Origin of the sequence: Idiomarina sp. PL1-037 (assembly GCF_034422975.1) — a bacterium.
In the GTDB taxonomy this organism is placed as follows: Bacteria; Pseudomonadota; Gammaproteobacteria; order Enterobacterales; family Alteromonadaceae; genus Idiomarina.
Genome location: NZ_CP139873.1, coordinates 1,893,380 through 1,950,748, shown reverse-complemented (window position 1 = coordinate 1,950,748; position 57,369 = coordinate 1,893,380). Strand labels below are relative to the sequence as shown.

Genomic DNA, 57,369 nt, shown 5'->3' with positions numbered 1-57,369 from the left:
AATGATGCGGAAGACACCGCCGAGCAGGTCAACAGTTTGTCCGACCAGGCTAAGCATGGTAGTACTTCGGTACAGGCTGGTGTTGAAAAGGTTCGTTATCTTGCGGAGCGTTTAAACAGCAGCGTGAGCGAAGCGAATACCTTGGCGGAACGCAGTGCGTCAATTACGCAAATAGTGACGGTTATAAATGGCATTGCAGAGCAAACTAATTTACTGGCATTGAACGCAGCTATCGAGGCTGCACGGGCCGGTGAGCAGGGACGAGGCTTCGCTGTTGTTGCTGATGAAGTCCGGACACTGGCTTCTCGTACTCAGCAATCTATTGGTGAAATAGAGTCCATTACCAGTCAGTTAAATCAACAGACGCAGATCATTGTCAGCACATTGCAGGAATGCAATGAACTGGGTGAAGAGAGTGCTCAACATTCGTCGGAGTCCGATGAGTTATTTAATCGTATTCATATGGAGCTTTTAAAAATTAACGACCGTTCGGCGTCTATCGCAACGGCAGTTGAAGAACAGTCAGCTGTGGTGGATGAGACTGCGAGAAATATTACCCGCGTGCGGGATGCTGGTGTAGAAGCCGCGAATGATGCGCAGTCAAATGCTGACGCAGTTGCTCAGGTTCGTAAACAAACAGAGCAACTGCGCCAGGCGGTTATTAAATTCACCGTATGAGGTGAATTATCATGCCGTTAAGTACTTCGCATGGAAGCGAAGCTGGGCTTCTATAAACGAGGATATAAAGTAGTAGCTGTGATCGTAACCGTCGTGCAGGTGAACGGTGCCACCACCCTCTACTTCAGCAATGGCTTCTTTCAGGTTTTCCGGTTTCAGCTGCTCCTCTAAAAAGCCATCAGCTAAGCCTTGATCTACCCGAATTGGCAAATTCTGACCCTTCGATTTAATAATCTCAACAGCGTCGTACTGCTGCCACTGCTCGCGGTCATCGCCTAAATAAGCACTAAAGGCTTTTTCGCCCCAAGGGCATTGTGTCGGGTTCGTAATAGGCGAAAAGGCAGAGATACTGCTGTAGCGGTCGCTGTTACGCAAGCCAATAACCAAAGCACCATGGCCGCCCATGGAGTGACCCGCAATAGCGCGCTTATCGTTAATTGGCAGTTCCGCTTCGACCAGCTCAGGAAGCTCCTTAACGATGTAGTCATACATCTGATAATGGTTTTTCCATGGCTCCTGAGTGGCGTTGACGTAAAAGCCAGCGCCTAAGCCTAAGTCGTAAGCCCCGTCCGGGTCATCAGCTACGTTATCTCCACGCGGGCTGGTATCCGGGACAATTAAGGCAATACCGAGTTCCGTGGCTACCCGTTGCGCACCGGCTTTGGTGGAAAAGTTTTCGTCGGTGCAGGTTAAGCCCGATAAAAAGTAAACCGCCGGAACTTTTGCTTTTTCTGCGCGTAGTGGTAAAAAGACACTGAACTTCATAGCGCAGTTCAGCACTTCCGAGTCATGTTCAAAGCGTAACTGTCGTCCGCCAAAACAGCGGGTTTCGCTAACTTGTTTCATTACAGACTCCATTAATAATGAATAACTGAACGAATCGACTTACCTTCGTGCATTAAGTCGAACGCTTCGTTAATCTCTTCTAACGGCATGGTATGAGTGATAAAAGTGTCTAAATCAAATTTACCATCCATGTATTGTTTTACGTAGTCAGGCAGTTCGGTACGACCTTTAACGCCACCAAAGGCACTACCACGCCATACACGGCCGGTAACCAGCTGGAAAGGGCGGGTAGAGATTTCTTCACCGGCACCGGCCACACCAATAATGACAGATTCGCCCCAGCCTTTGTGGCAGCACTCTAACGCGGCGCGCATAACGTCAACGTTACCAATGCATTCAAACGAGAAGTCGACACCACCGTCAGTCATATCGACAATAACTTCCTGAATAGGTTTGTCGTGTTTAGTTGGGTTCACAAAGTCAGTTGCGCCTAATTCTTTGGCGATCGTTTGCTTGTCGTCGTTCACATCAATGGCAATAATGCGCGAGGCTTTGGCCTGTACAGCGCCAATAATAACGGCCAGGCCAATGCCACCTAAGCCAAATACAGCAACGGTATCGCCTTCCTGGACGTTGGCGGTGTTTTTAACCGCGCCCATGCCGGTGGTAACGCCACAGCCCAGCAGACACACTTTTTCTAAAGGAGCGTCTTTTGGAATTTTAGCCAGTGAAATTTCGGGCAATACCGTGTATTCAGAAAAGGTTGACGTGCCCATGTAGTGATAAATGGTCTCGCCGTCTTTTGAAAAGCGACTGGTACCGTCCGGCATTAAGCCCTTGCCCTGAGTGGCACGAACGGCCTGACACAGGTTAGTTTTACCTGAGGTGCAGAATTTACATTCACCACATTCCGCGGTGTACAGAGGAATAACGTGATCACCCACTTCAACTGAGGTGACACCTTCGCCGACAGATTCAACAATGCCGCCACCCTCGTGACCTAAAACAGAAGGGAAAATACCTTCAGGATCTTTACCGGAAAGTGTGTAAGCATCGGTATGGCAAACACCCGTTGCTATAATGCGAACCCGCACTTCGCCTTTTTTTGGCGGTGCAACATCGATAGTTTCTTCTTTCAGTGGTTCGCCCGGGCCCCAGGCAACCATGGCGCGTGACTTAATAGTTTCCATAATAATTCCTTATAATGTTTGATTCGTAGTCTAATTACGTAAAAGCGTAGCGTAAGTTTAACTTTTTCTCATTAGCAGGTAATCTACTGTTTTTACAAATTACTTTTTCATAAATGAAATAATAGGTGCGGTATGAAACCTTGGCAGGGAATTAGTGAATTTGCGGCAGTGGCTGAGCAACAGAGTTTTACTGCAGCAGCCCGGCAACTCAGGTTATCTGTGGCACAGGTAAGCCGAAATATTGCAGCGCTTGAGCACCGGCTGCAGATGCAACTACTGTATCGCTCAACCCGAAGTGTCAGTTTAACGGAAGAAGGGAAACTTTACTTACCTCATTGTCAGCATTTGGTCGCCAGCTTAAGAGACGCTGATCAGGCCATTCAACAGCGAACACAGCAGCCGCAGGGCCTCATTCGCATTACCGCGCCGGTTTATTATGGTGAGCGTTTTATCGCACCTTTATTGAATGACTTTTTACATATTTACCCCGAGTGCCGCCTGGACTTTCAGTTAACCAACGAGCAGGTCGATTTAATAGAGGGCAGCTATGATGTTGCCATTAGACTAGGGCAGTTGGGGAACCCCCGGTTACGTGCCCGTAAACTTGGCTCGCGCCGACATTTCGTCGTGGGCTCTCCTGCTTATTTTGCAGAGTTTGGTCGCCCGCAAGATATAAACGCACTGGATGCGCACCGCTGTTTTACCGGAACGGTCAGACAATGGCGTTTTCAGGTTGAGGATAAACTGGAAACGGTTCGTCCGGAATCCTACCTGCATTGCAACAATGGGCAAGCACTTCGTGATGCTGCTATAAAAGGCCTGGGCTTAGCAATGCTGCCCGATTATTACGTGACTGAGTCGTTGGAAAATGAAGAGTTAGAGGAAGTGTTAGCGGATTTTCGACAACCGGATGATGGTATATGGGCGTTGTACCCGGAAAATCGTCAGGTAATTCCTAAAGTACGAGTGTTGCTGGACTATTTATTAGGGAATTTATCAGGGAATTCATCAGAAAATTTAATGCTGGAGAAATAGAGGACTGAGAGAGTAAAAAAGTGGTGGTTGCTACTGGGCTTGAACCAGTGACCCTCGCCTTGTAAGGGCGATGCTCTCCCAACTGAGCTAAGCAACCATCCTGAAGATTTGCAATTGACGGAAAAGAAGTGGTGGTTGCTACTGGGCTTGAACCAGTGACCCTCGCCTTGTAAGGGCGATGCTCTCCCAACTGAGCTAAGCAACCATTTTCACTGTGACACTTCTGCGTCGTTGCGAGGAGGCATTATAGGGCGCAGATCTGAACTGTCAAATAAAAATTATCAACTTGTGTTTGTTTGCTGACATTTTAATCATTTTGAATAGCAGATGCGTCAGGCGCTCAGTCTTGATAAACTTGCGCCCATAAAATTGACTGGCTTTAACGAAAGGAACAAACATGAGTGTGGTAACGCGTTTTGCCCCCAGCCCGACTGGGTATTTGCATGTTGGTGGTGCCCGTACGGCATTGTATTCATGGTTAGTTGCAAAAGCGCAGGGCGGCGAGTTCGTACTGCGCATAGAAGACACCGACCGTGAACGTTCAACTCAGCCTGCTATTGATGCCATTTTAGAGGGCATGGAATGGTTAGGTTTAAGCTGGGATCGCGGGCCTTATTATCAGACTCAGCGTTTTGAGCGCTATAAAGAGTTAATCGATAAATTACTGGAAGAAGACAAAGCTTACAAATGCTATTGCTCAACTGAGCGCTTAGAAAAAATGCGGGAAGAGCAAATGGCTGCCGGTGAAAAGCCTCGCTATGATGGCCATTGTCGTGACAACCCGGATGTTGGCGGAGATAAGTACGTCATTCGTTTTCGTAATCCGCAAGAAGGCAGTGTTGCGTTCGATGACCATATTCGTGGGCATATTCAATTCGCTAATACCGAACTGGATGATTTAATCATTGCCCGTACCGACGGTACACCGACTTATAATTTTTGTGTGGTAGTTGATGACTGGGACATGGATATCACCCACGTGGTGCGTGGCGAAGACCATATTAATAACACCCCGCGTCAGATTAATATTTTAAAAGCTTTAGGCGCACCGGTACCTCAGTACGCACATGTGTCGATGATTTTAGGCGACGATGGTAAAAAACTATCTAAGCGTCATGGTGCCGTCAGCGTTATGCAATACCGCGACGACGGCTACGTACCGGAAGCGGTTGTAAATTACTTAGCGCGTTTAGGCTGGTCTCATGGTGATCAGGAAATATTCAGTCGTGAAGAGCTGGTGGAATACTTCAAGCTGGACGACGTGAATAAAGCTGCCTCTGCGTTTAATACCGAAAAGCTTAACTGGCTAAATCAGCACTACATGAAAACCCTGCCTGCGGAGCAAGTTGCACCTCAATTGCAGTGGCAGTTTGAGCAAATTGGCGTGGATACAAGCAATGGCCCTGCGCTTGAGAAAGTTGTGTCGTTGCAGGCTGACCGGGTAAAAACCTTGAAAGAAATGGCTGCAATTAGCCGTTACTTCTTTGAGTCATTCGATGAGTTTGACGAAAAAGCGGCGAAAAAGCATTTACGCCCGGTAGCCAAAGAGCCACTGGTAAAAGCCATGGAACTGCTCGGAGCAATTAATGACTGGAATGCTGCTACTATTCAGGCGGCAATTAACCAGACAGCAGCCGATTTGGATGTTGGTATGGGGAAAGTGGGCATGCCACTACGTGTTGCCGCGACTGGCGGCGGTAACTCTCCGTCACTAGATGTGACTCTGGAATTAATTCCTCAGCAGACCGTTCTGGCACGTATAGACCTGGCGTTAGAATTTATTGCAAATCGCGAAAACGCGTAATTTGATGCTAATAAAAATTACGCCTGGCCTGATAACGCCAGGCGACCGCCACGATGGGATGAATAATGGCAGATATAAAACACTTGATTGCAAACAACAAAGAGTGGGCGGAGCAACAGGTAAAAAACGATCCTGATTTTTTCAAACGCTTAGTAGGGCAGCAATCTCCGCAATATCTCTGGATAGGGTGTTCAGATAGTCGAGTGCCGGCGAACGAGATTGTGGGGATGGCTCCGGGTGAATTGTTTGTACACAGAAATGTCGCCAATCAAGTCATTCAGACTGACTTTAACTGCTTGTCGGTTATTCAGTTTGCTATTGAAGCGCTGAAAGTACGCCATATTCTTGTGGTGGGTCATTACGGCTGTGGTGGTGTAAAAGCGGCACTTGAGAGTAAACCCCATGGACTGGTAGATCACTGGTTGTATCCAATTCGTGATGTATATCGTGAACATGCGGAAGAGTTGGAACAACTGGGTGAGGCCGAGCAGATTGATCGCTTGTGTGAACTGAACGTGATTGAACAGGTTAAAAATCTGGCCAAAACCAATATGGTGCAGGAAGCCTGGGACAACGGTGAGTCGCTGACAATACATGGTTGGGTCTATCGTTTAGATAATGGTTTGGTTAATGACATGAATGTGTCGGTTTCCAGTCGGGAAGGCATGGAGCAGGTGTATCACGTTTACCACCAAAAGCTGCCGAAAGGCAGTTAAAGCTAAGATTTGATTAATTACTGAGCAAAGTGCCACAAAAACGTTCAAACAGAAGTATTTTTAGAAAAAATAGTTGACACATTAGCTCAGGTCGCAATAGAATGCGCCCCGCTGTCAAGGCAGTCTGCGACTGTCAGGTGCGGGGCTATAGCTCAGCTGGGAGAGCGCTTGCATGGCATGCAAGAGGTCAGCGGTTCGAATCCCGCTTAGCTCCACCAAGTTGTTTTGGTAAAGCACTATTTGGCAGTAAGTATTTGGTTGTTGCGTCCCCTTCGTCTAGTGGTCCAGGACACCGCCCTTTCACGGCGGTAACAGGGGTTCAAATCCCCTAGGGGACGCCATTCAAATACAAAAATGTAAAAAGTAATTTCTGCGTCCCCTTCGTCTAGTGGTCCAGGACACCGCCCTTTCACGGCGGTAACAGGGGTTCAAATCCCCTAGGGGACGCCATTACTTTTCAGCATGTATTAAATTAAGTTCCATGGGTCCCCTTCGTCTAGTGGCCTAGGACACCGCCCTTTCACGGCGGTAACAGGGGTTCAAATCCCCTAGGGGACGCCACTTAAATCAACCGCCCGCAGGCGGTTTTTTTGTTTCTGGCTTTCGCTACTGCGCCAACTCCAGCAAATAAGGTTCCAGAAAATCAGCTATCTTCGGCTGGGCTTCCGCGGTGGGATGAATACCATCATCCTGCACATAATCTGGGTTGGTCGCTATTTGCTCCATAAAAAAGGGGATAAGCGTTACATTTTTTTCTTCTGCAACTTCCTCAAACATTTTTCGGAACTGTTCAGCAAAACGCTGACCATAGTTTGGTGGCACCATAACCTGACTTAAACCGACTTTAACGCCTTGTTGCTGCGCCTGGTCGATGATCTGTTTCAAATTTGAACGAACTGTGTTTAGGTCGAACCCACGAAGTCCGTCATTACCACCCAGCTCAATAAATAATGCATCGGGTTGATGACGCTCTAAAACGCCTTCTAAGCGACGCAAACCACCACGAGTGGTTTCGCCACTAATGCTGGCGTTAATGATGTTAATATCGGGGTGAGAGCTCTCCCAGCGGCGATCTAACTCGGCAACCCAGGTTTGTTCCTGAGAAAGCCCATAACCGGCGCTTAAGCTGTCACCTAAAACGACAAGTGAGACATTTGCGGAAACGCTGCGTATAACCAACAACAGCGCTAAAAATAAACACGTTTTCAAAAGGAAGTTTTTCATTTTATGCTCATTCAAGCTCAACAACTGGAAAAAACCGTAGACACCTCTGAGGGTCCATTACAGATTCTGCAGCCAATTAACGCCAGTATCAATGCCGGTGACACCGTAGCTATTGTTGGCGCTTCCGGTTCAGGTAAGTCGACGTTATTGTCACTACTGGCGGGTTTAGACCTCGCATCCTCCGGAGAGGTTCTTATAGAGAACGAAAAATTAAGCGAATTGGATGAGGAGCAGCGGGCAAAAGTTCGCGCAGACAAAGTCGGCTTCATTTTCCAGTCGTTCCTGCTGGTACCTAGCTTAAGTGCCTTAGAGAACGTTATGCTGCCGGCGGAACTGGCCGGTCATAAGGGAGCAGAAAAAGAAGCCCGGGAACTGTTGGCAAAAGTGGGGCTGGAAGATCGCTGGCACCATTACCCGAACCAGTTGTCTGGCGGTGAGCAACAACGAGTCGCTATAGCCAGAGCCTTTGTCGGACAACCCAAAATTCTGTTTGCTGATGAACCTACCGGTAACCTTGATGCGAAAACCGGCGGCAAAGTTGAAGAATTGCTTTTCGACTTAAACAAGGATTACGGTACCACACTCGTTGTGGTCACTCACGATCAGCGACTTGCAGAGCGCTGTCAGCGCGTGTTGCAAATGGACGCCGGGCAGTTATCGGAGGCAGCTCAGAATGTGGCATAAGATTTCATTTCGTCTGTTAAAGCAGGAGCTGAGACGCGGCGAACTGACCATTATGGCACTGGCCATTATATTATCGGTTACCGCGGTATTGTCGTTATCGATATTCAGTGATCGGCTGCAGGCCGGGCTTACTGAACGTAGCAGTGAATTTTTAGCAGCGGACAGAGTATTAAGCTCCAGACGGGATATTCCGCAGGAATGGCTTGAACAAGCCGGTCAAATGCAGTTGGAAACGGCCTGGAAAGTGGTTTTTAATTCAATGGCTTTTGCTGACGGAAACATGACCCTGGTTGATATTAAAGCCGTGAGTAACGGTTATCCGCTACGCGGTGAGCTGGAAATAGCGGATCAACCTTTTGGACAGGGTTATGTTGCTGAGGGCCTCCCTGCAGAAGGTGAAGCCTGGGTGGCGTCGCAGCTGTTTCAGGCGCTGCAGTTAGATATTGGCGACGATATTGAAGTCGGCAACAGCAGCTTTAAAGTCACTAAGGTCATTACGTATGAACCTGACGTCGGCTTTTCAGTTTTTACTGACAGTCCAAATGTACTGATTCGCCATTCGCAGCTGGAAGAGACCGGCTTGATCCAGCCAGGTAGCCGGGTGCGCTTTAATGTGCTGATGGCTGGTAATAACAACGATATTGATGCTTACGAAGAATGGCTCTTACCACGCCTGAATGACGATACACACAGCTGGCGTAGTATTGAAGACGGGAATAGTCCGTTGTCGCGTTCTCTGAACCGTGCTGAGCGTTTTATGATGCTGGCAAGCCTGCTGGGTGTGGTTCTGGCTGCAACCGCCGTTGCGGTTGCAGCACAGCGTTATTGCCAGCGAAATTACGATGTGGTCGCCATATTCAAGACCTTAGGTGCCAGTCGTCAGCAAATCCGTCGTATTTTTATGCTGCACCTGTTGCTATTAACCGCTGCGAGTGTGGCCATCGGTATGGCGCTTGGCTGGGCTCTTCAGTATCTGGTTATTGAGTGGGTCGCACAGAAACTGGATGCGACTTTACCTCAGGCGGGCTGGCAGCCTTATGTTTTAGCCGGAGCCACCGGTGTTATAAGCGCCGTTATGTTTACTCTGTATCCTTTATTCCGGCTGGTCTCTATTCCGCCGCTGCGCGTATTGCACCGTCAGTTAACGGCGGGTAACGCGGTACGCTGGCTGCAATGGGTGTTAAGTGGCGGAACCATTTATGCTCTGTTGGTTATTTACAGCCAGCAGTGGTGGTTGTCGACAGCCTTATTTGCAGGTGGTGCGGTTGCTGCCGTTCTACTTCTTGGGTTAGGTCGATTGTTTATTTCTGCCAGCCGCAAAGCCGGTATGCAGGCAGGCAGTAGCTGGCGTTTGGCTATGGCTGGCCTTCAGCGAAGAGCCGCAGCCAATAGCGTACAGATGCTCAGTTTTTCGACGGCCATTATGCTGCTCTTGCTCGTTATTGTTTTGCGTAACGACTTACTGGAAGACTGGAAAAGTCAGTTGCCGGAAGATGCACCGAACTATTTTGCTATTAATATCGCTGAAGATAAAGTCGATGATATGCAGACTATGTTTGAGCGGGAGAACATTCCGTCGACGGATCTGTATCCTATTGTACCAGGGCGTTTAACCCATATTAATGGGGAGAAGCTGCTAGACGAAGTCACCAAGGAAGATCGCGACGACAATGAAGCGGAAGGCCGCGAGGGCGTAGGACGGGAGCTTTCACTGACCTGGCGGGATACTTTGCCACCCAACAATGAACTTACAGCCGGTGAGTGGTGGGGAGACAATGCTGAACCTCAAGTTTCGGTTGAACTAAATGTATCCGAACGACTGGATATAAAAGTGGGTGATGAACTACGCTTTAACTTAGGTGGCGAAGAGTTCACTGTGCCGGTAACCAGTTTACGTAAAGCCGACTGGAATACCCTGCAGCCAAACTTTTACATGATCTTTAACACTTCGACACTGGAAGATTTTCCGGCAACTTACATCACCAGCTTTAGGTTAGGTGAAGACCGAAAAGACGAATTGTACCAATTGTTTAAACCTTTTCCGCAAACGTCGTTGATTGATCTGGACGCTATGATTAATCAGATTCGTGAAGTGATTGGACAGGTCAGTTTAGCCATTGTTTTTGTACTGGTGCTGGTCATTATTGCCGGAGCTTTAGTGCTGGTTGCGCAGGTGCAGGCCAGTATGGAAGAACGGCAGAAAGAACTGGTGATTCTGCGCACGCTCGGAGCGCCGGGTAAATTATTGAGTCGCAGTATTACTTATGAGTTTTTGGTGCTTGGGGCAATTAGCGGGCTAATAGCAACCTTAGCCATGGAAGTCTCGCTATTTATATTGCAAAACCAGGTGTTCAATATGACGCCAGTTATTCATTGGAAACTTTGGTTGTTAGGACCGGTATTTGGTGCTGTTGTGGTGGCTGTTTTAGGTCGTTTATCCTGCCACCGGCTCATTCAGAGAAATACGGCGCAGCTAATACGTAAGCTGGCCTGATGGAATTTAAAAGAGGTGACCGATGAACATTTTAATGACAGGTGGAACCGGGCTTATTGGCTCAGCTTTTATTCATAAGTATCAGAACACGCACCAGTTTACGGTGACCACTCGCAACAAAGAAGGGGCGAGAAAAAAGCTGGGCGACAATGTAACTTTGCTGTCTTCGGTCGATGAGATTGCTGATATTGGTCAGTTTGATGCGATTATAAACTTACAGGGCGAAGGTATTGCTGATAAACGTTGGTCTGATTCCCGTAAGCAAGCTTTAAAAGACAGTCGTTGGCAGGTTACAGAAAAGCTCGCCGCCATGATTAACAAAGCAGAAAAGCCACCTAAAGCCTTTTTGAGTGGCTCCGCCATTGGCTATTATGGCCCGCGTGATGCGGAGCCGGTTAATGAAGACCATGTCGCTGAACATAAGGACTTTGCGGTCACTTTGTGTCAGGGGTGGGAGCGACGAGCCCTGGCTGCGGAGGAGGCTACTCGTGTGGTTTTACTGCGTACCGGTGTCGTTTTGGCAAAAGGTGAAGGGGCTTTAGCTAAAATGCTGCCGCCTTATAAGTTTGGTTTAGGCGGCCCGTTGGGTGAGGGCAATCAGATGATGTCCTGGATCCAGCTGGACGATATGATTCGAGCCATTGAGTATCTGTTGGAGCACGATAATTTGTCCGGACCGGTTAATATGACGGCTCCAGGACCTGTGACTAACGAAGCTTTTAGTCGTACCCTGGCATCGGTAATGAATAAACCTCACTTTATGAGAGTACCGGCGTTTGTTCTTAAGTTAGGCTTGGGTGAAATGTCGTCGATGCTACTTGAAGGGCAAGCTGTGGTGCCGGATAAACTGCGCAATCATGGCTTTCAGTTTGAGTATCCGACAGTTCGTGAAGCTTTTAAGGTAAGTGTATAATTCTTTACACGTCTTTTGGGTTTCTTAACGGACAGTGTTTTCGGAACTCAGTAAAATTAAGAAATGAAAACAAAAAACCAGTATCCACTTAAACAATTCACCCTTGGCGTTGGCATTTTTATGCTGGCGCTTACCGGGTGTACTTCTATTCCCGCTGAAAGCCCTCAAAACTTAGTTGTTACTAGAGAATCTGGTAAAGCCTCCTACTACGCCATGAAGTATCAATTTAGAACAACTGCAAGCGGTGAGACTTATAACCACTTTTCCAGCACCGCTGCACACCGGACACTGCCGTTCGGAACCAAAGTGCGTGTCACCAATATTGCTAACAATAAAAGCGTCGTGGTCAAAATTAATGACCGCGGGCCGTTTATTGATGGCAGAGTGATTGATTTGTCACGCTCCGCTTTCGATAACATAGCTGATCTCGATTTAGGGGTTATCAAAGTGACTACTGAGGTTATCAGGTAATATCAGAACTCATGCCTTAGTGTTACAAAATTTAACAATTTGACGCGTGACCTTCTAGCTTATTGATATTAGCCTTTTTGTTTTAATTAAACTGTAGAAGTGAGATGCCGGTGTCAATGTTTAGGATTTTAGTATCAGTAAATACTTTGGCATTGCTAACACTGGTATTAGCAGGATGTAGCGCAAATTCTGTAACAACAATAGAAGAGAAACCTCAGCCAACTAATGAGGAAACCGGGCGCTTTAAAAACCTGGACGCGGGCAAGAAGAGCTATCCGTTAACCTGTAAACAAGACTGCTATAAGCCTCGTCGCGATATTCAGTGCGGTAGCGACGGATTGTGTCAGTACACTGGAAATAAGAAGGCTTTACCCGGGCTGACGGATTTCTCTGTTAAATGGCTGGGTCATGCAGCCTTTGTCATTAAAACCCCAACCGGAGAAACATTTTTAACGGATCCGGTATTTAATGACTTTGATTGGCCAATTAACTGGCTGTTTTCGCTTGATGGGGGTGAACAGCGAGAAGTCGATGTGGAGCCAGATCCAGAGCTTATTGATGTCACTAATGCGGTATTATATTCCCATCTTCATTACGATCATTTTAATAAGAGTGATATTGAAACCATAGGAGTTGAACCGGAGTACTTAGTGCCTTTAAATGTGGCCGCTCACTTTCCATCCATTGGGGCGAATATAACTGAACTCGGTTGGTTTTCTTCGAAGAAAATAGGTGACTCTCTGGTGACTGCTGTGCCTGCTCATCACTTTAGCAGCCGCACTTTCGTGCCATTTATTTACGAAGATAACAATAAAGACTCCTGGAATGCCTGGTTAATCGAAAACAAGGGGAAGACGTTATTTTTCGCAGGAGATACCGGCTACTCAGAACACTTTAAAGTAATTAATAAGCGTTATGGTGATATTGATGTGTGTCTGTTGCCGATAGCATCTTATTACAGTGAAGAGTCGCCTGAATGGTATCGCTACGTCCACTTGACTCCGGAAGATGCTCTGGCGGCAGCCGCTGATCTTAATTGCAAAGTATTTATCCCCTGGGGTTACGGCAACGCCAGCTGGGGAATGGGAGACTTGTCATCTCATTCCGCACTAACTCGGTTTTTAAATATGGTAGAGAGAATGGGAACATCAGCTGAAATCGTGATTTTAAACGAAGGGGAAAGCTTGTAGCTTTCCCCTTTGTAACCTGGCAGCTAAGAAGCTGTGCAGTGGACTACCAGCCCGTAATGCGTTGCCAGGTGTTATGTGAGCCGTCACTCATTAGCAAATGGTAAACCGGATGCATAGCTGCCGTAGCACAGGCGTGGTTAGGCAAAATGCGTAGCTGATCGCCAACGGGGAAGTCTTCTAATGGGTAAGCGTCGTTTAACTCTATAACGCCGTGCTCTTGCGAGGTGCTGTTAACACAAAGGTCATTAAGCACTGAACCGTCTGCTCTGCACACTTGTCCGTAGCCAAAGTCCTGACGCTGACCAGCGGTACCGCGATCACGCGATAGCGCCATCCAGCCGCTATCGGTCAGCAGCCAATTCTTCTCTTTGTTGTGGCCAATGACTGTTGTGACCACTGACATGGCTATATCAGAAAAGTCGCATACACCGATGTTTTTCATCACTAAATCAAAGGTGGTGTAAACGCCGGCTCTGACTTCACTTATGTCACTAAAGTCCTCGCCAAAATGCGCTGTCGGCGTTGAACCAACGCTGGTTATAGCGCAGCGAATACCGGCGGTTTTCAGCTTGTCTCGTGCCATTCGAACGGCATCGCATTCTTGTTTGGCGAAGTTTTTTAACCCTTGTTCCGTATTGCAGGCGTATGAGCCCCCGGCATGGGTCATTAAGCCGGTAAAATGTGAGCCTAAAGCTTTGGCGATAGTGATTAGTTGAGGAGCCTGAGGTTTAATACCGCCACGGTGGTCATCGCTGTCTATTTCAATAAAAACGGAAAAGTCTTGCCCGAACTCAGCAGCAAAATCAATAACCGCCTCCGCCTGTGTCATATTGTCTAACAGAACATGAAGGTTAATACCTTGCTGCCTCAGTGCGGCTACTCGCCTCAGTTTTGCCGGCGCTATGCCAACAGCATAAAGTAAATCGGTATAACCTGCCTTCGCGTAGGCCTCTGCCTCAGCTAATGTTGATACCGTGCCCGGAGCATTCTTATTATCGAGTAGATATTCAGCCGCTTCCAGAGTACGCAGAGTTTTCAAGTGCGGGCGTAAATTACTGCCCAGTGATTCGACCCGTTGCTTAAGATAGCTAATGTTACTCTTCAATTTAGCTTCATCGATGAGCAAATAAGGTGTGTCCGGTTGTGATATCCAGTCAGGAACTGATTTCATAGTGGTTGTCCTGCGTTAGTGATGATTAAAACTGCCAAAAGGCGTAAAGCAAGCCAGGAATAACGCTTAAAATCATGTAAACAGCGTAACGATAGTGCAGTTTAATGCCGGCAACAGAAGCGAACATAATGCCTTTAAGCAGAGTATTACTGACACAGGCTAAGATAATTCCCGTAGCGGCTACCTGGCGCGAGAGTTCACTCTGAGCTGAGCGTGACAGTGACAAGGTAATAGCGTCAACATCCATCAGACCGGATATTATAGCAAGGCCGTATATCCCGGCATCACCAAACCAGTTTTTCATTCCCTCAGCCAATAACAAAATAACCGCTAATAAAATACCAAATTGGATGGCGGTGGTTAGTTGCAGTGGGTTACTGATGGTTATCTCTCCGGTTTCGGTCGGAGACGTGCGTCTTTGTTGTCTATACATGAGTGCCATGACAGCTAATAACCCGGTGAACATAAGAAGAATAGGCGGCCACAATAGTGGTAAAAGTTCACGGTTAACCACAAAGACCTCAATAAGAACACGTGGGAACATAATGCTACAGGCGAGCAGCATGCCGCTGACGTAAATGACGCTCTGAGAGTTCTTTTTCGCAAAACGAGCCATAGTTAAGGTAACCGCGGTGGATGATGCGAAGCCTCCGGCGATTGCGGTGATTAAAGTGCCGCGCCTCTCTCCCAACAGTTGGGTAAACAGGTAGCCAATAAAAGACAGACCCGAAATTAAAACGACCATCCACCATAGCCAGTAGGGGTTCAATGCCTGCCAGGGACCGTACCCTTCATTTGGCAGCAAAGGCAGGACAACCACAGATATCAGCAGTAAAGTGATACCTGAGTAAAACGTCTTTGGTGAAATACGCTTAAGTAATTTGTGCAGACTCTTTTTATGGCCAAGAAGCGCAACCACGACAGCCCCGCAACTGAGCGCCGGTAGTGGGTCGCCGGAGGCTGCCCAAATTGCCAGCGCAAAAGTCAGCAGCATGGAGAATTCGGTAGTGATACCCGCGTCATCAGAGAGCTTGCTATGACTGATATAAGACGATGCAATGAGTATGGTTACAACAACGAACCCCGTAACGATAAGCCATACGCCCCATTGTTGAGCTAAAATGGCAAAAACGCCGCCACTAAGGCCTATTAAACTGAAAGTTCGCACACCGGCAACACGCGTGCCGTCATCACTGTCTCTGCCGCTCCAGCCGCGCTCAATGCCTATCATCAGACCGAGAGCAAGGGCTGCAAGCAAAGATAACGCCAGTTCAATTTGGTAGTGCATTACAAAGCGTCCTTATTAATTGCTTTAATTTTATAATGACTTTAATTGACTTGCAGGGCGCCCAGCAAGCTTTCACGCCAGAGAGACTCTTTGAATTGGCTGCGAAAAAAGTTGAAGTGACCAATACCTTTGCTCTTGGTCATTTCTGGATTCAGGTCTTGCAATACCTTGGGTGCATTAGGGTAGTGCGCGAGCAGGTTTTCGATATTGGATCGTTGCAGCAACTCGTCGTCAGTAATATGAAAGGCGCTGATGGGTGCCGAAAATACTTTATATCGGTCTTTTTGTTCCGTGCTGATGTTATCAAACAAGTAGTCCTTACTGCGGCACCAGCGACTCCATTGTTTCATGGCTGCCGCTGGCATATCGCCGACCATATTTAAACGTTTACCCGGGAAATAACCGGCAATGGGTGTACTAATAGGTGCGGCAAAATACCAGAGTAACCACGATGTCCAACGAACCTGTTTACTGGCTTTCAACCAATAACCGGTACCGCTGGCTATGGTTATCATCTTATCTATCTTATTGGCGTTATGTGCCATGGCGACAATTTGCCCGCCCAGGCTGTGTGCCAGCCAGATTAAGGGCTCTCCCCTTAGGCAGGACTGTGCGTAGTCAATCACGGCAGTAATATCGAGCTCGGCCCATTCGGTAATGTTGGACTTAATTTGTTTCAGCGGCTTATCAACGGACTGGCCAATACCGTAATAGTCAAAAGTAATGACCCGGTAACCTTGTTCGCTGAGCCACCGAGCTATGGGTTGATAAAAACGTTGTTTTACACCTAACGCCGCAGCTATAACAACAGTGGCTTTAGGGCTCGATTCAGGTTCAAAGCGGACACAGTGCAGATAGCGATTATTGGTGGTGAGCTCGACACTCTTCATAGTCATCGATTAACCCGACTAGTTCGGTAAAACGGCATTAAATGGCTTCACTGTCGCTTTTTTATAAACACCGGCTTGCCAGTAAGGGTCGTCGTTGGCCCATCGTTCCGCTTCTTCCTGAGTATCAAATTCAGCGATAACGACTGAGCCGGTAAAGCCCAGTACGCCTGGGTCAAGCTCTGCAATAGCCGGGCAGGGACCGGCAACCAGCAGCCTGCCGTCGTTTTGTAAGGCTTTTAAACGTTCAAGGTGAGCAGGACGCGCCTGCTTACGACCTTCGAGGGAATTCTCATGGTCTTCCGCGAAAATAACAAACCACATTAGTCCTGGGGCTCCTCATCAATGGCGTGATGGTACATATAGAATCCGGTACCAATTGTGAATACGAGTGAAATACCCAGTATGCCAAAGACTTTAAAGTTAACCCATGCCTCCTGGCTCCAGAATTCCGCAATGTAAAGGTTTACTGCTGCCAGTGCCAGACAGAATACGATCCAGGCGTAGGTTAAGCGGAACCAGGCCGTATCGGGCAGCTTTATATCTTTACCCATCATAGCCTGAATTGGACTGCGTTTTTTCCATATCAAGCCGCCTAAAAGCATGAGTGCTATGGCCACGTAAACGACGGATACTTTCATTTTAATGAACCAGTCGTCGTGCAATAACAGTGTTACTGCTCCAAATACCATTACTACAGCCAGTATTACCCAATGACGAGTCGTTATTGGCTGCTTAAGTAGCTTCAGCGTCAGAATTTGTAACACAGTACCTGCCATTAGCACGCCGGTAGCGACGTAAATATCGGCCATTTTGTAAAACACAAAAAAAGCGATTATGGGTAAATATTCTAACAACAGGGCCATTAACTACTCCGGTGGCAACTTTAAGACAATTGGGTTGCGGCCTTCATACCTTTTACAAAAGCTTTCAGGTCCGCTATTTGCTGCGCATTATTGTCGAGGTTTTTCTCGATAAGCGCAACCACAGCCGAGCCACTAATGGCACCGTCTGCGCCTGCTGCTAACGCTCGCTGAACATGTTCAGGCTGGGATATACCAAACCCAAGCAACGTCGGTGGCGCACCGGCTTCCTTCAGTTTGTTAATCAGTTCCGACGCAGGTGCCTGCATTTGTGTGTCAGCGCCGGTAACCCCTGAGCGACTCAGTAGATAAACATAGCCGGCACATTGCTTCGCAATATCAATTAACAGCGCATCACTGGCGTCTGGTGGCGCAATAAACACCGCTTCAACTCCAATTTCTTTGGCTATGTCGGCGAAGCGCTTGGCTTCTTTGGTCGGAACATCAGCAATAAGTACTGAATCTACGCCAGCATCTTTCATTTGCTGATAAAAGTTGCGAACACCTTTCGCGTAGATGAGGTTTGCGTAAACCAATAAACCTATCGGTATCTGTGGTGAATAGTCTCTAACTTCCTTTAAAATCTCTAAAATGTGCTTAAAGGTTGTTCCCGACTCTAAGGCTCGTAAATTTGCCCGCTGGATCATGGGGCCATCGGCAACCGGGTCCGAAAATGGCAGGCCGAGTTCCAGTGCATCGGCACCGCCATCAATAAGAGCCTTGATAACTTCCACACTTTGCCCGGGAGTTGGGTCACCAAGCGTGACAAAAGGCACGAAGGCACCCTGGTTATTAGCTTTTAACTGTGCGAAACAGGTTTCATACCGGCTCATTTTTGTTCTCCTTTCGCGCTAACTTCAGCATTTTCCTGAGCACTAAAAATACGACGTACGTGGTCAATGTCTTTATCGCCGCGGCCGGATAAGTTGAGTAATAATATTTCCGGAGCGTCCGGTTCGGCGGCCCGTTTGAGCGCGTAAGCCAGCGCATGAGCGGGTTCCAGTGCAGGAATAATGCCTTCATGACGGGAGAGCAGTTTAAAAGCTTCCAGCGCTTCTTCATCGGTTACTGACTCGTAACGCGCGCGACCACTTGCTTTTAAATGCGCATGTTGAGGGCCCACGCCAGGGTAGTCCAGACCAGCTGATACTGAATAGGACTCTTCAATTTGTCCTTCGCCGTCCTGCATTAGAAACGACAGGCAACCATGCAAAATTCCAGGTTTACCTGCAGCCAGTGTGGCGCCGTGCTGCTTGGTTTCCACGCCTTTACCTGCGGGCTCAACACCCACTAGATCAACACCTTCTTCGTCGATAAAATCGGCGAACATGCCAATAGCGTTGGAGCCGCCGCCGACACAGGCAATAACTTCGTCCGGTAAGCGACCCGCCTGCTCTATAATCTGGGCTTTAGCTTCTTCGCCAATCATGCGATGAAACTCACGCACTATAGTCGGGAAGGGGTGTGCGCCCGCGGCTGTCCCTAATAAATAATGGGTGTCGGGATAACTTGCAGTCCAGTCACGCAGAGCCTCGTTGACGGCATCCTTTAAGGTACCGCTGCCGGTATCCACAGGTACCACTTTTGCGCCCATTAATTCCATGCGAAAAACATTGGGCTGCTGGCGCTCAACGTCTTTTTTGCCCATATAAATAATGCATTCCAGGTCCAGCAGGGCACAGGCAAGGGCTGTTGCGGTACCGTGCTGTCCAGCGCCGGTTTCGGCGATAATGCGCGTTTTTCCCATGCGCTTAGCCAGTAACGCTTGTCCCAGCACCTGGTTGGTTTTGTGGGCGCCGCCATGAAGTAAGTCTTCACGTTTAAGGTAAATTTTGGTTTTATTCGGGCTGTTCAGCGGCAGGTTACGGCACAAACTCAGTGGTGTCGGTCTGCCTAAGTAGTTTTTCAGTAATCCGCGAAACTCAGCCTGAAATTCTTCGTCCTGCTGCGCTTCGATAAAGGCCTGCTCCAACTGCTCTAATGCCGGTAGCAAGATTTCAGGAACGAACTGGCCGCCGAAATCGCCAAAATAAGCGGGTAATGACTGACTCATACAGCCTCCTGTTGGGTATTCTTGTTTAAAAGATGACTTTCTGAAAAACGACCATAATGGCGGATTTTCGTGAATGTTTGAGCTACTTTTCGGCTGTCTTTAATGCCGGGTTTCCATTCGGCTTGTGAGTTGATGTCCACTCCGGCAAAGCCTAATTCAATTGCACTGGCAATACTGTCGGGGCCAATCCCCCCGGCTAGCAAACAGCGTTGACGTTCTTCAGTACTTAATGGTTCCAGCAACTCCCAGTTAAAAGCCTTGCCGCTGCCGCCACCGCGGTTGTCCAGAACAAAAGCGTCAACCGGAAGATCCGGCAATTGTGCCGGGCTTTCAATAGCTAAGGCTTTCCATATTTTTACTACTTCCAGATCGGCCTGACGCAATTGTTGACGTAATTGAACCACATAGTCGATATCTTCATGACCATGCAGTTGAATAGCGGAAAGCCCGATTTTTTTAGCCGTGTCGATTAAGCTTTCTAATGGTTGGTCGGCAAAAACACCGACGTACTCGAGGCCAGGGGCTTCTGCTGTTATTTTCTTCGCCTGCTCCTGGGTCACGCAGCGGGGAGAGTGCTCAACAAATATCAGCCCCCCGAATACCGCACCCTGAGAACGTGCGTTTATAGCATCTTCAGCGCGAGTCAGGCCGCAAACTTTATTTTGCCCATAAAGCAGTTTGCGGGAGGCTAAATCAACGTCCGGCTGGGCGCTCAATGCGCTGCCGATAAGAAAGCCGTTAACAAAAGGGGCAACCCGGCGAATGTCGGCGTGCTCAGCAAAACCTGACTCTGCAATAAGTAAAGCATTTGGGGGAGCCAACGGAGCTAACTGCGCACTGCGTTTCGGGTCAATGCTCAAGTCTGTTAAGTCGCGGTGGTTAATTCCTATAATGTTTGCGTCCAGTTTTGCCGCACGTTTCATTTCCTCTTCGTTGGCAACTTCAGTGAGTACATCCATCGCGAGCGATTTGGCGATATCTCGCAGGGCGATATATTGTGTATCATCCAGGACTGATAACATAAGCAAAATAGCGTCTGCACCAAAGTAACGGGCACGATAAACCTGCTCTTCATCAATAAAAAAGTCTTTGCATAAAACCGGCTGGGTCACTTGTCGGCGCACGGCGGTCAGATAATCTAACCGGCCCTGAAAGAATTCAGGCTCAGTTAATACGGAAATTGCTGCAGCATACGGCTGGTAGCTTTTTGCCAACTGCGGTGCGTCAAAGTCAGCACGAATTAAACCTTTTGAGGGAGAGGCTTTTTTACATTCCAGAATAAAGCCTGCCTGCTCACCACTCAATGCTTCATATAAGCTGCGGTCACTGGGTCTAAGTTGAGATTTAATTTCAGTTAATGGCATCAGTTCAGCCTGGGCTTTGTTTTGCTCAACTTTGCGCTCAATAATGGTTTTAAGTACGTTCCTTTCCAAACTAATGGTCTCAGACATGGTAAGTCTCCTGAGCATCTTGTACGCGACGTAAATGCAAGAGCGCCTGGCCGGTGTCTAAATGCTCCAGCGTTGCTGCGGTTGCGGCTTTCATATCGTTGTATTGTCCACTTAAATACAGCAAAGCGGCAACGTTCATTGCAACCGAGTGGCGCTGGGCCGGGCTACCGCCTCCGGCAAGAATGTCTTCCAGAATACGGGCGTTAAAGTCAGCGTCACCGCCTTTTAATTCGTCAAGCGGGGCGCTGGGAACACCAAAGTCACTAGGTGTCATCTGGTAGTCACTGAGCTCGCCGTTGCTCAGTTCAATTACTCGCGTTGGCCCGTGCAAAGCCAGTTCATCCAGCCCGCTTCCGTGCACGACCATAGCACGTTTAAGCCCCAGTCGTTGCAGGGTTTCAGCCATTGGCCTTACCCATTCCTCACTATAAACGCCAAGCAGTTGAGCATCGGGGCGCGCGGGGTTAACTAAAGGACCAATCAGGTTGAATAAGGTGCGCGTTTTCAGCGTTTGTCTTACCGGCATCGCATGCTTAATGCCCGGGTGATAATGTGGAGCAAATAAGAAGCAAAAACCATTGTCGGCCAACTGAGTCGAGGCATCCGACGGGTCCAGATTAACGCGAAGTCTGAGTGCTTCGAGTACATCGGCCGATCCTGAACGTGAAGACACACTGCGATTACCATGTTTGGCCACAGCCAGACCCATACTGGCAGCAACCAAAGCCGCCGTCGTAGAAATATTGATGGTGTTGCTGCCATCGCCGCCGGTGCCGCAACTGTCAATGACCGTGGTGTCGGGGCGTAAAAATGGCTTCGCTGCGGATAATATGGCTTCCGCGGCGCCAGCTAATTCAGCGGGGGTTTCGCCCCGCATTTTCATAGCGATAAGCGCTGCGGATACCTGAATATCGTTGAGCTCGCCTTTAATTAAGCGCTGGAAGAGCTCACGGGTTTGATCTTGTGTCAGAGCCTCACCAGACATCAGAGTTTGTAGGGCTTTCATGGCTTTGCTCCTGTTAATAAATACTGAATACTGTTGCTAAGTAATTGCTTTCCCTTCGGCGTTAGAAGCGATTCAGGGTGAAATTGAAAACCAATAGCATTGGTGTTGTTTTCTTCTTTACCGAAGAATTCAGCAGCCATAGGAATACTACCGTCAGGGCCATCTAAACTGGCGATTACCCTCGCTGTGTCCGGAAGGTCGTAACCACTTAATGAGTGATAACGCGCCACAACGCACTGGTTGTTATCCGTTGCGGCGGTAAATACGGGATGCGCCACAGTGTCGACTTTAGCGGTTTTGCCATGAACAATTTCCCCACAGGTATCCACGCGGCCACCGGCGTGTTCAATGAGCGCCTGAAAGCCGAGGCAAATACCCAGCATGGGTATACGTCCGCTGCAGTATCGGATCACTTCCATTAAGTTGCCGGCGTTTGCCGGGTGCCCGGGGCCGGGTGACAAGCAGACCAGTTGAGGGCCACTGTAACTTTCCAGCTGTTGAATCACATCGGCTGCTGCCAGCTGGTTACGATAAACGACCAGGGGAAAGCCTAACTGGCGCAACTCATCCACCAGGTTGTACGAGAACGAGTCGACGTTATCTATCAGTACGATACGAGCTGACTGAGTCATTATAGCGCCTCCTGGTCAGGTAAAGTGTGAGCCTGCTGAATTGCCAGAATAACTGCCTTAGCTTTGTTCTCGGTTTCGGCAACTTCGCTGGCCGGATCTGAGTCGTGCACCACGCCAGCGCCGGCTTGCACTATGGCTTCGTTGTTCTTAACAAAAGCGGAGCGAATAACAATACAGGTATCCATGTCGCCATTCCCGGCCAGATACCCAACAGCGCCGCCATAGCTGCCGCGGCGTTGTTTTTCGACCTGACGAATAAGAGTTGCAGCGCTTACTTTGGGCGCACCTACCAAGGTGCCCATATTCATGCAGGCACGGTAAGCATGCAGCGCATCGCAGTCGTCTCGTAGTTTTGCCACCACGCGCGACACCAGATGCATGACATGAGAATAACGGTCAACCTGAAGTAGGTCTGCAACGTAACGAGTGCCAGTTTCGCTTATGCGGGCTAAGTCGTTTCGGGCTAAATCAACCAGCATTAAATGCTCTGCCAGTTCTTTTTGGTCTAGGCGCAGTTCCAGTTCCATACGGCTGTCTAAATCCGGATTAATGCTGCCGTCAGCGCTTTTCCCGCGCGGACGCGTGCCGGCTATAGGGTAAAGTTCTACCTGATTGGTGTCCTGCTGGTATTTCAATGCGGACTCAGGGGAGGCGCCAAAGAGGGAAAAGTCTGGGTGACTCATAAAAAACATGTAGGGCGAGGGGTTATTCTTTTTCAATTGCTGGTAAGCGGCTAACGTATCGGGGCAGGGCATTTTGAAACGTCGTGACGGCACCACCTGAAAAATATCGCCCGCGACAATGTTTTCTTTTAGCCGGGTAACAATGTGTGCAAATTCTTCTGCTGAGGGTGTCGCTGTTACTTGTACATCAACCGGCTGAGGCTGGGGTTCTATTACCGGTAACTGACAACGTGCAGCCAATTCTCCTATTCGCTGGCTCATAGCCTGATAACGTTGGTCGTGGCCTTTACCGCTGAACACACTGCCAAGCAGTTCAGTGGTTTGCTGCTGATGATCAATAATCAGCAAGGTTTCCGCCAGATAAAAGACGTAGTCAGGGCAGTTGTTTTCTCCTTCTTCAACTTCGGGTAACTGCTCGTAACTGGCAACAAAGTCATAGGCGAAAGCACCGCCAAGAAAAACCGAAAACGGATGCCGTTTTGCTGTGTCGTTGGCTTTATTGAGTTTTTGTTGCAGCAACCGCAGCGGTTCCATGTTACTGGTTTGACGCAAGCGGGAGTCTTCATCAAGCGGTGTATTGGCCGCACTGAAGGTTAATGTCAGTTGTTCAGGCGCTTTCTCAATGGCGGCGCTGTCTCTGAGTTGCTCTTCAATCCAGCTGAGCAGAACAGCACCGTTATCGGTCAGGGCAACAATAGTAACTTGTTGGTCGTTACAGGTAATTCGTAACGCCGCATCAATCAGGAGCAAGCTCTTTACTTGTTGCTTGGTGCCAATATCGGCTGAGTCCAGCAGTAAATGTTCACCTTCTGTGCTGCAAGTATTCTGAAATACTTTTAGTGGCTCCGCCTGATAAGGCAGCGACACTCGTAGTGTTTCTAAATTGCCGTTTTGTTCAGTTGTCAGGTTTTTCACCTCAGACCTCGTATTCTCTTGTTGTTGTTCAAACCTGCTCCAGTGAAACGGCAATAAAAAACCCGCTCAAAGGAGCGGGTTTTTCAAAGTGAAGCTATTTACGTTACACGCACAACTACACCACCCGCTCGTTTGGGAAGTGCCACCACCAATGTTGTGTTTTTGTGCGTAAAAACATAAGTTGTATAGCTCTCTTAATTCAATTTAATGCTGACAAACTAACGCTTGCGCGAAAGCCTGTCAATAGTTGTTTTTTCTTTCTGTCTAGATTCTTTATTTATACTTTCTATTTATATTCTGCCGGTTTGCCTTTTGAATCAGATTTACGAATAAATTCGCGTAAATCATCATTCGCCTTCTCCAGGTCGGCACGGCGTAGATACATCATATGACCGCTACGGTAACCTTTAAAGTCGATACGGTCGCTCATTTGGGTGCTAGGATCCAAGTGCCACATGTTGTACTTCGCATCGAAGTAGTTAGTTGCACCGTCAAAGTAACCTGACTGAATTAACACATTCAGATAAGGGTTTTGCGCCATGGCCTGACGTAACTGTTTACCTGTGTTGTTGTTTGAGCGATCCCAAGGATGAACCGGACCGAACATGTTGTATTTAATGTCGGTTACAAAGTCTAATTCTTCACGCAGATAGTAGTTAATAGCCGGCGTAAACGAATGTAACCATGACGTCAGCTCGGCGTTGTAGTCGGGACGGTCGCCTGAGCGCTTCTCATCAAGGCCTAAGTAGCGTGAGTCAAGGCGGCCAATAGTGCGATCGCGGTCACGCAGGAGTTCTTTCCAGAAATACCAGGTGCTCGGTGCCAGGTTGTTATCTAATACCGCTTGTTTCGACAAACCAGAGTAATAAGCGACGCGCTCAGCCATTTGCTCGCGGGCTTCGCCGGTTAGCATGGCACCTTTCGCCAGTGCCGGTAAATACTGGTCCAGCGTGAATTGCTCAACTTCTGGTAGTAACTCGTCCAGATCCTTGCTTTGTAAGGCTTCAGGCAGCGCATCGTGATACCAGGCGGCTGCAGCAAAGTAAGGTAACTGGTTCGCTTGTTTTACCGGGCCGTCGCGGTCAATGCCGATGTCTGTTGGTGACACTAAAATGACACCATTTAAGTACATCCATTGACTGTTTTGAAGCTCTAAAGCAAGGCCAGACACGCGCGTTGTACCATAGCTTTCGCCAATTAAGTACTTAGGCGACTGCCAGCGGTTCATGCGTGAAGTAAAAGTATTCATCCATTCGGCAAGGTATTTCACGTCGGCATTAACGCCAAAAAACATGTCTTTTTGCTTCTCGCGAGAGGGCATTTCGCCATCTTCATTTGGCAACACGCGCGAGTAGCCGGTATTCACCGGGTTAATAAAAACAATGTCAGCCACATCGAGAATGGAGTGCGGGTTGTCCTGCACGCCATAAGGCTGAACCGGGTAACCTTCGTCACTCAGGTTTAGGACCTTTGGACCTGTGTAGGCAATGTGCATCCAGACCGATGCGGAGCCCGGGCCACCGTTAAAAGAGTAGACAACTGGGCGAGATTCACGGTTATCAACGTCCTGACGTTCGTAATAAGTATAGAATAATGATGCGGTCGGGTTACCTTCATCATCCCACACGGGTTGAGTGCCGGCGGTGGCGGTGTAGTCCACGGTTTCGCCGTTAATTTCTACGCTGTGTTCGGTAACGACTTCGGTGTCGACCGGCAGCATGCGCTTGTGGTTATTCGGTGCTTCTTCTGCAATAACGGGGGCAGAAACGACTGAGCAGCCCATTAGAGATAAAGAGGCAACTAAAGCGAGACTCTTTCGCATAATATTGTTCTCCGTTTTTGTAATCTTGCCTCAGATTAACAAATAATTACTTTAAAGAGTCAAAGGTTATGCGATTATTGGGTTTATTCCTGCGACTGGAGCCTATTTAAATGAGGTCATCAATGAAACTTACAAATATAACACGGGCGGCTTGTTGGTTAGTTTTACCCTTGCTTAGCTTCTCAGTTGCGGCTCAGAATTTGTCTGATGCGATGAAAGAGGGGCTACAGACAATGGCTTCGGAGCAGTTAAATGCGGACCTGGAAGTAGGCGAACTTGAGGTTAACTCGTTAACCGATGGTCTGACCGTAAATAATGTTCGTTTTGCGACCCGGGTCAAAGCCTTGTCGGAGCCCGAAAATCAACTTCTGCTGGCTAAGCAATTAATGCTAACGGGTGATTGGCAGGCGCTTGGCAGCAGCCGTGTGGATATTTCAAAAATTGAGATGTCCGGCGCTCAATTAACCGTCGCATATTACGATACCGGGCGCTCAAACTTGCATGAATTTCTAAAGCAAATGAGTGGTGTTAAAGTTCAAAAGATAAATTCGGTGCCTTTAAACTGGCGGGTTGATACGTGGTTGATGGAAGACGTTACCATTAACCTGTTTGATAAAGGTGAGCCTATTTTAAGTGTGCATGTTGATCAGCTTAAATTGAAAGACCTGCAGTCAATGCAAGACGCGAATGATCAGGTACAGGAACTGCTGTGGCCGATTTTTGAGCAGGTTTCGAAACAAGTGCGCAACGGAAACCCGAACATACAAGTCGATAGTATGGCGCTTTCGCGGTTTTTATTGCGTGAAGCAATGGCGTTCTGAGCTTGAGTTAAACGGGTTTAAGCAGTAAAGTTAGGAAAATTAAACACCCGTTTAAAATAAGTTTAAAATAAGAGGTTGGCGTGGAAAAATCATACCCAAATTTACTGAAACCCCTGGACCTTGGTTTTACGACATTGAAGAACCGAGTCTTAATGGGCTCAATGCATACAGGCCTGGAAGAAGAAAAAAATGGCTTTAGTAAATTAGCCAGCTTTTATGAAGAGCGCGCCAAAGGTGGTGTCGGTCTTATTGTCACCGGCGGTATCAGCCCTAACTTTCGTGGGCGTCTGGCGCCTTTTGGCAGTGAAATGTCCAAACCCTGGCACGTGGGAAAACACCGTCAGGTAACCGACGCCGTTCACAAGTATGGCAGTAAAATATGCCTGCAGCTTTTGCATGCCGGGCGTTACAGTTATCATCCGTTTTCTTTGGCTCCCAGCGCTATAAAAGCCCCGATAAACCCATTTAAGCCAAAAGCCATGTCGGAGCGCCAGATTAAAAACACCATCAAGCATTATGCCCGCGGCGCAAAGCTGGCGCAGAAGGCTGGCTACGACGGTGTGGAAATCATGGGCTCGGAAGGTTACTTGATTAACCAGTTTTTGTGTCCAAGAACGAATAAGCGCGATGATAACTGGGGCGGCAGTTTCGAAAATCGTATGCGTTTCCCGTTGGAGATTGTTAAAGCTGTGCGCGCGGCTGTGGGTGAAAAATCGATTATTATTTTCCGTTTGTCGATGCTGGACTTAGTTGAAGACGGTCATCAGCTGGATGAAGTTCTGCAACTGGGTAAACTGCTGGAGCAGGCGGGTGTTACTATTATTAATACGGGTATTGGCTGGCATGAAGCCCGGGTACCAACCATTGTCACCTCGGTACCACGTGGCGCCTTCAGTTGGATAACTGAGCGCGTGCGCCGAGAATTATCGGTTCCTGTGGTGGCGGTTAACCGTATCAACACGCCGGAAATTGCTGAGCATATTCTGGAAAGCAACCAGGCCGATATGGTTTCAATGGCACGACCGTTACTGGCTGATCCGGAGTTTGTGAAGAAAGCGGAACAAGGTCAGTCTGAACGTATTAATACCTGTATTGCCTGTAATCAGGCTTGTCTGGACCATGTTTTTGAGAATAAAAGAGCGTCCTGTTTAGTTAACCCGAGAGCCTGTTTTGAGCAGGAACTGGTCATGAAGCCGGCGGAGCAGAAAAAGCGCATTGCGGTAATCGGTTCTGGTCCGGCAGGGTTAGCCTTTGCCTGTCATGCTGCAGAGCGCGGTCATCAGGTCGATTTGTACGACAAGTCCGAAGAAATTGGCGGTCAGTTTAACTACGCTAAACAGATTCCGGGTAAAGAAGAGTTTTATGAAACCCTGCGCTACTTTAAGTACCGCATTGAAGACACCGGGGTAAATTTGAAGCTTGGAAAAGAGCAGACTTGCGAAGGGTTGCTGGCAGAAAAATACGACGATGTGGTTCTGGCAACCGGTGTCAGTCCTCGCCAGGTGGATATTCCGGGTGTTGATTTGCCGCATGTGCTGGGTTACTTAGATGTCTTACGCGATCACAAAGCTGTGGGTAAAAAAGTGGCTGTGATTGGTGCCGGTGGCATTGGTTTTGATGTATCTGAATATCTGACCACTGAGAAGTCGCTGACACTGGATGAACCCGAGTGGTCAGAGCGTTGGGGGATTGATAAAAGCTACACTGATCGTGGCGGTCTGAAACCGCAGCAGCCAGAGCAAAGCCCGCGTCAGGTGTGGTTGCTTCAGCGAAAAGAGAGCAAAGTCGGTAAAGGCTTAGGTAAAACCTCTGGCTGGGTTCATCGCAACGAGTTAAAAAGTAAGTCTGTGAACATGTGGAATGGGGTGACTTATCATCGCATTGTGCCAGAAGGTATTGAAATAGAACGTGAAGGTGAAAAACAATTGCTGGAAGTCGATAATGTGATTATTTGTGCGGGGCAGGTACCGCAACGCTCCTTGCACGACGCGCTGCAGGCGGCCGGTCAGACGGTGCATCTAATTGGTGGTGCCGATGTCGCTGCCGAGCTCGACGCCAAACGCGCGATTCGTCAGGGTACAGAACTGGCGGCGGAGATTTAATGCCAGTTTACGATTTGCATTGTCACAGCACCTGTTCTGATGGCTCGCTATCAGTTTCAGAGCTTGTGCTGCGCGCTTGTGAGCAGAACGTCGATGTACTGGCGATAACCGATCATGATTGCGTTGACGGGCTGGCAGAAGCGAGTCGTCTCATCGAACATGATAACTTGCCGATTGAGCTGGTAAACGGTGTCGAAATCAGTTGTCGCTGGCACAGCTTTGAAATTCATATTGTTGGACTTAATATCGACCCGAGTGCGGAACCTTTAAAGGCTTTATTGAGCGAACAACAGCAACGTCGCTATAATAGATTCGATGCGATGCTGAAAAAGTTATATCAGCGGGGTGTCAGTTTATCAGCAGAAGAATGCCAGGCGGAAGGTTTGCCTACACGTAAGCACATTGCCGACGCTATGGTACGAAAAGGTATTGTCAGCAACCCACAAAAAGCTTTTGACCGCTTTATTGGCAAAGGCAATAGTGCCTATGTAAATCCTGAATGGTGTGATATTCCTACCGCGATAGAAGCTATCCATGAAGCCGGAGGGAAGGCGGTACTGGCGCATCCGCATGGCTACAAAATGTCGAATAAATGGCTGCGCAAGCTTTTAATACAGGGCAAAGAGTGGGGACTCGATGCCATGGAAGTCAGTTTGTGTCAGCAGTCTCCCGGTCACCGTGATGCCCTGGCGAAAATGAGCCAGGAATATGGCCTTTTAGCCTCGCAGGGCTCGGATTTTCACTATCCGGGGAATTGGCGCGAACTGGGTAAAAATCTTTGTCTACCAGCGGACTGTGTGCCAATATGGGAGCATTGGTCACAGTATCAGGATTGAGGTGAGATTATGAGTCAATATTTTGAAATTCATCCGGAAAATCCTCAAGCACGTTTAATTCAGCAATCGGTTCAGATTATTCGTAAAAGTGGAGTGGTGGTTTACCCCACCGACTCGGGTTATGCCATTGGTTGTCAAATTGGTGATAAAGCAGCGGCTGACCGTATTTGTCAGATTCGTGAAATAGACAAAGAGCACAACTTTACTCTAATGTGCCGTGATTTATCTGAGCTTGCGACTTATGCGCGGGTTGATAACGACGCCTTTCGGTTGCTGAAAAATAACACCCCCGGACCTTACACTTTTATTCTAAAGGGAACGAAAGAGGTTCCCAAGCGGCTGTTAAATCCTAAACGTAAAACTATTGGTATAAGGGTTCCGACGAATCGTATCGCAATGGCTTTGTTGGAAGAGTTAAATGAACCATTAATGTCGACCAGTTTGATCCTTGGCGAAGGAATGCTGGCTGAATCTGATCCGGAAGAGATTCGGGGTAAGCTGGAAAAGCTGGTGAATTTAATTATTGATGGCGGCCATAAAGGTGAAGAACCAACGACGGTTGTGGATTTATCGGAGGGAGCACCGACCATTCGTCGCGAAGGTTCCGGAGACGTAGAGCCTTTTGATTTTTAGGCATTTAAACAGGCACTCGGTTTAATTATGGCGGAACAACAGTCACTGCCTTTAGGCTTTGTTCGCGGCGAACCGGTTATAGAAAAGCCTGAAGACCTCTATATACCGCCGGATGCGTTGGAAGTTATACTAGATACTTTCAGTGGTCCGATGGATCTCTTGTTGTATTTAATTCGCAAACAAAAGCTCGATATTGTGGACATGCCTGTTCTGGCCATTACCCGGCAATATGTTGAGTATGTGGACATGATGCAAGAGCTGAAGCTGGAGCTTGCCGCCGATTATTTGGTGATGGCGGCCATTCTGGCCGAAATAAAAAGCCGTTTGTTGTTACCCAAACCGCCTCAGGAAGATGACGAGGAAGAAGACCCGAGGGCGGAGCTTATAAGACGCCTGCAGGAATATGAGGCGATACGCCAGGGTGCTGAATATATTGATCAGCAACCGCAGGTGGGACGAGATATTGTATTGGGTGAGGTTGGCAGTAATGCACGCGAGTGGTTAACGGCTGCGCCGCCGGAAGTGACTCTTGAAGACTTAACTCTCGCTTTTAGCCGTGTGTTACAACAGGTGGAGTTAAAAGCTCACCACCAGATAAAGCGCGAGCAACTATCGACACGAGCGCGAATGAGCCAGGTACTGGAGTTTTTGAGCCATAAAAAATACGTTTCTTTTAGCCAACTTTTTACCCGAAAAGAAGGTCGCGCCGGAGCTGTGGTCAGTTTTTTAGCAATTTTGGAACTTGTGAAAGAATCAATGATAGAATTGTCACAAGTAGAGCCTATGAGTGATATTCGCCTGAGTTTGAGACAGCACAGTCACGATGAATCCGTTACAGCTTAAACAACTTATTGAAGCGGCCTTGTTTGCGCATCCGCAGCCGTTATCGGCTGAGCAGCTGTATCAGCTGCTGCTGAATGAGGGCGAGGCCTCGCTGGCGGCTATAAGGCAGCAACTTAAAGAGTTGCAGTCAGACTACCAGGAACGTGGTATTGAGTTGGTGAAAGTGGCTTCCGGTTACCGTTTTCAAACACGGGCGGAGTTGGGACAGAGGTTAGCCGGGCTTTGGCAGGAAAAACCGCCTCGTTACTCAAACGCTTTGTTGGAAACTTTGGCGTTAATTGTTTACCGGCAGCCCATTACGCGTGGTGAAATTGAACAAATACGTGGTGTAAGTGTCAGTAGCCAAATAATGAAAACATTGCAGGAACGAGGTTGGATTAAAGTCGTAGGGCACAAAGAAGTGCCGGGAAGACCCCAGCTTTATGCCAGCACTAACGATTTTTTAGATGATTTTAATTTAAGTGATTTATCAGAATTGCCTGATATCGACACACTTGATGAAGATGATGAACGTACCGCTGAGACAGCGACTAACGAGAGAGATGATTCGTAATGACCGAGAAATTACAAAAGGTTTTAGCCCGATCTGGACATGGTTCACGCCGCGAAATTGAAACAAAAATTTCAGCGGGGCGGATTCGTGTGAACGGCAAAGTAGCACAATTGGGTGAACGTATTGATGCCGACGCAAAAGTACGCATTGATGGCCACGAAGTTCAGATTAAACCTGAAGAAGAGGTCATTTGCCGAGTTTTGATTTATCACAAACCTGAGGGGGAATTGTGTACGCGCAAGGATCCTGAAGGACGGCCGACCGTTTATGATCGCTTGCCAAGAATGAGCGGTGCGCGTTGGGTCGCTGTGGGTCGGCTTGATGTGAACACCTCGGGTCTGTTGTTGTTCACTACTGACGGTGAACTTGCAAATCGTCTGATGCACCCCAGCCAGCAGGTTGAACGTGAATACGCGGTACGGGTGTTTGGCGAGGTGGATGAAGCCATGATGCAGCGCCTGAGAAAAGGTGTGCAACTGGAAGATGGCCCTGCGCATTTCAATAGCATAAAGCCTGCCGGTGGTGATGGTATGAATCGCTGGTTCCATGTAACTATCAGTGAAGGGCGTAATCGTGAAGTTCGTCGCCTGTGGGAATCACAGGAAGTGCAGGTGAGTCGTCTTATCCGTGTTCGTTATGGAGATATTCCTCTGGAGCCGGGCTTGCCGCAAGGCGGCTGGGCTGAAATGTCATTGCCTCAGGTCAATGCGTTAAGAGCTCAGGTTAATTTACCGGCGGAAAAAGAGTCTTTTCTCGACCCTCGTAATGAAGAGTCTAAGCAGCGTCGTTTTGCGAAAATTCGTAAAGCCACCGCCCGTCACAGACTGGATAAAAAACAGAGTAAACGACGGGGTAAGTAAGTGACCACTACTGCGCGCTGGTTACCTGATTTTATGGAAAACCAGCGTTTGTTGCTGGCCTGGCCATACCGCAGTGATGTTTGGCGTAAGCATGCCGAACCAGCTCGTGACGCTCTCATAAAGCTAATAAAACAATTGTCTGCTAACACGCCGGTTTCGCTCGTTGTTCCTGCGAGCACAAGCGACAGTGTACCCGAGGCACTTAAGTCCGTTCAGCGCATTGAAATTGATTATGACGATATCTGGCTACGCGATACTACGCCACTGTGGCAGTTAAACAGCGACGGCCAGCTGGCGGCATTGTCTTTTGATTTTGATGGCTGGGGTGGTGTCCAGAACGATATTGCTGCTGATAAAGTTTTTAGTCAAAGTCTGTGTTCTCGCTTGAAAAGCCCATTAACAAATAACCTGCTTATTGCGGAAGGTGGTGCTTTTACGCACAACGGTCAGGGTGACTGGCTCATTGGCCTGGCCTGTATTAAGCAGCGCAACCCGGCAATGACAGAGCTGGAGATAACGTCTTTATTAGGCCGGTTGCTCCCCGGGCAGCGTTTACACTTTTTTGATGGCGCCTTGGTTGCTGATGAAACGGGCGGGCATATAGATAATATGGCGTTATTCGTTGAAGCAAATACTTTGTTGTATGCGGCCACTGATAATACCGCGCACCCTGATTATAAAACCTGCCAGGCGCTTAAAAAACAACTGGATAAACTGCCTGCTTACATTCAAACCATTCCACTACCTTTGCCGCTTCCACAACTGCCTGCGAGTGAAGAAAGAGAGGGGGTTGAGCTTACATCGTCAAGCTTAAAACGTACTGTTGAACTGCCTTTACTTTGCAGTTATGTGAATGTTTTGCAAACGAGCAAGCTAGTTGCAGTACCTCAGTTTGGTTTAACCACAGACGCTCAAGCCTTGATGACTGTTTGCGAAGCGCTTCCGGAGCGCAAGGTCATTGCCGTTGACGCACGCGAATTTGTCTTAGGGGGCGGTGGTTTGCACTGTATCAGTCATAATTTGCCTGATTTAGAACAGATGAGCTCTAATCGGTGATGATTAGGCGCTCCCGGCCTTTATCCTTAGCTTCGAACAAAACGTCATCCGCACGTTTATAAAGAGAATCAAAGCTATCTTCCGGGTGAGCGTTGGTAAAGCCCATACTGAAGGTAATACGATAGTCTTTCGGCAAACCGCTAATGGGCTTGCTGTTCAGCTCTTCGGTAATGCGTTCGAAGATGTTTTTCGCGTCCTCTTTACTGACATCGAAAAAGACCAGCAGCCACTCTTCGCCTCCCAGGCGACCAAAGTTGTCCTGATCACGCAGGCTGAGTTTGGCAACTTCTGCAAAACGTTGTAATACGCGGTCACCAACGTCATGACCAAACTGATCATTTATTGCCTTAAAGTAATCGAAGTCGACAACGGCCAGGGCTAACTGACGTTGTTGTTCGCGAGCTTGCTCCAGACCTTTTTTGCAAATACGGACAATGGCACGTCGATTCGGCGCGTTCGTTAAGTCGTCTTTTAATGCCAATTCGGCGAAGTTTTTACGAGCCCGCCACTGCTGATACAGAAAAGCCGAAACAATAATAACCACTAAAAGGCCTGAAATAATGATCCACACCAGCAGGTAATAGGAGGTTTGCTGCTCTTGCAGTTCTAACTCCTGCAATTGATTTTCTTTTTGAAGTAATTCATTGGTGGTCTCCTGTTCTTTAATTTCCAGGCGCACCATAATTTCCTGTACTTGCTTATCCTGAGTTTGCTCCCTTACTTTCTGCATATAATCGACGGAAGTCTTGTAACTTTCCAGAGCCGGCTTGTAATTTTCTATACGCTGATAATACTCAGACCAACGCTCATTAAGGGTTTGGTACAACTCGTTATCAGTCAATGTGTTAATAACCGAATTGGCGGCTTCTAGTTGAGCAAGCGCTTTTTCAAGTTGGTTGGTACCTAAATAAGCCGAAACCATGGCTAGCCGGCTCCGTGCCTCCATAGGGTGGGCTCCGGCCGCTCTAAATTGCGGCATGGCTCTGTTGAGACGTTTTAGGGCTTGCTGATAATTTCCGTTTTTGATGTTAATTGAGGCGATTTGGAAGAGGGCGTAAGCGACGCCAAGATCATCTTTAATGGCTTTACTGATTTCTAAAGCCGTTTCAAAATGCTGCCTGGCTTTTTCATTATTCCCCCCATCTCGGTAGGCAGTGGCTAAATTGTATTCGAGTACTGAAACATCCCATTGACCCAAATGCTCTCTGCTGATGTCGAGTGCATCCTGAATGTGCTCTAAACCAATTTCGTTTGCCCCGACATCGAGATAAACAGAGCCAATTAGAGCGTGAAACTCTACCTGCAACCTGGGGTGTGCCGTGTAGGCATTACGGTTGAGCTCTTCCAGGGTTTGCAGTGCCTGGGCTATATCGCCCGTATTCTTCATTACTTGCGCATGAAGGATGTCGGTTTCTATCTGTAAATCCTTATTGCCGGAGGCTTTAGCATTTTTGAGTGCGTGGGTAATACTGGTATTGGCCTGGCGAATTTTGCCTCGTTGTAAGAAATACGAGGTTTGGTTAATTCTCAGCAGAGTTTTTGCTATTTTTGAGTCGGCCAATTCCGCAAAGCGTAAGCCTTCATCTATAGCTGCATGTGCTTTACTCTCCTGGCCGGAATATCGGTAGGCCTCAACTTGCAATGCGTAAGCCATTGCCAGTTCTTCAAACTGGCGCTGGTTATTGTACTGTTCTATTAATTCAGAAGTCTTTTTTATCCATTTGTCCGGGCTACTGCTGGCATCAACGCGTTGCTGCTGCCACTCCTGAGCTGAAACGAATGAAGTGACAGCGAGTAAAGTAATAAATAAAAGACTTTGAATTTTTAGAAACAAGATAGCTCTATCTGTTAAAATTTTGTTGATTGTTAAGCTATTTTACTCTGTCTATTCAACATAGCAACGATTTAATTGTCAGCGCCCGACAGAGTTTTGGTTGAGAATATAACCTCAACTTGTGCCTCAATGGTTTGCTGTCCGGGTAATGACACTTTGTTTGAGCGGCTGCTAATTTCTGCCATTTGCATGACCATCGGTCGTGACATAGAACGTTCCGCGATACTTAATGTTCCTGTCAGCTTGAGACCCGCGGCGGTAGCCAAACGTTCGGCCTTATTTTTCGCTTGTTCATAAGCGTTAACGAGCGCTTGCTGGTACAAACCCTGCTGATCACTAATTTCAAACTGAACCTGGCCAACGCGAGTGACTCCCCGCGCTAATGCCAAGTCGATAATTTTGTCGTAGTTTTCAGGTTCTAACAGAGTGATCTGAACTTCCCGTTTAACCACAAAGCCATCTTGTTCTCTTTTCCCGTCATCGTTTTGTTCATAGCGGGGGTAAATTTGTAATTGGTAAGAACGAATGTCTTTGTCTTCTACGCCTTTATCGTTTAGATCGTTAATCAGGCGGCTGGTGGTGTCATCAACCATAGACTTTTGGGAGCTAAGTTTATTGCCACGTTCCTCAATCCAGAAAGTCAGTGACATCTGATCGGGAATAGCAGAAACACTACCGCTACCGGATATTGATAAGGTGCGCTCGTCTGCTTGAGCGAAAGTGGTAAATCCTGCCGTAAGAAAGACAAGACAAACGAAGAGAAACCTTGATTTTGAATTACTCTGAGTCATATTAAGCATCCTTAGACCAAATTCCATAGTTAGGTGTTGGAGTATAGACCATGGACGAAAGTTCAGAGTATGACGAAAAAGCACTGCGTGACAGTGCTTTTCGGTTGCTGGCAATGCGAGAGCAGAGCAGAACTGAATTAAAGCGTAAATTAATCCAGAAACAATGGCCCGCAGAAATGGTTAACCGTGTTGTTGACGAGCTTAAACAGGAAGGCTGGCAGAGTGATGAACGCTTTGCCGGTAGTTTTATTCGCGAAAAAGTCGGGCAAAAGCAGGGCAGATTAAAAATCATGGCACAGGCCACTCAGCAAAAAGGTGTTGCTTCAGACATTGTTGAGGACGTGCTCGAATCCATGGAAGTTGACTGGTTTGAATTGTGTGCAGAGCTGAAGCAGAAAAAGTTTGGAGATGATGACCCGGCAGACGAAAAAGAATGGAATCGTCAGGTACGCTTTTTACAGCAGAGAGGCTTTACTCCGGAGCAAATTTTCGCTTGCGTCAATCGACCACGACGCTAGGCTAGACGGCTACTTCGTGATAGTCTTAAAGCATTAAAACATTGACCTAAAGTCACTCAGTTAAGAAAAGTAGGACTCAATATGAGCATGAACAGTGCCCAAATTCGTGATGCATTTTTAAATTACTTTGCTGAGCGAGGACACGAAAAAGTTCCTTCAGCATCAATGATTCCCGGTAACGATCCCACCTTGTTATTTACTAATGCGGGGATGGTTCCATTTAAAGACGTTTTCCTGGGGACTGATAAACGTCGTTATGATAAGGCGACTTCGGCGCAGCGTTGTCTGCGTGCCGGAGGTAAACATAACGATTTAGAAAATGTTGGCTACACAGCCCGCCATCATACTTTCTTTGAAATGATGGGTAACTTCAGTTTTGGTGACTACTTTAAGAAACAAGCCATTCAGTACGCCTGGGACTTTTTAACCAAAGAGTTGAAGCTGCCGGCTGAAAAGCTCTGGGTTACGGTGTTTATTGAAGATGATGAAGCCTACGACATCTGGGCCAAAGACATTGGCGTGCCGGAAGACCGTATTTCGCGCATTGGTGAAAAAGATAACTTCTGGTCCATGGGTGATACGGGGCCTTGTGGTCCATGCTCTGAAGTGTTTTATGACCACGGTGAAGAAGTATGGGGTGGCCCTCCGGGAACCCCTGAAGAAGACGGTGATCGTTACATCGAGATTTGGAACCTGGTCTTTATGCAGTATAACCGTCAGGCTGACGGTACCTTAGAACCTCTACCGGATCCTTCCATTGATACGGGCATGGGCCTGGAGCGCATTTCTGCCATTATGCAGAACGTTCACAGTAACTATGAAATTGATTTGTTCCAGGCGCTGATTAAAGCGGCGGCTGAAATTATTGGCACCAATGACTTAGATAATAAATCATTGCGCGTTATCGCCGATCATATTCGTTCGTGTTCATTTTTGATAACGGATGGTGTGATGCCGTCGAACGAAGGTCGCGGTTATGTTCTGCGTCGTATAATACGTAGAGCCGTGCGGCACGGGCATTTACTGGGCGCTAAAGGTATCTTCTTTTTCCGTTTAGTGGACGAGTTGGCTCGCCAGATGGGGGAAGCGTACCCTGAGCTGGAGCAGAAAAAGCAAATTATTAAAGACGCGCTGGAGCGTGAAGAACAGCAGTTTGCGCGCACGCTGGAGCGTGGTCTGGCGATTTTGTCAGACGAAATTGCCGAATTGAAAGGTAATGTCATACCGGGCGATGTGGTATTCAAACTCTATGATACTTATGGCTTTCCGGTTGATTTAACCGCGGATATCGCGCGTGAACAGGAATTGACAATTGATGAGCAAGGCTTCGAGCAGGCGATGTCAGAGCAACGTCAGCGGGCTCAACAGGCTTCTCAGTTTGGCATGGATTATAATCAGCAGCTTAAATCTGACAACAAAACCGCATTTACCGGTTACGATGATGTTGCCGGGCAGGCAAAAGTGGTCGAGTTATTTAAAGACGGTAAGCCGGTAGAGCATTTGCAGGCGGGTGAAAACGGTATTGTGGTTTTATCAGAAACCCCGTTTTATGCAGAAAGCGGCGGTCAGATTGGTGACAAAGGTGTTTTGGTTGCCAACGGACCTGCCTTTGAAGTGACAGACACTCAGTATATTGGCAAAGCGATAGCGCACCACGGCGTAGCGAAAGCTGCGGTTAAGCTCAACGACAGCGTTAAAGCCGAAATTGATTCCGAGCGTCGTGAGAATATTAAACGCAACCACTCGGCAACACATTTGCTGCATGCAGCGCTTAGAAACTTGCTGGGCGAGCACGTTACGCAAAAAGGCTCTTTGGTTGAGCCGGACAAAATGCGTTTTGATTTCTCGCACTTTGAACCAGTGACGACTGAGCAGTTGGCTCAATTAGAACGTGAGGTAAATGCACAAGTTCGCGCTAACCTGCCACTGCAAACCGAGCTTATGGCGATTGATGAAGCAAAAGAAGCGGGCGCAATGGCACTGTTCGGCGAGAAGTATGACGAACAAGTGCGAGTTGTACGCATGGGGGATTTCTCCATGGAGCTTTGTGGTGGTACTCATGTCAAAGCTACAGGCGATATCGGTTTGTTCAGAATAACGTCAGAGGGTGGTATTGCTTCTGGTGTGCGTCGTATTGAAGTGGTAACCGGAGAAGCAGCCGTGCGATATACTCAACAGCAGCAAAGTGTGTTGCAGCAAATTGCTGGAGAGTTGAAAACAGAACCAAGCTCCTCGGTTGATAAAGTCCAGCAGCTGCAGCATAAGTTCCGTGAATTAGAGCGTAAGAACGAGCAGCTGCAACAGAAACTGGCACAGCAGGCCGGTGGTGGGTTAATTGCTCAGGCTGTTGATATTAATGGGGTTAAAGCAATCATTGCAGAGTTAGATCAGGCCGATCCGAAATCTTTGCGCGGATTAGTTGATGATTTGAAGAACCAAATGGGCTCAGGCATCGTATTATTGGGAACTGCAAACGGTGATAAAGTCAGTTTAATTGCTGGCGTTACTACCGATTTAACGTCTAAAGTTAAAGCAGGAGATATCGTGAATCAGGCTGCAAATGTCGTTGGGGGCAAGGGCGGAGGTCGTCCTGATATGGCGCAGGCAGGTGGCTCACTTCCGGAGCAGCTAAATGAAGCTTTAGCCACTGCGACGACTTGGTTACAGCAACAGCTTTAGCTGTCGGTGTAAGAGTTGAAAATATAACGAAATAGTATGCGCTTCGTTATAGTGTAATCACTCTCAGTGTTGGTAGACTGCTTACGCCAGTTCAGGGAAAAGTTCGATAATCGCGGTAAGAATCGGAACAGTATTGAAGGAGCAATTTATGCTAATTTTAACTCGCCGTGTAGGTGAAACATTAATGATAGGTGATGATGTTTCGGTCACCGTTCTCGGCGTTAAGGGAAACCAAGTACGTATTGGTGTTAATGCCCCGAAAGACGTTTCCGTTCATCGCGAAGAAATATATATGCGTATTCAGTCTGAAAAGGACGATGAGCAAGACACAGAATAAGAGATTAGATAAGACCGGCGAAAGCCGGTCTTTTTTTATGTTTTTGACCATTATGAAGAAAAATTACGCGAGATGGTCAATTATCCCACACTTAAACCCTAGTTTTTAAAAAAGCGATTGACATTATTGCCAACATCGCTAGAATTCACGCCACAACGATTTGGAGAGGTGGCCGAGTGGCTGAAGGCGCTCCCCTGCTAAGGGAGTATAGGGTTTGTAGCCCTATCGAGGGTTCGAATCCCTCCCTCTCCGCCAGTCGTTTGCAGTAACAATTACGCGCTCGTAGCTCAGCTGGATAGAGTACCTGGCTACGAACCAGGCGGTCGGAGGTTCGAATCCTCCCGAGCGCGCCATATTGTTACTAACCTGAATACGCGCTCGTAGCTCAACTGGATAGAGTACCTGGCTACGAACCAGGCGGTTGGAGGTTCGAGTCCTCCCGAGCGCGCCATTCTTTTCCTACCCCCCTTTAATTATCTTAGTTTCATATTAATCCCGTTGAATGTTTTTTAATCTCATTAAAATTCTGAATACCCACTATTTACTGCTGTATCTCCTTGCGTGACTTGCTACCATAGTATTTAATAATTTCATAACAATACCTTAGCAACCAATCAGGAGTGCTTAGTGTCAGAATTGCTCAGCCAAGCTGCGCAACTCATGCTGGTCGGTATGGGCGCAGTCATCATCTTTCTTTGCTTATTGGTCGTTGCCATGAGCGTTATGAAACGCTTGATTCCAACACCAGAGCCTGTTGCCAGCACGCAGCCATCGCTCAAAGATAATAACTCTGATGCAGCAACTCCTGCGGTACTGGCTGCAATTTCTGCTGCGGTACACAGTTACCGTCAAGGCAAAAAAGCAGCGAATCACAAGGAGAAATCATAATGAGTAAACCCCTGTTACTAACAGAGTTGGTGCTGCGTGACGCACACCAGTCACTACTCGCAACGCGTATGCGTCTGGACGACATGCTTCCCATCGCAGAAAAGCTAGACAGCATTGGTTACTGGTCAATGGAGTCCTGGGGGGGCGCGACTTTTGATTCTTGTATTCGCTATCTTGGTGAAGACCCCTGGGAACGCATTCGACAACTGAAAAAAGCAATGCCGAATACTCGCCAGCAAATGCTGCTTCGAGGGCAAAACCTGTTGGGATATAGGCATTACGCCGATGACGTGGTGAAACGTTTTGTCGAGCGGGCAAAGGAAAATGGCGTTGATGTTTTCCGTATTTTTGACGCGATGAACGATGTTCGTAACTTAAAAACAGCGATAAAAGCGGCTAAAGACGTTGATGGCCACGCACAGGGCACAATGTCTTATACGGTTAGTCCGGCGCATACGCTGGATACCTGGGTAAATATGGCTCAGGAGTTGGAAGGCTTAGGTTGTGATTCTATATGCATAAAAGATATGGCGGGTCTGCTGCGTCCTAATGATGCTTATGAGCTGGTCAGTGCGTTAAAGAAAAACACAGATTTACCAATTGCCATGCAATGTCATGCCACAACCGGACTGAGCGTTGCAACTTACCAGAAATCAATCGACGCTGGCATCGATATGCTGGATACCGCGATTTCGTCAATGAGTATGACTTACGGCCACTCGCCTACAGAAACTCTGGTTGCGATGACTGAGGACAGTGATCGCGACACTGGCCTGTCACTGCCTGACTTGGCTGAAGTGGCGAGCTATTTCCGCGACGTACGTAAGAAATACGCTAAGTTTGAAGGATCTCTTAAAGGCGTTGATGCACGAATTCTCCTGGCTCAGGTGCCGGGCGGTATGCTGACCAATATGGAAGGGCAGTTAAAAGAGCAGGGCGCGCTGGACAAATTTGATGAAGTACTGGAAGAGATTCCTAAAGTACGCGAAGACCTTGGTTTTATACCTCTAGTCACGCCAACCTCACAAATTGTGGGAACACAGGCTGTACTGAATGTGTTGAGTGGCGAACGTTATGAGAATATCTCTAAAGAAACTGCTGCGGTTCTGAAAGGCGAGTATGGAGCAACCGCTGCCGAGGTGAATAAAGACCTGCAGAAGCGTGTTCTGGACGGCGAAGAGCCTATTACCTGTCGCCCTGCCGACTTACTGGATAACGAACTGGATGCGTTGACTAAAGAACTAAAAGATAAAGCGACAGACGAAGATATTCGTCTGGCGGATGATGTTGTTGATGACGTCTTAACTTATGCGCTGTTTCCGCAAATTGGGCTTAAATTCCTTAAGAACCGTGATAACCCGGATGCTTTTGAGCCGGTGCCCGGAGAAGAGCCTGAAGAGACAACGGAATCTAAAGAGCAACAAGCTCCAAAGGCAACTGGAGATGTCGAACAATACGAAGTTGAGGTTGAGGGTAAGCGTTATAATGTAAAAGTCGGGCCAACGGGTCAGCTCGATTCTGTGAAGTCATCGTCTTCAGCAGAGTCTTCACAATCATCACAGGAGCCATCGCAAGAATCATCAGGTGGCTCAGGTGAAGGTGAAACTATAAAAGCGCCATTAGCTGGTAATATTTTTAAAGTTGTAGCCAAAGAAGGCGCTGCAATAAAAGCCGGCGACGTTGTCTTGGTAATGGAAGCGATGAAAATGGAAACCGATATTAAAGCACCCAAAGACGGCACTGTTCAGTCTCTTCATGTAAAAGAAGGTGACGCAGTGACCGTAGGTGATGCTCTGGTGACGGTAGGTTAATATGGAGAAGCTGCAGACTTTATGGGAAACCACCGGCATTGCTGCAATGACATTTGGTCAATTCAGCATGATTCTGGTGGGTGGGTTGCTATTGTACTTGGCAATCTCAAAGAAATTTGAACCTCTATTACTGTTACCTATTGGTTTTGGCGCAATACTGGCAAATATCCCTTTAGGTGGTTTCACTGAGCCTGGGGGAGTTCTTTACTACGTGTACAGCGTTGGAATTGACACCGGGATGTTCCCATTGCTTATTTTTATGGGCGTCGGGGCGCTTACCGATTTTGGGCCCTTACTGGCAAACCCTAAAATGCTCTTTTTGGGTGGAGCGGCTCAATTCGGTATCTTTGCTACCTTGTTTGGTGCTATTGCTCTGAATGGCATACCGGGCATTGAGTTTTCGATGTCCGATGCGGCGGCGATTTCAATTATCGGCGGCGCTGATGGTCCCACGGCTATTTTCCTGGCGTCGAAGCTGGCACCGGATTTATTGGGCGCTATTGCTGTTGCCGCTTATTCATATATGGCGCTGGTGCCTATTATCCAGCCACCAATAATGAAACTGCTGACAACTCAGGCCGAGCGTGAGATAAAAATGGAGCAGTTACGGCCGGTGGCTCGTCGTGAAAAGCTTTTCTTCCCGCTAATAGCTATGGGGCTAACGTTGTTATTTTTGCCTTCAGCAACGCCTTTGGTTGGCATGTTCTGCCTGGGTAACTTAATGCGTGAATCTGGCGTGGTGGAACGCTTAACGAAAACCACTCAGAATGAACTGATTAATATTGTCACCATCTTTCTAGGTTTGGCTGTGGGCTCTAAACTGCAGGCAGATCAGTTCCTCAGCTTCCAGACGCTGGGCATTCTGGTGTTAGGTGCTGTTGCATTTTCCATTGGAACCGCCAGCGGCATTTTAATGGCGAAATTGATGGGGAAATTCAGCAAAGACCCGATTAACCCGTTAATTGGTGCTGCCGGAGTCTCCGCTGTACCTATGGCAGCAAGGGTAGTTAATAAGGTGGGTTTACAGGCTAACCAGCAAAACTTCCTGTTAATGCATGCGATGGGGCCAAATGTCGCCGGCGTACTGGGTTCAGCTGTGGCTGCGGGCGTTCTGTTAGCTTTGGTTTAACGCCCGGTAAGAAACATCATCGTCGTGTAAAAAGCGGCGATGACAGCGCTGAATACAGCAATGTAAATAAAACCTTTATAGCCCTGTTTAATGCTCCAGCCATTGACTTGTAAATACAACAGCCAAAACAAGCTGAGCAGCAGCGGAATAATAAAAAAATATCGAGTCATAGTAATTCCTCAAGACTGATGTTGTTGAATAGCTTCTAAGTCTACAGCCGCCTGATGCGCATAGCGCAAACGTTTTTCCAGCTCAGTGATCTGGTCAGCAACTTTATCGATGTTACCTTCTGCCATAAATTGCTCTAAGTCGGCGGCTTTGCCTTGTAAATGAGTAAAGCCAAGATTAGCGGCGGCTCCTTTCAATGAGTGGAAATAGCGTCGCGCGCTTTCATGCTGGCCCCGAGTAATAAAGTCAGAGACTTTAGTGGCGCTACCCTGGTAGGTTTCATACAGCTGCTCTACTAACTTCAGATAAAGCTCAACATTGTACTGTAAACGCTTTAATGCCGCTTCAAACTCAATGCCTTTTACCTGCGGTATCCGAACTGGAGATTTCGGTGCTTCTTCCTGTTTAGGCTCGCGCACTTTTTCCTGCTGCTGATTATTGGTGTAGTCACCGGGAACAGCCCATTTCACAATGGCTTTAATGAGTTGTTTTTCATCAATAGGTTTTGCAATGTGTCCCTGCATACCTGCAGCCAGCGAGCGCTCTTCATCACCGCTCATCGCATTCGCTGTCATTGCCAGAATTGGTAGTTGTTGATAATTGAAGTCGGCGCGAATAGTACGAGCCGCCTTTAGCCCATCCATAACAGGCATTTGAATGTCCATTAATACCAGCGAGTAATTATTATTCTGAACAGCTTCTACCGCCAGTTGACCATTTTCGACAATGTCGACTTTAAACTTATGGCTTGCAAGGATTTCACGTGCCACTTGCTGATTAATTTCGTTGTCCTCTACGACTAAAATTGGCGCTCGCAGAATGCTTTCCGGAATGCCGTCGTTATTGTCAGCATCATTCTCATCCGGAAGCTCGTGCTGAACCAGGGTAGACGTCAGGCTTCGTCCTAAAGTTGAAGCGGTAAATGGCTTTGAAATAATATCGTTTACGCCCGCCTGCTTCGCTTTTTCGGATAATTCCTCGGCATAGTAGCCCGTTGCCAGAGTCATTTTCGGCCGAATGTCTTCTGCATAGCGCTCGGTTATCGTTTGGCAAAATTCCAGACCATCCATACCCGGCAAACGCCAGTCAACCAAAACCAGTTGATAAGGATTGTTGCCCTCGACAGACAACTGAAACACTTGCAGAGCTTGTTCCGCCGTGCGGCAAACTTTTACATCAACCTGATAACTGCGCAGCATTTCATAGAGCATTTCACGGGTACTTAAGTTGTCATCAATGGCGAGAATTCGAACCCCTTTAAGTTTCTGCAAAAGATACTGATGATGACTGTTGTCCTGCTCTGTCTGTAACGGCAGTTCGACTTCGATGTAAAACGTAGAGCCTTGACCGGCGGCGCTGGTTACGCCGATATCGCCGCCCATTAACAAAATAAGGCGTCGGGAAATAGCTAAACCAAGGCCGGTGCCACCATACTTACGGGTTGTAGATGTGTCTGCCTGAGTAAAGGCTTTAAAGAGGTTTGCGCGCTGCTCTTCGTCCATACCAATACCGGTATCGGTAACCGAGATCCGCAGCAACACATTATCCCGTGAATTGTCCAGTAAATTAACAGCAACATTTATTTCACCGTCTTCGGTAAACTTAATGGCGTTACTGATCAAATTGACGAGAACCTGGTTTAACCGCAGCGGATCGCCAATTAAACGCGTGGGTATATTGGCTGGTAAGTTAATAATAAACTCAAGATCTTTATCGTAAGCTCGGTAGGCAAACATATCCGCCAATGAGGTCAATACGTCTTGCAAGTCGAAAGGAATGCGTTCGACAGTTAACTTCCCTGCATCAATCTTTGAAAAATCGAGAATGTCATTAATTACGCCCAGTAACGCTTGCGAAGAAGAGTCTATGACTTTGATATAGCGTTTTTGTTTTTGCGTAAGCTCGGTTTTGAGGCAAAGGTTTGCCATACCGACAATAGCGTTAATTGGAGTGCGAATTTCATGGCTCATATTCGCCAGAAACTCACCTTTCGACTGGTTGGCACGTTCGGCAGTTTCTTTGGCTTTTTCCATTTCTTCTGCAACCGACTTAATACCGGAAATGTCGTAGTAGCTACCGAGAATGCCGATAATATTGTCGTCGTCATCGTAAAGGGGAACACTGGAGTGCTCGACCCACTGACTTTCCCCATTGGCTTTCAATTCGATTTCAGCATTAGCGGACGGTGTTTGCTGGCTAAAAGTTTTTCTGTCCCTTTTCAGTAACACATCGTTACTGGCAAGAGAGTCTATTTCTGCATCCGCTTTACCGGCCAGAGATTCAGGATCAATACCAAAGTCATTGGCAAAAGCACGGTTTCCGCCTAACAATTTCAGTTCGGGATCGCGCCAGTACACTCTGGTTGGCAGGTCGTTAAAGACTTGTTCAAACAGTTGTAATGAATCGGACGATAAAAAGGGTTGCCGAAAAGGCGCTGTCAGCGCGTTGCGCCGGGACCACCACCAAATGACAATGCCAATAATCAAACTGAACAGAATCATTGCGACTAATACAGTGTCACTCCAGGGGGAAGGTAACAGGGCATATAACGCAAGACTGGTTACCTGAAGAATGACAAAAATGAGCTGTAAAAATGTCCAGAATGAATTCATGGTTGATCCGTAACCGAAAGGTTAGATAAACAGCAGCTAGTCTGCCACGTTGAGCCTTAATCGCCAAGTTATGTGCTCAAATTAAGAGTGACAAACATAGACCTTTTAGCGAATTACCAGTAAGCTTAGCGACAGAAAACCTTCCGTCTTAGTGAGTGGAGTTGTCATTTGCAAGCAACATTTCAAGCAGTTATCGAAAAGCTTAAGCAATCGGGTAAAACAGCAGTTTGGCAAGGCATTAAGCGTGGTATTGAACGTGAAGCTTTGCGCATAAAAGAAAATGGAACGCTGGCGCCGGGTGACCATCCTCAGGAGTTAGGAAAAACTCTGACGCATCCAACCATTACAACCGATTACTCAGAGAACCTACTTGAGTTTATTACTCCGGTTGCCTCCGATATTAACACCACACTGTCACAGCTCCGTGATATTCATCGTGTGGCCTATAACGCCATTGATGACGAGTTGTTATGGCCGATGAGCATGCCTTGCTACATTGGCTCAGATGACGATATTCGTATCGCTAAATATGGTGACTCGCATTCGGGACGTATGAAAAGCCTCTACCGACGAGGTCTGACATACCGTTATGGCGCTACCATGCAGGTTATTGCCGGAGTGCATTACAATTTTTCCGTGTCCGATGCGATGTGGGAAGAATTAGCGGAGATTGAAGGCGTTCGTAATAACCAGAGTTTCCGTACGGAACGGTATTTCGCGCTCATTCGTAACTTTAAGCGTGTTGCCTGGGTTATTCCGTACTTGTTTGGCGCTTCACCCGCTTTGTGTAAATCGTTTTTCAGTCAGACGAAAAACGAAGAGATTCTGCAAAAGTGGAATTTTGATACGGTAGGTAAAGGAACGGTATTTTTGCCTTACGGCACGTCGTTGCGAATGAGCGACTTAGGTTATACCAATAAAGAACAGGCAACGCTGAAAATAACGTACAATTCATTGGATGAGTATGTGAAGGGCCTGCGTCGCGCAATTACAACGCCTTCTCAGCAGTTTTCGAAAATCGGTGTAAAAGTAGGCGACGATTACCGTCAGCTTAACGATAATATTCTGCAGATAGAAAATGAGTTCTATTCGCCAATTCGTCCTAAACAGACAGCACGCGATGGCGAAACGCCTAGCCAGGCTTTAGAGCGAGGCGGCGTGGAGTACATAGAGATTCGTGCGCTGGATGTGAACCCGTTTAGTGATGTAGGTATCACTGCGCAGCAAATGCACTTTCTGGACTTAATGCTTCTGCATTGTTTATTACAACCAAGCAAAGAAATGAGCTGGGAACAGCAGCAGCAAGCTGATGAAAACTTTACTAAAGTGGTGATGCAGGGGCGTAACCCGCGCTTAAGCTTGCAGCAAAACGGTATTGATCGCTTAATGGCTGACTGGCTGGAAGAACTTTTTGCAGATTTCGCTTCAATTGCAAAAGCGCTGGATAATAGTTCAGACAGTAAAGTTTATCAGAATCATTTGGCGGATTTGTATGAATGGGTATTAAATCCGGAAAGTACGTTATCGGGACAAATTTTACGTTTGCTTAAAGAAGAAGATCGCGATAATAGTAATTTAGGTATGCAGTTAGCTAAGCAATACCGTGAGCAATTGAAAAATGAACCGCTCAGTTACTATCAACAAGATGATTTTGCTAAATGGGCGGCCGAATCAGAGCAAGCGTTTGAAGATCGTTATCAGCAAGACAATAACGTTGATTTTGATACGTTTTTGGCAAACTATTTCAAACAGGCGGCACGCTCAGGCCAGTTAGCTGACTGATAAACATAAAAAAACGCAGCCCAAATTTGGACTGCGTTCTATAAACGTTCAGGGGATGAACATGAATGCGTTTTTCAGCTACAACATGTGTTCAATTACTGAGAGTTTAGCGAGTGAATAAAGTTCAATGGCGATAAAACTTTTTTTTTCAATTCAACCGAAAGTGCTGGTAAGTGCTTTTTTTGTAGCGACTCTGAGTGGTTGTGCAACACCTCCTCCGGCTAATCCTGAAAATGTTTGTCATATTTTTGAAGAACACCGTGACTGGTATCATGCGGCCGCAGATGTGCGTGAGCGCTGGGGTGTGCCTATTCACGTGCCAATGGCGATGATGTATCAGGAAAGTTCCTTTAAGCATAATGCTTTGCCTCCCAGAGATTACCTTTTAGGTTTTATTCCGTGGGGGCGGGTGAGTTCGGCTTACGGTTACTCGCAAGCGAAAACGATGACCTGGGAAGATTACCAGCGTGAAACGGGTAACGGTTGGGCCAGCCGCGATGATTTTGAAGATGCGATTGATTTTATGGGCTGGTTTATAGCAAAAACCTATAAAATTAATGGCGTATCGAAATGGGATGCTTACGGACAATACCTTAACTACCATGAAGGTTGGGGCGGTTATCAACGTAAGTCTTATTTAAAGAAACCCTGGTTGGTAAAAGTATCCAGGGTTGTGAAAAGCCGCTCTATGACATACGCCGCGCAATTGAATAAATGTGAGGAAGACTTAAAGCACGGCTGGCTATGGCGTTTATTCTTCGGTTAGTCATTGGTCTGGTTGTCGGTTTTTTGGTAGAGCTCGGGAAATACTCTAATTTGTTTTATCATGGTGTCACCAATTTCAACAAGCTCTACCGGATAACCGCCTAAACGAAGCGACAACCGGGCATCAGGAATATCTCCGAACTGCTCAATAATAAGGCCACTTAAGGTTTTTGGACCATCCGTCGGAAAATCCCAATTCATTTCTTTGTTTAATTCGCGCAAGTTAGCTGAGCCGTCGACTAAAAAGCTGCCATCGGTTTCAAGCGTTACTGACTCACTGGGAGCCGGCGCCATGGAAGTCGTAAAGTCGCCAACAATTTCTTCCAGAATATCTTCGAGAGTAACGAGTCCCTGAATGTCGCCGTATTCGTCAACAACCAGTCCGATACGTTCTTTACGACGCTGGAACTTTAGCAGCTGAACATTCAGTGGTGTGCCCTCAGGAATAAAGTAGCTGTCCCGTGCTGCGCGAACTAATATGGATTTATCAGCGGTAAACTGGTTCTTGCTCATCAGACGCATGATATCGCGGGCATGCAGAAATCCGATAGCATCATCTATTTCATTGCGATAAAGCAGTACGCGGGTGTGCTGGCCATTCGACAATTGTTTAACGATAGATTTCCAGTCGTCACTAATATCGATACCGACTATTTCGTTACGGGGCACCATGACGTCTTCTACCGTAACTTTCTCGAGATCCAGAATACTGACCAGCATTTCCTGATGCGAAGTTGGAATTAAGTTTCCGGCCTCGTTAACCACGGTGCGTAACTCGTCGGAACTTAATGCGTCAGCCATTTGTGACTGTTTCGGGTTGACCCCCAGCATGCGCATAAAGGAATTGGTGATGAAGTTCATACCAATAACGATAGGGTACATGATTTTCAGCAAAGGCATCAAAATTAAGGAGCTGGGGAACGAAATGCGTTCCGGGTGCAGTGCTGCAATAGTCTTTGGCGTGACTTCAGAAAAAATCAGAATAATTAGGGTTAAACCAAAAGTAGCGACAACAATTCCTGCGTCACCAAACCAGCGCAGACAAAGAATTGTTGCGATAGCGGATGCGCCAATGTTGACCAGATTATTACCAATAAGAATAAGGCCGATTAACCGATCGGGGCGATCAAGCAAGTACTGGACACGCTTAGCTCCGGGGTGATTGTTTTGTACTAGGTGGCGCAGACGGTACCGGTTGATAGACATCATGCCAGTTTCGGAGCCAGAGAAATATGCGGATAAAAATAACAGTACGGCTAAAATCACGAGCAACATGCTCGTTGATATCTCGTCCAACGGTTTATTCCTTAATTATACTGTGAATGTGACAATGTAGAGTTCTCAGCTATGAAGTCAAGTATCATTCAGGATAAGAGAAAATCTTTCACGAAGCGGCTGCCAAAATAACCTAAGGTTAATAGTGTGCTGGCAAGTACAGTAATAACCACAATAATGCGGCCACGTAAGCCAGATGTTCTGTGCAGGACCACGGCCAATAGATAAAGCAGAGCTGCGACGCTAGTTAAAATAGTTTTGTGAGCTTGCTGCTGAGCAAGCATGTCATCGAGGAAAAGAAACCCTGAGCCCAGAGCGAGAAATAGTACAAAAGTACCCAGCGCCAGAAGGTTAAAGAAGTATTTTTCGACGGTCATTAATGGTGGCAATTTGCTCAGCAGAATATGACCTTTTCGATTTTTTAACACACGGTTTAAATAACTGGTTTGTAGTGCGTAAAGTGTGGCTAAAGCCAGTATTCCATAAGCGACCAACGATAAAGTGATGTGAAAAACTAGCCCGTGCCCTACGCTTATGTCGGCTCCCCAGTTAACAGGAATAAATACGAGTAACAGTGTGGTAAGCGCAGAGAATAGATAAATAACCGGTTTCAAAAATAAGTTACTGGCCTGGTTATTTTTCACTACGGTTAAAGCGGCTATGAGAAAAGCCACAATAGCCAGACTGGACGAGATATTAATGTGATCAAAATCATCGTCAGCGAGCTCTATTATGATAAGCCAGCCATGCGCAGCAACCGCCAAAGCAGCTGGTATGATCTGATAAGCTGGGTGAAGCACTTTGTTTTTTAATATATTTTGTAGGATAACAAAAGCGCTGGCACAGTAACCCAATAAGCTGATTAGCAACAATAAAGAGAGCATCACGCGCTCGACTTCCCTGGTTCTTAGTTGTTCATGCCTCGAGTATACGACGTCAGTCGGCCAAACCCAATACTTACGGGGCGAAACTTTCTTGCAAATCAGATATACTGTCCCCATTACTATTAACGTCAGAAATCGCAATATAAGAGACGATCGACATGTTTGAGAATTTATCGGAACGTTTGTCGCAAACGCTACATTCTATTGGCGGCCGAGGCCGACTGACCGAAGACAATATTAAAGAGACGTTGCGCGAAGTTCGCATGGCGCTGCTTGAGGCCGATGTTGCCTTGCCTGTGGTCAAAGACTTTATTGCTAAAGTTAAAGAACGGGCAGTAGGTACAGAGGTCAACAAAAGCCTGACGCCGGGTCAGGTATTTGTAAAAATTGTCCAGTCTGAGCTGGAAGCAGCCATGGGTGAGGCGAATGCGCCACTGCAATTAAATACCCAGCCACCGGCTGTTATTTTGATGGCAGGTCTGCAGGGGGCAGGTAAAACTACCAGTGTGGGCAAGCTGGCTAAATATTTAACCGAGCGCCAGAAGAAAAAAGTGATGGTGGTCAGCGCCGACGTATATCGTCCGGCCGCTATTAAACAGCTGGAAACTCTTGCCGAGCAAGTTGGGGTGGAGTTCTTCCCATCCACGACTGAGCAGAAGCCGGTAGATATTGCTAATGCTGCTATTGCCCAGGCACGTAAGCAGTTTATTGATGTGGTGTTAGTCGATACGGCCGGTCGTCTTGCTATTGACGAAGATATGATGCAGGAAATCCAGCAACTCCACTCCGCCATCAACCCAGTTGAAACTCTGTTTGTCGTTGATGCGATGACGGGTCAGGATGCGGCAAATACCGCTAAAGCATTCAGCGAAGCTTTGCCGTTAACTGGGGTTATTTTGACTAAGACTGATGGTGATGCTCGTGGTGGTGCGGCTCTGTCTATTCGCCATATTACCGGTAAGCCTATCAAGTTTCTGGGTGTTGGTGAGAAAAACGATGCACTCGAGCCTTTTCATCCTGACCGCGTAGCCTCCAGAATTCTCGGCATGGGTGATATGCTTTCTCTGATTGAGGAAGTGGAACAAAAAGTCGATAAAGAGAAAGCGGAGCGCGTGGCGAAAAAAGTCATGAAAAAAGGCCAGTTCTCACTGGAGGATTTTCGTGATCAGCTCGTACAGATGCGTGAAATGGGCGGCATGATGGGATTAATGACGAAAATGCCTGGCATGGGTAAAATGACTGAGCAAATGAAAGGTCAGATGGATGACAAAATGACCTTGCGCATGGAAGCCATTATCAACTCCATGACTCCGAAGGAACGGCTACGTCCCGACGTAATAAAGGGCTCGCGTAAGCGCCGTATAGCGACCGGTTCTGGTACTCAGGTACAGGATGTGAACAAGTTGCTTAAACAGTTTACTCAAATGCAAAAAATGATGAAAAAAATGAAAGGTGGCGGCATGCAGAAAATGATGCGCGGCATGGGCGGAAAGATGCCACCAGGAATGTTCCCCGGACGCTAGGAAAAAGCGCGTCAAGCTTGCATTTGCAGTAAAAATCAGTAGAATTGCCGAGCCTTCCGACTCCGTCGGAGGGCTTTGCTATTTTTTACATTTACAAAACAGTTATATTGAGGAACGCAATGGTAACCATTCGTTTACAACGTGGTGGCGCGAAAAAACGCCCCTTCTACCAAATGGTAGTTGCTGACAGTCGCAATGCTCGCGACGGTCGTTTCATTGAGAAAGTAGGATTTTTTAACCCTGTAGCTCGTGGTCAGGAAGAAAAGCTTCGTGTTGATGTTGACCGCATCGAGCATTGGGTAAGCAAAGGCGCTCAGTTATCTGATCGTGTTGCTAAATTAGTTAAAGATGCAAGCGCTGCGGCGTAAGCATTAACAGATTCAGGTAGGTAAATTAATGCAGCAATCAGAGCAAATCGTCGTTGGTCGCATCGGTGCGGTGTATGGCGTAAAAGGCTGGTTGAAAGTGCAGTCATTTACCGATGATCCAGAATCGATATTTGAATACAGCCCTTGGTTACTTAGCCAAAAAACTGAGCGGGAAATGAAAGTTGTCGAGTGGCGTCGCCACAACAACGGATTTATCGCCAGGTTAGAAGGCATATCCGATCGTGATGAGGCTGCACGCCTTACAGGCGCGGATATCTGCATTACTGCAGATGAGTTACCGGCATTAGCTGATGACGAGTTTTACTGGCGCGACCTTATTGGTATGCGTGTAGTGAACACCAACGGCTATGATATGGGTGTGGTTGAACAAATTATGCCCACCGCATCGAACGATGTGTTGGTCGTAAAAGCAAACAGCAACGATGGGTTCGGGAAATCTGAACGTTTAATTCCTTTTATCCAAAGTGAATATGTCACTGCGGTTGATAAGGAAGCCAAACAGATTCAGGTTGAGTGGCCATCGGACTTTTGATGGGCAAACCATTGCAGGTTGGCGTCATCAGTTTGTTTCCTGAAATGTTTTCGGCCGTTACCGATTACGGTGTTACCGGCAGAGCAATAAAGGAAGGTTTGCTGACAGTGAGTGTATGGAATCCTCGTGATTTCACTCATGATCGCCACAGGACTGTTGATGACAGACCTTATGGCGGTGGTCCAGGTATGTTGATGATGGTGCAGCCACTTGTGGATGCTATCAACGCAGCAAAAAAAAGCCTGGGTGAGGATACTCCTGTTATTTATTTGTCACCGCAAGGGCAAAAACTTGATCACAGCGGAGTGCAACAGCTCTCCAGCAATGATCGAATGATTTTGATTGCTGGCCGTTATGAAGGCATTGATGAACGCGTTATCAAGCAATACGTTGATGCGGAATGGTCGATAGGGGATTACGTTTTAAGCGGTGGTGAGTTACCGGCAATGGTGCTTATTGACGCGGTATCACGGTTAATTCCCGGGGTGTTGGGACACCATAATTCAGCAGCAGAAGATTCTTTTGCCAGCGGGTTACTGGATTGCCCTCACTATACTCGGCCTGAAACTTATAATGAGCAGCAAGTACCGCCAGTGTTATTAAGCGGTGATCATGAAAAGATACGTCGCTGGCGTTTACAGCAGTCTTTGGGTAAAACCTGGCTGCAACGACCAGAGTTAATTCATAGCCTAGCTCTGACTGACGAGCAGGAAATATTGTTGAACGAGTTTATCGCGCAGCAATCATCCGGCAAATAAAGTACAGTTTACCTAGGATAGGAGATACGAAGATGGCAAAAGTTAGCCAAAATATCATTAAGGCTCTTGAAGAAGAGCAGATGAAACAAGATCTACCTGAGTTTGCACCAGGTGACACTGTTGTTGTAGATGTAAAAGTAAAAGAGGGTAACCGCGAACGTCTTCAGGCGTTTGAAGGTGTTGTTATCCGTATTCGTAACCGCGGTCTGCATTCAGCGTTCACAGTACGTAAAGTATCGAATGGTGAAGGCGTAGAGCGTACTTTCCAAACGCACAGCCCATTAGTTGACAGCATTAAAGTCAAACGTCGTGGTGCGGTTCGTCGCGCGAAACTGTACTACTTGCGTGAGCGTTCTGGTAAGTCTGCACGTATCCGCGAGAAGCTGTCTTAAGCTTTTAGCAAACAAACGAAATAGCAAAGAAAAACCCAGCCTTGTGCTGGGTTTTTTGATAGTGTTTTAGAATGAACGAAGATATCGAAATATTAACCCAAATTTTAGCTGAAAATTTGGATGTTCAGCACCACTGGACTGAACACGAACTGATTGCGTCTTTGCAGGGGCCACCTTATGAATTCTTTGATAAAGAAGCTCTGCGTGATCCTTTGACCCTGTTTCAGACTCACTTTTTATTGTTTCACTGTCTTTATAAATTGCGTGAACGCTGGCGGGAAGAAAAAAAGTACGAACTTTTTATTCATACCCTGAATATTGAGTGTCAGCCATGGCAGCGTGGGGTTTCTGCATTGACAGAAAAGGACGCGCTAGCAGAATATTATTTAGACCTGAATCAGCTGGGCTCAACATCCGGCGCTGATGTTGAATCTATGCTGGATGATTTTTGGCAGCGCATGGGGCATGCTTCTTCTAAAGTAGAAACCAGTATGCCTGTGAATGATGCCTGGCAGATTATGGAAGTTGAACCGCCGGCAAGCCAGGCCTTTATTAAAAAGCAATATCGCAAGCTAGTGCACAAATACCATCCTGATAAAGGTGGAAGTGTGGCTAAAATGCAAAAAATTCAAAAAGCCTACCATCGTGTTATAAAAGCCATAAAAGAGGAATAAAATATCATCTCATGAGCCATGACCCGGACCAACAATTATCAGAACTGCGCAATGCAATTGATGCCACTGATAACGAATTAATTGAGATAATTGCCCGGCGAGCAAAGCTAACTGCCGCTGTGGGAGAAACCAAACGTTCGTTGAAACAGCCTCTTTACGTTCCACAGAGAGAACGTTCTTTAATAAAAGCGCGCAGAAGCAAAGCCAAAGAGGCCGGCTTGTCGGAAGACTTAATTGAAGATGTTATTCGTCGTATTATTCGAGAATCGTATCGAACGCAAACGGCACAGGCTGCTGCGACTTCGACTCAACTTGAACGACCGGTTGTTGTGTTTGGTGGAAGAGGGGCTTTGGGCGCACGTCTGGTCAGTCAGTTGCGGCAGACAGGCTATTCGGTAATGACCATTGATAAAGATGATGATTGGCCAGGTAAGGACGATTTAAGCCGGGCGCAGTTGGTCTTGATGAGTGTGCCGGTTAATAAGACTGTTGACCTGATAAAGCAGTTACCACCTTTAGCGGAGGACTGTGTTCTGGCTGATGTAACCAGCATTAAAGCGGCTCCTTTAAATGCCATGCTGGCACAGCATAGCGGGCCGGTCGTTGGTTTGCACCCTATGTTTGGTCCTTCTGTGCAGAATTTGGCGAAGCAGCTGGTGGTTGTTACTCACGGACGCCAACCAGAGCGTTATCAGTGGTTACTGGATCAGTTTGTTAACTGGGGCGCCCATTTACACGAAGTGAATGCTGATAAACACGACGACGCCATGGGCTGGATCCAGGCGATGCGCCATTTAAGCACCTTTGCTTACGGTGTTCACCTGGCTAATGAACGCGTCGATATTAAAGAGCTGTTGGAACTGAGCTCGCCTATTTATCGGATGGAATTAATGATGATTGGTCGTTTGTTTGCGCAAAATGCGGAACTTTACGCCGATATTATTGCTGCGAATAAAGGACAGTTTTCGTCGATAAGACGTTATTTACAGCAATTTTCAGCAATCATCGATGATATAGAAAGCGGTAAAAAGTCGGATTTTATCTCGCTTTTCGATGAGGTTAGCCAGTATTTCGGTGAATTTTCCAGCCAGTTCCTAAAAGAGAGCGAATCTTTGGTGCAGTTGGCCGACGACCAAAGATTCAAGCATCAATAATAGTTGTTGCTTATCGACTTTATCTAATGCTGCCGAGAAAACCCCGAGATCAGAGCGAAGCGACGTTGCGGGGTAGTTCACAAGTATTCAGTCATTAACTCGCTAAGCGCTTCTGGTGAAACCGGTTTATGCAATGTCGCATTCATGCCGGCTTCACGGCAAGCGTTCATTTCGCTTGCGCTTTGATGACTGGTAATAGCGATAACCGGTGTGTTCTTGTGCATATCACTTTGTCGCAACTCCTGGCAGACTTGAGCTCCCGACATGTCCGGCATTTCGTAATCCAGAAAAATGAGATCCGGAGCTTCTTTAGCCAAAGTCAGGGCTTCTTCTCCCGTCATTGCCGTTAATATACTTACCTCAAAATTGGCAAGCATGGCTTTTAATACTTCAAGGCTGATAAAGTCGTCGTCAGCAATAAGAACTTTGCGCATAGTCACTACCCATTTAATCGAATTAATTATACCCTAGCACTTAGCTTTTTATATTCCCAGTAATTTGGAGCTAACAATATGAAACAGAAAGGAAATTCTATAAAAGTTTGGGACAGCTTTATTCGGGTGTTTCACGGCTTGCTTATCGTTCTTTTAGGCGGCCTCTGGTGGACCGTTGAAAATGGCCGCATGGAGCTGCATAAGGATATTGGAATTGCGTTACTTGCGTTACTTTTAGTCAGAATTTGCTGGGGAATATTTGGTAGCGAAAATGCCCGCTTTAAAACCTTTTTAAAGTCGCCTAAAGCTATCTTTAAGCATTTGCATAATGTTTTTAAAGGGCGCTATGAAGCAGAGAATACCCACAGTACGGCTGGTGG

General features: G+C 47.3%; 55 protein-coding genes, 9 tRNA genes and 1 other annotated feature (2 of these 65 only partly in view). Of the genes, 40 read left to right on the top strand and 24 right to left on the bottom strand.

What is annotated here, in order from left to right:
• Positions 1 to 678, top strand: partial view of a methyl-accepting chemotaxis protein gene (locus U0358_RS09110; RefSeq protein ID WP_322406069.1) — the 3' end only. The gene continues 1,161 nt to the left of window position 1, outside the view; 678 of the gene's 1,839 nt are visible here — the last part of the coding sequence; its start codon lies beyond the left edge, outside the window; the stop codon is at positions 676 to 678.
• Between the two features lie 9 nt (positions 679 to 687).
• Here U0358_RS09110 and fghA read toward each other — a convergent pair whose 3' ends face one another.
• Positions 688 to 1,524, bottom strand: a complete 837-nt coding sequence (gene fghA, locus U0358_RS09105) for an S-formylglutathione hydrolase (protein ID WP_322406068.1) — start codon at positions 1,522 to 1,524, stop codon at positions 688 to 690.
• Between the two features lie 11 nt (positions 1,525 to 1,535).
• Positions 1,536 to 2,654, bottom strand: coding sequence for an S-(hydroxymethyl)glutathione dehydrogenase/class III alcohol dehydrogenase (locus tag U0358_RS09100; RefSeq protein ID WP_317498809.1), 1,119 nt, complete (start codon positions 2,652 to 2,654; stop codon positions 1,536 to 1,538).
• Positions 2,655 to 2,786: 132 nt separating this feature from the next.
• On the opposite strand from U0358_RS09100, the gene U0358_RS09095 reads away from it, so the two are divergent.
• Complete coding sequence (locus U0358_RS09095; RefSeq protein ID WP_322406067.1) at positions 2,787 to 3,689, top strand: LysR family transcriptional regulator; 903 nt, start codon at positions 2,787 to 2,789, stop codon at positions 3,687 to 3,689.
• Positions 3,690 to 3,710: 21 nt separating this feature from the next.
• Here the strand turns inward: U0358_RS09095 and U0358_RS09090 are convergent.
• Both U0358_RS09090 and U0358_RS09085 read right to left on the bottom strand, forming a co-directional pair.
• Positions 3,711 to 3,786 (bottom strand) — tRNA-Val (locus U0358_RS09090).
• Positions 3,787 to 3,818: 32 nt separating this feature from the next.
• Positions 3,819 to 3,894: transfer RNA gene (locus U0358_RS09085), tRNA-Val, on the bottom strand.
• A 192-nt stretch (positions 3,895 to 4,086) separates the two neighbouring features.
• Between U0358_RS09085 and gltX the strand changes: the two genes are divergently transcribed.
• The 6 genes from gltX to U0358_RS09055 all read left to right on the top strand — a co-directional run bounded on the left by gltX (position 4,087) and on the right by U0358_RS09055 (position 6,770).
• Entirely contained in the window at positions 4,087 to 5,493 is a 1,407-nt protein-coding gene (gene gltX, locus U0358_RS09080) for a glutamate--tRNA ligase (protein WP_322406066.1), read from the top strand.
• Positions 5,494 to 5,558: 65 nt separating this feature from the next.
• Positions 5,559 to 6,209, top strand: coding sequence for a carbonate dehydratase (gene can / locus U0358_RS09075; protein WP_317498841.1), 651 nt, complete (start codon positions 5,559 to 5,561; stop codon positions 6,207 to 6,209).
• 141 nt (positions 6,210 to 6,350) lie between these two features.
• Positions 6,351 to 6,427, top strand: a tRNA-Ala gene (locus U0358_RS09070).
• 47 nt (positions 6,428 to 6,474) lie between these two features.
• Positions 6,475 to 6,550: transfer RNA gene (locus U0358_RS09065), tRNA-Glu, on the top strand.
• Positions 6,551 to 6,583: 33 nt separating this feature from the next.
• Positions 6,584 to 6,659 (top strand) — tRNA-Glu (locus tag U0358_RS09060).
• A 35-nt stretch (positions 6,660 to 6,694) separates the two neighbouring features.
• Positions 6,695 to 6,770: transfer RNA gene (locus U0358_RS09055), tRNA-Glu, on the top strand.
• 45 nt (positions 6,771 to 6,815) lie between these two features.
• Here the strand turns inward: U0358_RS09055 and U0358_RS09050 are convergent.
• Positions 6,816 to 7,433 (bottom strand): arylesterase, encoded by a 618-nt coding sequence (locus U0358_RS09050; protein ID WP_317498546.1) that lies wholly within the window; start codon positions 7,431 to 7,433, stop codon positions 6,816 to 6,818.
• Between the two features lie 3 nt (positions 7,434 to 7,436).
• On the opposite strand from U0358_RS09050, the gene U0358_RS09045 reads away from it, so the two are divergent.
• The 5 genes from U0358_RS09045 (at position 7,437) to U0358_RS09025 (ending at position 13,185) form a co-directional block, all read left to right on the top strand.
• Positions 7,437 to 8,117, top strand: coding sequence for an ABC transporter ATP-binding protein (locus U0358_RS09045; RefSeq protein ID WP_317498547.1), 681 nt, complete (start codon positions 7,437 to 7,439; stop codon positions 8,115 to 8,117).
• On the top strand, positions 8,107 to 10,611 hold the full coding sequence (locus tag U0358_RS09040) for an ABC transporter permease (RefSeq protein ID WP_317498548.1): 2,505 nt from the start codon (positions 8,107 to 8,109) through the stop codon (positions 10,609 to 10,611). The genes U0358_RS09045 and U0358_RS09040 overlap by 11 nt, the downstream gene beginning before the upstream one ends.
• A gap of 22 nt (positions 10,612 to 10,633) precedes the next feature.
• A complete protein-coding gene (locus tag U0358_RS09035) occupies positions 10,634 to 11,524 on the top strand; it encodes a TIGR01777 family oxidoreductase (protein WP_322406065.1) in 891 nt (296 codons plus the stop codon).
• Positions 11,525 to 11,587: 63 nt separating this feature from the next.
• Positions 11,588 to 11,995, top strand: coding sequence for a septal ring lytic transglycosylase RlpA family protein (locus U0358_RS09030; RefSeq protein ID WP_322406064.1), 408 nt, complete (start codon positions 11,588 to 11,590; stop codon positions 11,993 to 11,995).
• A gap of 116 nt (positions 11,996 to 12,111) precedes the next feature.
• The gene (locus tag U0358_RS09025; RefSeq protein WP_322406063.1) at positions 12,112 to 13,185 is read left to right on the top strand and encodes an MBL fold metallo-hydrolase; all 1,074 of its coding nucleotides are present in this window, start codon (positions 12,112 to 12,114) and stop codon (positions 13,183 to 13,185) included.
• 43 nt (positions 13,186 to 13,228) lie between these two features.
• Here U0358_RS09025 and U0358_RS09020 read toward each other — a convergent pair whose 3' ends face one another.
• From U0358_RS09020 to U0358_RS08965, 12 genes are all read right to left on the bottom strand, one after another.
• Positions 13,229 to 14,356, bottom strand: a complete 1,128-nt coding sequence (locus U0358_RS09020; protein WP_322406062.1) for a DSD1 family PLP-dependent enzyme — start codon at positions 14,354 to 14,356, stop codon at positions 13,229 to 13,231.
• A gap of 25 nt (positions 14,357 to 14,381) precedes the next feature.
• Positions 14,382 to 15,644 (bottom strand): MgtC/SapB family protein, encoded by a 1,263-nt coding sequence (locus U0358_RS09015; RefSeq protein ID WP_317498553.1) that lies wholly within the window; start codon positions 15,642 to 15,644, stop codon positions 14,382 to 14,384.
• A gap of 41 nt (positions 15,645 to 15,685) precedes the next feature.
• On the bottom strand, positions 15,686 to 16,540 hold the full coding sequence (locus U0358_RS09010) for an alpha/beta hydrolase family protein (protein WP_322406061.1): 855 nt from the start codon (positions 16,538 to 16,540) through the stop codon (positions 15,686 to 15,688).
• A gap of 12 nt (positions 16,541 to 16,552) precedes the next feature.
• Complete coding sequence (locus tag U0358_RS09005) at positions 16,553 to 16,855, bottom strand: YciI family protein (RefSeq protein WP_317498555.1); 303 nt, start codon at positions 16,853 to 16,855, stop codon at positions 16,553 to 16,555.
• On the bottom strand, positions 16,855 to 17,397 hold the full coding sequence (gene ispZ, locus U0358_RS09000; protein ID WP_317498556.1) for a septation protein IspZ: 543 nt from the start codon (positions 17,395 to 17,397) through the stop codon (positions 16,855 to 16,857). Before ispZ ends, U0358_RS09005 begins: the two co-directional genes overlap by 1 nt.
• 20 nt (positions 17,398 to 17,417) lie before the next feature.
• Complete coding sequence (gene trpA / locus U0358_RS08995) at positions 17,418 to 18,227, bottom strand: tryptophan synthase subunit alpha (protein WP_317498557.1); 810 nt, start codon at positions 18,225 to 18,227, stop codon at positions 17,418 to 17,420.
• A complete protein-coding gene (gene trpB, locus U0358_RS08990) occupies positions 18,224 to 19,447 on the bottom strand; it encodes a tryptophan synthase subunit beta (RefSeq protein ID WP_317498558.1) in 1,224 nt (407 codons plus the stop codon). Before trpB ends, trpA begins: the two co-directional genes overlap by 4 nt.
• Positions 19,444 to 20,898, bottom strand: a complete 1,455-nt coding sequence (gene trpCF, locus U0358_RS08985; protein ID WP_322406060.1) for a bifunctional indole-3-glycerol-phosphate synthase TrpC/phosphoribosylanthranilate isomerase TrpF — start codon at positions 20,896 to 20,898, stop codon at positions 19,444 to 19,446. The genes trpB and trpCF overlap by 4 nt, the downstream gene beginning before the upstream one ends.
• On the bottom strand, positions 20,891 to 21,904 hold the full coding sequence (trpD, locus tag U0358_RS08980) for an anthranilate phosphoribosyltransferase (RefSeq protein ID WP_322406059.1): 1,014 nt from the start codon (positions 21,902 to 21,904) through the stop codon (positions 20,891 to 20,893). Before trpD ends, trpCF begins: the two co-directional genes overlap by 8 nt.
• Positions 21,901 to 22,536, bottom strand: coding sequence for an anthranilate synthase component II (locus U0358_RS08975; RefSeq protein ID WP_322406058.1), 636 nt, complete (start codon positions 22,534 to 22,536; stop codon positions 21,901 to 21,903). The genes trpD and U0358_RS08975 overlap by 4 nt, the downstream gene beginning before the upstream one ends.
• On the bottom strand, positions 22,536 to 24,134 hold the full coding sequence (locus tag U0358_RS08970) for an anthranilate synthase component 1 (RefSeq protein ID WP_322406057.1): 1,599 nt from the start codon (positions 24,132 to 24,134) through the stop codon (positions 22,536 to 22,538). Before U0358_RS08970 ends, U0358_RS08975 begins: the two co-directional genes overlap by 1 nt.
• 52 nt (positions 24,135 to 24,186) lie before the next feature.
• Positions 24,187 to 24,291, bottom strand: a sequence feature (Trp leader region).
• Between the two features lie 129 nt (positions 24,292 to 24,420).
• Positions 24,421 to 25,956 carry a S10 family peptidase gene (locus U0358_RS08965; protein WP_322406056.1) on the bottom strand — a complete coding sequence of 512 codons (1,536 nt, stop codon included), beginning with the start codon at positions 25,954 to 25,956 and terminating at the stop codon, positions 24,421 to 24,423.
• Positions 25,957 to 26,078: 122 nt separating this feature from the next.
• Between U0358_RS08965 and U0358_RS08960 the strand changes: the two genes are divergently transcribed.
• From U0358_RS08960 to U0358_RS08925, 8 genes are all read left to right on the top strand, one after another.
• Positions 26,079 to 26,777 carry a hypothetical protein gene (locus tag U0358_RS08960; RefSeq protein ID WP_322406055.1) on the top strand — a complete coding sequence of 233 codons (699 nt, stop codon included), beginning with the start codon at positions 26,079 to 26,081 and terminating at the stop codon, positions 26,775 to 26,777.
• Between the two features lie 80 nt (positions 26,778 to 26,857).
• The gene (locus U0358_RS08955) at positions 26,858 to 28,879 is read left to right on the top strand and encodes an oxidoreductase (RefSeq protein WP_317498565.1); all 2,022 of its coding nucleotides are present in this window, start codon (positions 26,858 to 26,860) and stop codon (positions 28,877 to 28,879) included.
• The gene (locus tag U0358_RS08950) at positions 28,879 to 29,715 is read left to right on the top strand and encodes a PHP domain-containing protein (RefSeq protein ID WP_317498566.1); all 837 of its coding nucleotides are present in this window, start codon (positions 28,879 to 28,881) and stop codon (positions 29,713 to 29,715) included. The genes U0358_RS08955 and U0358_RS08950 overlap by 1 nt, the downstream gene beginning before the upstream one ends.
• A 9-nt stretch (positions 29,716 to 29,724) precedes the next feature.
• Entirely contained in the window at positions 29,725 to 30,348 is a 624-nt protein-coding gene (locus tag U0358_RS08945; RefSeq protein ID WP_322406054.1) for an L-threonylcarbamoyladenylate synthase, read from the top strand.
• 27 nt (positions 30,349 to 30,375) lie between these two features.
• On the top strand, positions 30,376 to 31,191 hold the full coding sequence (locus U0358_RS08940; RefSeq protein WP_322406053.1) for a segregation and condensation protein A: 816 nt from the start codon (positions 30,376 to 30,378) through the stop codon (positions 31,189 to 31,191).
• Entirely contained in the window at positions 31,172 to 31,744 is a 573-nt protein-coding gene (gene scpB / locus U0358_RS08935) for an SMC-Scp complex subunit ScpB (protein WP_317498569.1), read from the top strand. The genes U0358_RS08940 and scpB overlap by 20 nt, the downstream gene beginning before the upstream one ends.
• On the top strand, positions 31,744 to 32,604 hold the full coding sequence (gene rluB, locus U0358_RS08930; RefSeq protein WP_317498570.1) for a 23S rRNA pseudouridine(2605) synthase RluB: 861 nt from the start codon (positions 31,744 to 31,746) through the stop codon (positions 32,602 to 32,604). Before scpB ends, rluB begins: the two co-directional genes overlap by 1 nt.
• Positions 32,605 to 33,660, top strand: a complete 1,056-nt coding sequence (locus tag U0358_RS08925; protein ID WP_322406052.1) for an agmatine deiminase family protein — start codon at positions 32,605 to 32,607, stop codon at positions 33,658 to 33,660.
• On the opposite strand, the gene U0358_RS08920 is transcribed toward U0358_RS08925, so the two are convergent.
• Together U0358_RS08920 and U0358_RS08915 are read right to left on the bottom strand one after the other, a co-directional pair.
• Positions 33,650 to 35,494: a tetratricopeptide repeat-containing diguanylate cyclase gene (locus U0358_RS08920; RefSeq protein WP_322406051.1), complete on the bottom strand. Its 1,845-nt coding sequence runs from the start codon at positions 35,492 to 35,494 to the stop codon at positions 33,650 to 33,652. The genes U0358_RS08925 and U0358_RS08920 overlap by 11 nt on opposite strands.
• 71 nt (positions 35,495 to 35,565) lie before the next feature.
• Complete coding sequence (locus tag U0358_RS08915) at positions 35,566 to 36,285, bottom strand: SIMPL domain-containing protein (RefSeq protein WP_322406050.1); 720 nt, start codon at positions 36,283 to 36,285, stop codon at positions 35,566 to 35,568.
• Positions 36,286 to 36,335: 50 nt separating this feature from the next.
• Here U0358_RS08915 and U0358_RS08910 point away from each other — a divergent pair, with 50 nt between their 5' ends.
• The 9 genes from U0358_RS08910 (at position 36,336) to U0358_RS08870 (ending at position 43,647) form a co-directional block, all read left to right on the top strand.
• On the top strand, positions 36,336 to 36,803 hold the full coding sequence (locus tag U0358_RS08910; RefSeq protein WP_317498574.1) for a regulatory protein RecX: 468 nt from the start codon (positions 36,336 to 36,338) through the stop codon (positions 36,801 to 36,803).
• A gap of 81 nt (positions 36,804 to 36,884) precedes the next feature.
• Positions 36,885 to 39,482: an alanine--tRNA ligase gene (gene alaS / locus U0358_RS08905; protein ID WP_322406049.1), complete on the top strand. Its 2,598-nt coding sequence runs from the start codon at positions 36,885 to 36,887 to the stop codon at positions 39,480 to 39,482.
• Between the two features lie 148 nt (positions 39,483 to 39,630).
• Complete coding sequence (csrA, locus tag U0358_RS08900; RefSeq protein WP_317498576.1) at positions 39,631 to 39,819, top strand: carbon storage regulator CsrA; 189 nt, start codon at positions 39,631 to 39,633, stop codon at positions 39,817 to 39,819.
• Positions 39,820 to 39,981: 162 nt separating this feature from the next.
• A tRNA-Ser gene (locus U0358_RS08895) sits at positions 39,982 to 40,074 on the top strand.
• 21 nt (positions 40,075 to 40,095) lie between these two features.
• Positions 40,096 to 40,172, top strand: a tRNA-Arg gene (locus U0358_RS08890).
• Positions 40,173 to 40,193: 21 nt separating this feature from the next.
• Positions 40,194 to 40,270: transfer RNA gene (locus U0358_RS08885), tRNA-Arg, on the top strand.
• A gap of 176 nt (positions 40,271 to 40,446) precedes the next feature.
• Positions 40,447 to 40,707 carry an oxaloacetate decarboxylase subunit gamma gene (locus U0358_RS08880; protein WP_317498577.1) on the top strand — a complete coding sequence of 87 codons (261 nt, stop codon included), beginning with the start codon at positions 40,447 to 40,449 and terminating at the stop codon, positions 40,705 to 40,707.
• Positions 40,707 to 42,518 (top strand): sodium-extruding oxaloacetate decarboxylase subunit alpha, encoded by a 1,812-nt coding sequence (oadA, locus tag U0358_RS08875; RefSeq protein ID WP_322406048.1) that lies wholly within the window; start codon positions 40,707 to 40,709, stop codon positions 42,516 to 42,518. Before U0358_RS08880 ends, oadA begins: the two co-directional genes overlap by 1 nt.
• A 1-nt stretch (position 42,519) precedes the next feature.
• A complete protein-coding gene (locus U0358_RS08870) occupies positions 42,520 to 43,647 on the top strand; it encodes a sodium ion-translocating decarboxylase subunit beta (protein ID WP_317498579.1) in 1,128 nt (375 codons plus the stop codon).
• Here the strand turns inward: U0358_RS08870 and U0358_RS08865 are convergent.
• Complete coding sequence (locus tag U0358_RS08865) at positions 43,644 to 43,817, bottom strand: hypothetical protein (protein WP_317498580.1); 174 nt, start codon at positions 43,815 to 43,817, stop codon at positions 43,644 to 43,646. The two genes, U0358_RS08870 and U0358_RS08865, sit on opposite strands and share 4 nt — an antisense overlap.
• Before the next feature lie 9 nt (positions 43,818 to 43,826).
• Positions 43,827 to 46,427, bottom strand: coding sequence for a response regulator (locus U0358_RS08860; protein WP_322406047.1), 2,601 nt, complete (start codon positions 46,425 to 46,427; stop codon positions 43,827 to 43,829).
• 168 nt (positions 46,428 to 46,595) lie between these two features.
• Between U0358_RS08860 and gshA the strand changes: the two genes are divergently transcribed.
• Together gshA and U0358_RS08850 are read left to right on the top strand one after the other, a co-directional pair.
• Entirely contained in the window at positions 46,596 to 48,209 is a 1,614-nt protein-coding gene (gshA, locus tag U0358_RS08855) for a glutamate--cysteine ligase (RefSeq protein WP_322406046.1), read from the top strand.
• A gap of 127 nt (positions 48,210 to 48,336) precedes the next feature.
• Positions 48,337 to 48,975, top strand: a complete 639-nt coding sequence (locus tag U0358_RS08850; protein ID WP_317498583.1) for a transglycosylase SLT domain-containing protein — start codon at positions 48,337 to 48,339, stop codon at positions 48,973 to 48,975.
• Here the strand turns inward: U0358_RS08850 and U0358_RS08845 are convergent.
• Entirely contained in the window at positions 48,972 to 50,270 is a 1,299-nt protein-coding gene (locus U0358_RS08845; protein ID WP_317498584.1) for an HlyC/CorC family transporter, read from the bottom strand. The genes U0358_RS08850 and U0358_RS08845 overlap by 4 nt on opposite strands.
• 68 nt (positions 50,271 to 50,338) lie before the next feature.
• Complete coding sequence (locus U0358_RS08840) at positions 50,339 to 51,133, bottom strand: cytochrome C assembly family protein (RefSeq protein ID WP_322407472.1); 795 nt, start codon at positions 51,131 to 51,133, stop codon at positions 50,339 to 50,341.
• Positions 51,134 to 51,291: 158 nt separating this feature from the next.
• On the opposite strand from U0358_RS08840, the gene ffh reads away from it, so the two are divergent.
• From ffh to tyrA, 7 genes are all read left to right on the top strand, one after another.
• Complete coding sequence (gene ffh, locus U0358_RS08835; RefSeq protein WP_317498585.1) at positions 51,292 to 52,656, top strand: signal recognition particle protein; 1,365 nt, start codon at positions 51,292 to 51,294, stop codon at positions 52,654 to 52,656.
• Positions 52,657 to 52,775: 119 nt separating this feature from the next.
• Entirely contained in the window at positions 52,776 to 53,024 is a 249-nt protein-coding gene (gene rpsP, locus U0358_RS08830) for a 30S ribosomal protein S16 (RefSeq protein ID WP_011234962.1), read from the top strand.
• 28 nt (positions 53,025 to 53,052) lie between these two features.
• Entirely contained in the window at positions 53,053 to 53,577 is a 525-nt protein-coding gene (gene rimM, locus U0358_RS08825; protein ID WP_317498586.1) for a ribosome maturation factor RimM, read from the top strand.
• The gene (gene trmD, locus U0358_RS08820; RefSeq protein ID WP_416182986.1) at positions 53,577 to 54,335 is read left to right on the top strand and encodes a tRNA (guanosine(37)-N1)-methyltransferase TrmD; all 759 of its coding nucleotides are present in this window, start codon (positions 53,577 to 53,579) and stop codon (positions 54,333 to 54,335) included. Before rimM ends, trmD begins: the two co-directional genes overlap by 1 nt.
• A 32-nt stretch (positions 54,336 to 54,367) precedes the next feature.
• Entirely contained in the window at positions 54,368 to 54,727 is a 360-nt protein-coding gene (gene rplS, locus U0358_RS08815) for a 50S ribosomal protein L19 (protein ID WP_317498587.1), read from the top strand.
• Between the two features lie 71 nt (positions 54,728 to 54,798).
• On the top strand, positions 54,799 to 55,401 hold the full coding sequence (locus tag U0358_RS08810) for a DNA-J related domain-containing protein (RefSeq protein WP_322406045.1): 603 nt from the start codon (positions 54,799 to 54,801) through the stop codon (positions 55,399 to 55,401).
• A gap of 11 nt (positions 55,402 to 55,412) precedes the next feature.
• A complete protein-coding gene (gene tyrA / locus U0358_RS08805) occupies positions 55,413 to 56,555 on the top strand; it encodes a bifunctional chorismate mutase/prephenate dehydrogenase (RefSeq protein ID WP_322406044.1) in 1,143 nt (380 codons plus the stop codon).
• Positions 56,556 to 56,632: 77 nt separating this feature from the next.
• Here the strand turns inward: tyrA and U0358_RS08800 are convergent, their stop codons facing one another.
• Positions 56,633 to 56,989 (bottom strand): response regulator, encoded by a 357-nt coding sequence (locus U0358_RS08800; protein WP_317498590.1) that lies wholly within the window; start codon positions 56,987 to 56,989, stop codon positions 56,633 to 56,635.
• Between the two features lie 78 nt (positions 56,990 to 57,067).
• Between U0358_RS08800 and U0358_RS08795 the strand changes: the two genes are divergently transcribed.
• Positions 57,068 to 57,369, top strand: the 5' end (the start) of a protein-coding gene (locus U0358_RS08795; RefSeq protein ID WP_322406043.1) for a cytochrome b/b6 domain-containing protein. The gene runs 346 nt beyond the window's last position; only the first 302 of its 648 coding nucleotides appear in the window; its start codon is at positions 57,068 to 57,070; its stop codon lies beyond the right edge, outside the window.

Coding starts and splice junctions, on each gene's coding strand:
- fghA (WP_322406068.1), bottom strand. CDS start 1,524: ATGAAACAAGTTAGCGAAACCCGCTGTTTTGGCGGACGACAGTTACGC.
- U0358_RS09100 (WP_317498809.1), bottom strand. CDS start 2,654: ATGGAAACTATTAAGTCACGCGCCATGGTTGCCTGGGGCCCGGGCGAA.
- U0358_RS09095 (WP_322406067.1), top strand. CDS start 2,787: ATGAAACCTTGGCAGGGAATTAGTGAATTTGCGGCAGTGGCTGAGCAA.
- gltX (WP_322406066.1), top strand. CDS start 4,087: ATGAGTGTGGTAACGCGTTTTGCCCCCAGCCCGACTGGGTATTTGCAT.
- can (WP_317498841.1), top strand. CDS start 5,559: ATGGCAGATATAAAACACTTGATTGCAAACAACAAAGAGTGGGCGGAG.
- U0358_RS09050 (WP_317498546.1), bottom strand. CDS start 7,433: ATGAAAAACTTCCTTTTGAAAACGTGTTTATTTTTAGCGCTGTTGTTG.
- U0358_RS09045 (WP_317498547.1), top strand. CDS start 7,437: ATGCTCATTCAAGCTCAACAACTGGAAAAAACCGTAGACACCTCTGAG.
- U0358_RS09040 (WP_317498548.1), top strand. CDS start 8,107: ATGTGGCATAAGATTTCATTTCGTCTGTTAAAGCAGGAGCTGAGACGC.
- U0358_RS09035 (WP_322406065.1), top strand. CDS start 10,634: ATGAACATTTTAATGACAGGTGGAACCGGGCTTATTGGCTCAGCTTTT.
- U0358_RS09030 (WP_322406064.1), top strand. CDS start 11,588: ATGAAAACAAAAAACCAGTATCCACTTAAACAATTCACCCTTGGCGTT.
- U0358_RS09025 (WP_322406063.1), top strand. CDS start 12,112: ATGTTTAGGATTTTAGTATCAGTAAATACTTTGGCATTGCTAACACTG.
- U0358_RS09020 (WP_322406062.1), bottom strand. CDS start 14,356: ATGAAATCAGTTCCTGACTGGATATCACAACCGGACACACCTTATTTG.
- U0358_RS09015 (WP_317498553.1), bottom strand. CDS start 15,644: ATGCACTACCAAATTGAACTGGCGTTATCTTTGCTTGCAGCCCTTGCT.
- U0358_RS09010 (WP_322406061.1), bottom strand. CDS start 16,540: ATGACTATGAAGAGTGTCGAGCTCACCACCAATAATCGCTATCTGCAC.
- U0358_RS09005 (WP_317498555.1), bottom strand. CDS start 16,855: ATGTGGTTTGTTATTTTCGCGGAAGACCATGAGAATTCCCTCGAAGGT.
- ispZ (WP_317498556.1), bottom strand. CDS start 17,397: ATGGCCCTGTTGTTAGAATATTTACCCATAATCGCTTTTTTTGTGTTT.
- trpA (WP_317498557.1), bottom strand. CDS start 18,227: ATGAGCCGGTATGAAACCTGTTTCGCACAGTTAAAAGCTAATAACCAG.
- trpB (WP_317498558.1), bottom strand. CDS start 19,447: ATGAGTCAGTCATTACCCGCTTATTTTGGCGATTTCGGCGGCCAGTTC.
- trpCF (WP_322406060.1), bottom strand. CDS start 20,898: ATGTCTGAGACCATTAGTTTGGAAAGGAACGTACTTAAAACCATTATT.
- trpD (WP_322406059.1), bottom strand. CDS start 21,904: ATGAAAGCCCTACAAACTCTGATGTCTGGTGAGGCTCTGACACAAGAT.
- U0358_RS08975 (WP_322406058.1), bottom strand. CDS start 22,536: ATGACTCAGTCAGCTCGTATCGTACTGATAGATAACGTCGACTCGTTC.
- U0358_RS08965 (WP_322406056.1), bottom strand. CDS start 25,956: ATGCGAAAGAGTCTCGCTTTAGTTGCCTCTTTATCTCTAATGGGCTGC.
- U0358_RS08960 (WP_322406055.1), top strand. CDS start 26,079: ATGAAACTTACAAATATAACACGGGCGGCTTGTTGGTTAGTTTTACCC.
- U0358_RS08950 (WP_317498566.1), top strand. CDS start 28,879: ATGCCAGTTTACGATTTGCATTGTCACAGCACCTGTTCTGATGGCTCG.
- U0358_RS08945 (WP_322406054.1), top strand. CDS start 29,725: ATGAGTCAATATTTTGAAATTCATCCGGAAAATCCTCAAGCACGTTTA.
- U0358_RS08940 (WP_322406053.1), top strand. CDS start 30,376: ATGGCGGAACAACAGTCACTGCCTTTAGGCTTTGTTCGCGGCGAACCG.
- scpB (WP_317498569.1), top strand. CDS start 31,172: ATGAATCCGTTACAGCTTAAACAACTTATTGAAGCGGCCTTGTTTGCG.
- rluB (WP_317498570.1), top strand. CDS start 31,744: ATGACCGAGAAATTACAAAAGGTTTTAGCCCGATCTGGACATGGTTCA.
- U0358_RS08915 (WP_322406050.1), bottom strand. CDS start 36,285: ATGACTCAGAGTAATTCAAAATCAAGGTTTCTCTTCGTTTGTCTTGTC.
- U0358_RS08910 (WP_317498574.1), top strand. CDS start 36,336: ATGGACGAAAGTTCAGAGTATGACGAAAAAGCACTGCGTGACAGTGCT.
- alaS (WP_322406049.1), top strand. CDS start 36,885: ATGAGCATGAACAGTGCCCAAATTCGTGATGCATTTTTAAATTACTTT.
- csrA (WP_317498576.1), top strand. CDS start 39,631: ATGCTAATTTTAACTCGCCGTGTAGGTGAAACATTAATGATAGGTGAT.
- oadA (WP_322406048.1), top strand. CDS start 40,707: ATGAGTAAACCCCTGTTACTAACAGAGTTGGTGCTGCGTGACGCACAC.
- U0358_RS08870 (WP_317498579.1), top strand. CDS start 42,520: ATGGAGAAGCTGCAGACTTTATGGGAAACCACCGGCATTGCTGCAATG.
- U0358_RS08865 (WP_317498580.1), bottom strand. CDS start 43,817: ATGACTCGATATTTTTTTATTATTCCGCTGCTGCTCAGCTTGTTTTGG.
- U0358_RS08860 (WP_322406047.1), bottom strand. CDS start 46,427: ATGAATTCATTCTGGACATTTTTACAGCTCATTTTTGTCATTCTTCAG.
- U0358_RS08850 (WP_317498583.1), top strand. CDS start 48,337: ATGGCGATAAAACTTTTTTTTTCAATTCAACCGAAAGTGCTGGTAAGT.
- U0358_RS08840 (WP_322407472.1), bottom strand. CDS start 51,133: ATGCTCTCTTTATTGTTGCTAATCAGCTTATTGGGTTACTGTGCCAGC.
- ffh (WP_317498585.1), top strand. CDS start 51,292: ATGTTTGAGAATTTATCGGAACGTTTGTCGCAAACGCTACATTCTATT.
- rpsP (WP_011234962.1), top strand. CDS start 52,776: ATGGTAACCATTCGTTTACAACGTGGTGGCGCGAAAAAACGCCCCTTC.
- rimM (WP_317498586.1), top strand. CDS start 53,053: ATGCAGCAATCAGAGCAAATCGTCGTTGGTCGCATCGGTGCGGTGTAT.
- trmD (WP_416182986.1), top strand. CDS start 53,577: ATGGGCAAACCATTGCAGGTTGGCGTCATCAGTTTGTTTCCTGAAATG.
- rplS (WP_317498587.1), top strand. CDS start 54,368: ATGGCAAAAGTTAGCCAAAATATCATTAAGGCTCTTGAAGAAGAGCAG.
- U0358_RS08810 (WP_322406045.1), top strand. CDS start 54,799: ATGAACGAAGATATCGAAATATTAACCCAAATTTTAGCTGAAAATTTG.
- tyrA (WP_322406044.1), top strand. CDS start 55,413: ATGAGCCATGACCCGGACCAACAATTATCAGAACTGCGCAATGCAATT.
- U0358_RS08800 (WP_317498590.1), bottom strand. CDS start 56,989: ATGCGCAAAGTTCTTATTGCTGACGACGACTTTATCAGCCTTGAAGTA.